Origin of the sequence: Facklamia sp. P13064 (genome assembly GCF_050409425.1) — a bacterium.
Classification (GTDB): domain Bacteria; phylum Bacillota; class Bacilli; order Lactobacillales; family Aerococcaceae; genus Facklamia.
Map to the genome: position 1 here is coordinate 1 of NZ_JBNUPM010000014.1, position 47,985 is coordinate 47,985.

Consider the following 47,985-nt stretch of genomic DNA (forward strand, 5'->3'; position numbering starts at 1 on the left):
TAGTTTTATCCCGCAAATTTTTAAAATTTCAGGACATTTTCATTTACGGTTGACAGTTTTGAATGTATAGACTATTATTTAAAAATGTTGAATGTATAGACTATTATTAAAGCTTCTTAATAAGACAGATCGAAATGTTAATATTTTTTGTAATAGTATTTCTATTTTTTCTAAAAAAACAGATCAAAAAACTCCTTTGATTCATAATTACACATATATAATGCTCTCTGCAAATTATACTGTCTTCATGATCTAAGGAGTTATTTGTTTATATTTAATTATTAAATTTAGGGGTTATTTTAAACTGGATCATCTTAGTTCCAATCAGCTAAAGATCCCATTGGATCCCATGGTTCTAATTCAATGACTGGTTGATTAAGAGCATCTAACCATTTTTGATCAAGGTATTTCTTATCAACAGTCACTTGATAGTTATACTCGTCAAACCATTGATCACTCATTGAGAAGATACCTTTATCGCCAGATTTTTCACCCCAACTGTTCTCAACCTTCCAATTGACTGGTTTACCATCAGCATCTAGGTCCACACCTACTAAAAGCATGGCGTGAGTTAATAAACTCTCCCCATAATCTAAGCGCTCAGCCTTATTTAATTGAGGCGCTTCAGCTAAGATAGCCTCATATTCGTATAAGTCTTTATCCATAATACCCAATTCACGATCACTCATCTTACCAACATCACAACCAAACCAAACTGGCTTGCCATCTTTGATTGAAGCAATTGCAGCTTCTTTAAGCACTTCAATTGGTGCATTAATATAAGTAATCGGGTGGCCTTCGGCTACAGAGGCTAAATATTTAACAGTGAACGCCCGTCCGAAAGGCTTATCTTCAGTCGGTGCGTTGATTACACTGACTTTACCTTCTAAATCCCAACCCACATACTTATTAAAGAAATCTTGTGGTGTGATGTCTTCAATACGGTGATATTTTCCATCCTTGTCGCGGTAACTGTAAGAGAACTTCTCTGGAACCTGTCCCAAGGCTTTAACTAAGATGTTGTATATAACATACAGCATATCCTCTTTCATTGCTTTCAAATCTTCTTTTGAAGCCTTATTTTGATAAGCCGTTCTTAATTCTTTAGCAAAGGCTCTTAAACGTTTAGTAATGATTGCTACCATTTCATAAGTATTAGAAGAATGGTAAGTTTCTGGCATTACCGATTTAGGAACTGAACCATACTTTTGTAGTAAGGCTGTGAACATATCCCATTGTCCACCATCTTCGACCGGCGCTTGCAATAAATGTTGTACCACACGTGAATTTAAAGGTTCCTCTACCGTTTCAATGATAGAATCCAAGAAGAAGTTTGATTTTTCTAACTTATCCCAGAAGAGGGTATAATTTTGCGAAAATTCAAAAGTTTCTAAATTTAACTCTTCCATTGTATTTACACGCGCACCGTTTAAGGCAGCAAACATCCAGCAACGACCGCTTTTCTTCTGATCGGTAATCTTGCCTCTTTTTGTTTCATCGGAGAAAACGAAGGTATGGTCTCTCACGGCCTCATTATTAAATGAAGATTGATTGAACCCAACTTTAGCTACCGCATTTTCTACTGCATGATTGATCGTTTCTGCTTGATATTTTGTTTTGAATGATTGTATTAATTCTTGATTGATTGTCATAGTCATTTCCTTTCTTTAAATAAGATTTTTTAGAGTCCATTCTAATAATAGAGAACTTCTTCATTTATTCTGGCTAGTCTTTAAATATTTTTCTAAAGAATAGCTTAAAAAATAATCACTACTATTCACACCACTTCCTTTAATAACTAATCATTTTAACTAATTAATAAGATATAGGACTGGCCTTCAAAGCTTAAATCCCTTAAGAATTTATATAGAATTAGCGATTAACTAGACTTCTAAACTTACTATATAAAAACTCAGTGCCACCATTAAACTTAATTAATTATATAAAGCTACAGCCATTCCCTAATAATATTTTATAACAAAATTAGAGTACTTGCAATAAATTTTTAGGTTAACCTAAAATATCCTTCAGTCTATACCTTGCTAAGTCACAACATACTTTATGATCAGTCATCGAATATAGCTACAATTTAAAAATTCCAGCCACAAACCCCCCACTTGATTGAAATGAACCTTAGATCAGATATATTGTACAAAAAGTGCTCCTGGATATCCACAATCGGGTCTTACTTGACATCTTACCCTATCACCAAAGAAAATTTAATTCTCAGTGGTCATTTTTCTGATATCATTATCAAAATCTTTATTGATAGTCGTTAAGTGAAGATTGCACCATTCTAACCATCCATTAGTCTTTTGATGAAAATAATTCAAATTTCCTGCTAAGACTTGCTCAAAATACATTGCAATTCCTTCGGTAAAGAGTAACCATAAAAAATAGTTTTCACCTTGCTCAAATTGGTCAAAATTACCATATTGTTGATGATAGATATGCCCTAATTCTTGAAAAATAAGTCCATGCATACGGTCTTTACTCATCCAATCTCATTCGATCATTTTTTCAATTCCCACTAGAATATAAGTTCTTCTGTCCAGTTCTACCACCCAACCTGCCCCATTACATAAACCTAAATAAAGCATAATTGTAAAATCTAGCTCTTTGCCAAATGCTTGAATAACTTTTTTATTTAACCCCCCAGTTACTTGCCTAAATGAGTCTACTACTTTGAACCGCTTTTTGCTTTCTGAAAAAGTCCTTTTTTTAATGGGGAAATAATCGTTTAAAAGCTAAACTTCCCACCAACAAACACTCTTTTGGCGTCATCAGACAGTAAATCCTGATAGTTGGCTAACCATCTATCCATATATTCTTTCATAAACTGATTTGAAACTGCCCATTTACAAATAATGGATCAACTTCAGCAGTCACATTAATGATTTCCATACCAAGTCTCCTCTTATTACCTATGTCAGCATATCCTATAGATCGGATCATTGCCAAACAAAGACCAGGATAATTTAAGCTATTTACAATTAGTCATATTCAGCCAACTAGCAATTTCTTCAGCTATTTTTTCAGGTTGGTCTTGATAGATAGCATGACTCGCGTTTTCGATAATTTTCATGCTTATATTATCATTTAAATTTTTAGATCTTTTTAGCTTGGTCGGTAAAACCTCTTGAAGATCACTAATCAGAAGCAATGTAGGTGTTTTATATGCTTTACTAGTAATCGATAACTGAATCGAATGATTAAGACTCAAAAGATTCAAAGCGCTCTCCTCGTTCATATATTTATAATTACCGCTAGATAGGATCTGTTTTGCATTGATCAGTTCATCTTCCAGTGATACTCCAAAATCTTCACTTGAGATAATCCCTCCATCAAGTAAAATGACTTTAGTAATATTACTTAAATGTGCAGCTAGAAAAGCAGCTATTTCACCCCCGATAGAATGCCCTATTATAACAGATGGTTTCTCCCCGATAGTATCCTTATAAAAGTTAATCAGGTCTTCTTTAGCTACTACATTGTCATTAAAGGCCTCTTCATGTCCGGGTAAATAGAGATAATTTACTCCTAAGCCTTTTTTAGACAATAATTTCAAAAAAATTTCACTCTCTTCCTTCATGCCACCAAAACCATTAATAAAATAGATACATTCTTCTAACATATTGCTCTCCTTAATCTTATCAAAGACAGATTGTTAAAGTGGTTAAATACATAAATTAATTATACAGCGATACTAAGACAACTTTCAAAGTGTTTTGAATGTTCCACAAACTTGCTCAATGGATAAAAATCATACATTTATGGGGACTTTAACTCAACTTATAAGCAAATAGTAATAATTACATTTTAACATAGTAATAGTTGCTGTGTTTAGCTTGTTTATACCGTAGCTATTATCATTTATGTTGGTCTAGTAGCCTATTGATATACCAGTTATTCATCTTTGTACTCTTGTCGCAACAATCTTATTCTCTTTTGTACAATTTGGAGTCATTTCTTAATAAATTGTTGAAAATTTACCTTACTTTTACTTAGAATTTACTAAAAATTTACAATGCTCTGCTAACTTATATCTAGATGAATAAATCATCAATAAATTATAAAGAAGGATTGAGTCAATGAAAAAAACAGTAATTCTATCATTATGTGCTTCTGTATTAATGTCAGTATGTGCCCCTACAATGATTTTTGCTAAACAAGAAGAAGGTCAATGGTCGGAACTTCCAGTAGCAACCTTGGAAGAAGGCCGTGCGTTAACTGAAGATTTATCTCTTATTTCTAAAAACCGAGCAAAATATGTCTTCTTATTTATCGGAGATGGCATGGGAAATATCCCTGTTTCTGCGGCTGAATATTACTTAGGTCCAGATAATGGTGACGAAGGTAACGGTCAAGCAGTCGCTCAACCGTTAAATTTTGCTAAATTTCCTGTTGTTGGTCTGCAAAACCCAACCGATGCTGACCATTATGTTCCGGACTCTGCTGGTACTGCTACCGCATTTGGAAATGGCGTAAAGATTGATTCAAACGTCATTGGTCTAACACCTGGCTATACCGAACAAACAGAATCAATTGCTGAAAAAGCTCAAGCTCAGGGAAAAGCCGTTGGTATCCTATCGACAGTAACTTTAAATCATGCGACTCCTGCTGCCTTCTATTCAAACGTTGAACACCGTAGAAATTATTACGAAATTGGTGAACAAATGGCTGCTTCAAACTTTGAATATTTTGCAGGGGGTTCTCTTGGTAAGCGAACAGGTGCTGAAGATGATCAAAAAGACTTATACGAGGTATTAGAAGAAAAAGGATATATGGTAGCAGATACTCAAGAAGAATTCGATACTATTACTGCTGACACTGAGAAAGTTTATGCACCTGCATCTGTTCTTTCTGAATCAGATGGTTCTTCTATGAAATATGCGATTGATCGACAAGAAGGTGAACCTACATTAGCAGATATGGTCGCTAAAGGAATTGAAGTCCTAAGCGCTAACGAAGAAGGTTTCTTCATGATGACAGAATCTGGTAAGATTGACTGGGCAGAGCACGCTAATGATGCCGCAACAACTATTAAAGAAGTGATTGACTTTCAAGACTCGATCCAAGAAGCAATTGATTTCTACTATGAACATCCTGAAGAAACTTTAATCGTTGTAACTGCTGATCATCCTACCGGCGGTTTCACCATCGGAAACTCGGAAACAGGTTATAACTCTTACTTCCATTTACTAGACAATCAAAAAGTTTCTCAAGAACAATTTGATGTAATCTTTGCTAAGGCCAAAGAAGAAAATCCAGAAATGACTTTTGAAGATGCTGTTCCATTACTAGAAGAAAACTTCGGATTTATCTTTGACCTGGAAGCAGAAGAAGTTGTAAAGACTGCTGGCGAAGTCGAGAAAGCGGCTGAAGAAGGTGAAGAAGAAGCCAAAGACTTAATGTTAGTAACACCTTATGAATTAGCAGAATTACGTTATGCTTTCGAACAAACAATGAAACCATATGAAGAACGTAATCTGGGTCAAGCAGATATTATCAAAGGCTACCATGCATATGAACCATTATCAATCGCTGCTACACGTCTATTAGCACGTAAAGCTGGTTTAGCATTCACAACTGTTGACCACTCACCTGAGAAAGTTCCAGTTTTTGCAATCGGTGCTGGCGCTGCAATGTTTGAAGGTAATTTTGAAAATACAGATATTGCCTATAAGATTTTAGCAGCCATGGGATTATATGAAGGTGGCGATACTAAAATGACTCCTTTAGAAGTAACAAAGAAGTTTTCTGGATCTATTGAGGAAAACGATAAAGAAGAAGCTTCTAAAGAAACAGTTGAAGTAGAAGAAGTTTCTGAAGAAAGTGTTGAAGAAAGTTCAGATTCTGAAACAAGTGAGGAAAGTTCTGAAGATTCATCGGCTGAAGAAAGCAGTAACTCTGAAGAAGAACCTGAAGAAGTAATTGAAAGCTCTGCTGAATAATTAATACATTAGTCACAAAAAGCACAGCTAAGATAAGGCTGTGCTTTTATTCTTTAAGGAGAATCTTATGCAACTTAAATCTATTTTAGCAAGTTTCCTTTTGTTTATTTCCCTACTCTCACCTTGTTCTCTTGTTAAAGCTGAAAGCTCAAGCATGAAAGAATTACCTTTCAGCGGATACTATCTAGCCCCTGAAGCAAGTAGTATTGAAGGATTGCTTTTTCAAGAAAACCAATTAATCATCTATATTAAAGATGAATCAAGGTATGCTCACCCTGTTTATGGACACGGCCATGAAGATAACTATGATAATGAACAGCAAGATGTGGAAAAAGATATTAAATCAAACAAAGACCATCACGATGACACCATTGATCAAGAATTTATAGAATGGTTATTCGAATTTAATGCTTACCCTTATCCAGACCTTAAGAATTATTCTATATCTGTTCAAGAGAGATATAAGAAAGAAAATAATCTTCCAATTAACTTAAAAGAAGTTTATCTAGCCATTGTAGATCAGATAACACCTGAAATGACACAAAGAAATATCTTAGACTTGATTAATCAAACGATTCCTGACATTTCATATACACAAAAAAATGATTATAATTATTTCACTATTTCCTGCCCAACTATCACTGTAAATAACGATCATTGGACCGTCCAATTATTCGGTGAAGAAATTTTTTCTTTTGTGCAACAGTCTGGACAATTAATAGATAATCATGGAAATACTTATGAATACATTGACGGAATTAAACCCAACTAATTGCTGAAAGGTGTGAACTAATGAAAAGAATATTTATTACTTTATTAATTTTAACTGCCTTAACCCTTAATCTACTTTTTCCACACGCCACTTTCGCACAAGCAGAAGCTGATGTTAAAGAAACAAACCATATGAAAGTAGACGGTCATCACCAAGGACATCACATTAAGGCTAATTTTATCCCTGATAAAATTCTTAATCCTGACGATAGTCTATATGAAGCACCAGAAAAAATTGAAAAGTACGTTGGTATATATCAAGCACAAGCAACAGTTCCTAAATTGAATCTTAACTTAGATATCATTGTCTCAATCGAAGAAAGCGGCTTATTTAATATGGCCTACTATTTTACACAACGAGAAAAAGGAGAAAGTATACGTTTCTACGTAGATGAGAATGAAACAATTGAATCTATACCCGCTCCATATCAAGACCTCGTTATCTTGACAGGAGGTCTCAAAGAGTTTGAAGGTGGCTTAGGCTCAGGCTTAATTCGTAAAACGGTGTCACCGGTAGTACTATTAAATAATCAAGGCAAACCCGAAAGCTTATATCCTTATCAATCAATGGCATATGATCTGCGAGAAAATTATCAAAATGCTAGGGTTTATCAAGACCTTGGTCTTTATATAGTAAATGATGAAATTGTGATCGATGTAAACCATTTGATTGGTCTAGATGATGAACAAGAAAATAGAATCGCATTAAAAGCTACAAGTTTTAAAAATGAAGATGCTTTCCTAGTTGAAAAGAAAACATATGAAATTCTTCAAAAAGCTTTTGATCACTATCTTGATGATTATAATGATTTTAAGCTTCAATTTAAAAATAGTAATGACTTTGTTCAAGTCATTCAAGCAATGCATTTGAAGACCAACGCCAGTTTTCCTGCCGATACTAAATTTGAACTGATCGATCCTAGTCAAGTCAATAAAGATTCTGAAAGTGCCCATACATTTGCTTTGCTCATTAATGACCAAATCTTATATTTTTATGATGGACACAAATTATTTGTTGCAAATGAAATTGAAAATAATAATAGATGCTATTCTGCAAATGAATGGCAAACGAATTAATAGTTGAAGTCACCGAAAATTAAATTCTAAAATTTTCCATCCAGCCAAACCCTATTAAATAATCAACAACTACAAATAATCCCTTGTTAGATTGAGCAAATCGATTGAAGATAAATACCATCTTTGCTAATGTTTAAATAAAGGAGATGGTATGAATGTTTTTAGTTATGCAACATATAAAACCTAAAGTAGGCAAAACAGAAAGCATCATCAATAAATTATCGAATCGTGAAATCATAAATGATCAACCAGGTTTCATTAATTTATCAATCAGTAGAGGCATTGAAGAGGATTTAATTGTGGTTTTAGGCTCATGGAAATCACAAGAAGATTGGAAAAATTGGGAAAATTCAGAAGATCGAAAAAAATTAGACGATCCAGATGACAGTGAAATTGAATCGATGGAGTCACATAAATTAGAAATTCTAAAGGACGAAAAAATGCCTAAAAAATAATCCAAGTTATCTTAAATAATTCGATAGGATTAGGAAACAAAAGAGCAAGCAGCATGTGTGCTGTTTGCTCTTTATTTAGTTAATTGATTATAAACTATCTATCAAATCTAACATCTCACTATTTTCAGGGATATCTTTCATGGAATGACCGTAGTGAATATATCTCAACTCACCTTTTTTATCTACCAACATTTGAGCTGGCATCCGTCCCATCTTAAAAAGATTTACTTCTTGACCATACAATTTTAATACCGAATGGTTTGGATCAGGTAGACCATAAAATTCTAAGTCATTTTCATGCCAGTAGTCTGCGAATTTTTTTTCGTTTTCAGGACCAATGACGACAATAGCGGTGTCTCTTTTTTCAAACTGATTATAATCTTTATGCAACTGCATCATGTGCTTGCGGCAGAAAGGTCATATAAAGCCTCTGTTTAATACAAGCATTACATTTTTACTTCCTCTGAAAGCTGAAAGCTTAACTGTCTTTCCTTCGAAATCTTTTAATTCAAAGTCTGGGGCCTTTTTATTGACTTCAATACTTGCCATAAAATTCATCTCTTTCCTTTCACTGATTAAACAATATACTATTTAAAAATCACTATCTTTCAGCTTTATTAAATCAATAAAGTGGTTTAATGATTAATCTTAAAGGATTAACTTTTTATATCCACTTTAATAAAACACTTTAAATAGTTGATACATACAACTTACCACTCATTGCTTAGTCATTTTAAATATTTACAAAGCTTATTGTTATAATGTTTTTGTTTAAAAATAAGAGACATGAATTTAATTTCATGTCTCTTGTTTTTAATTTATATCAACACTTTTGACCTACTCATTAGCTTCAGTAAGAACTTTTTGAACAGCTGGATCTTCCTTAAGATGTTCTACCATACGCTTAACGTTTGGATAGTCTTTATACGTTTTTTCTAAATTCTTAGTCCAAGTTGCAAAAATGAATGCTAATGGATCAAGCACAGTACGTTTATTTTGGTAGAGGTGATTAGAATCACCAATAATATCATCAAGATGTTTGAAGTTCGCATCAATACGAGCAGGTGCTGCCGCACGAGCCATTTCAATTACATCTATATCTTCAGATGTTGTGTAACGCTGTGGGTTAAAGAACGGCCAGAATGATGGATGAATATCTGCAGAAAGGAATAGAGATGTTTCATCAAACTCAAAAACATTTTCTAACCCTTCATTAGGTCCTAAATCTTTTTCTGGAACGGAATTAGCAATGTATTGTAAAATTGCTCCTGCTTGAGTCATCGGACGATCGGCTCCAATTTCAAGAGCAGGAACCATTCCTAAAGGATTAATTTTACGATACTCAGGATCATTGTAATCCACACGAATGGTTTCATACTCAAGACCAGACCATTCTAAAGCGATCCAGCAAGCCAAGGAACAAGTACCAGGTGCATAGTATAATTTCAACATTTTATCAAACCTTTCTTTTTTTTATTGATTATATTATAGCATTAAAAAGTGTCATAGGAAATAATTGAGTGAATTCGATAGCATGCTTTTAAAATAAGAGTAAGCTAGTAACTAACTATTTTTAAACAGCAGCTGTAACTCCTCCATCAATGACAAACTCAGATCCGGTTGAATATCTTGCTTCATCGGAAGCTAAGAATACAACTAAATTAGAAACTTCTTTAGGCTGAGCCACTCGGCGCATAGGAATAGTTTCTTTAAATTTATCAACCGCTTCCTTAACACCCGGTTGTTCTAACATTGGTGTGTGTACTACACCAGGATGGACAGAATTAACGGTTATATTATATGGAGATAACTCTCTCGCTGCTGATTTCGTCATTCCTCTAACCGCAAACTTAGTGTCTGTATATCCGATCGCCCCACCTACTAAACCATTCATAGAAGAAATGTTAATTATAGAACCATACTTTTGTTGCTTCATAATAGGTGTTACGGCTTTAATACCTAAAAAGACGGAAACTTGGTTGATATTCACAATTTTCATGTAATCGTCTAATGAAACATCTTCAATTTTCATATTATAAGTGATACCTGCATTATTAACGAGCGAGTCTATCCTGCCCCATTTATCCATTGTCGCATCAATTACCTTTTTCCAGTCACTTTCTTTGGTCACATCTTGTTTAACAAATAGAACATTTTGACCAAGTTCTTTAGCAACTTCATTACCTTTTTCTTCATTAATATCAGTAATGACAACCTTAGCTCCTTCAGCTAAAGCGACCTCTGCATGCACTTTCCCCATCCCTTGAGCGCCGCCAGTAATAATTAAAACTTTACCTTCTAATCTTTCCATTTTGTTTCCTCCTAATATAATTTAATACTTCCTCCATCAACCATAAATGTTTGACCTGTGATGTAACGTGATTCATCACTTGCTAGAAAAACTGCGACTGGTGCGATATCTTTGTCAATATCACCAAATTTTTGGAGTGGAATACCTTGAACGACTTTTTCATAATATTCAGGGTTTTCAGCACGCCAAGCATCGACACCTTCAGAATAGGCTATAGGTGAAATGACATTCACATTGATACCATCTTTACCAAACTCATTCGCCATCACACGCGAAATCCCACGAATCGCTTCTTTGGCTGCTACATAAGCCCCTTGATGGTTATCACCCTTAATGGCTGCTCCTGAACCAAAATTAATGATATTTCCTTTAGTCTTTTTAAGATATGGAATAGCTAGTTGACTCAAGAAAAAGGTAGCATAGAAACCAGACTCCATTGATAGAGCTAAATCTTCTTCTGTAATATCTAAGAAGCTCTTCATCCTTGAAGCATGAGCATTATTGACCAACACATCGATTTGATGATAGCGGTCAACAACCCCTTGAATGCACGTTTCTAAGGCTGATTTTTTAGTCAAATCAGTCTTGATAAAGAAGGTATTATATCCCTCCTCATTTAGAGAACGGCTTAAAGCCTCGCCTTTTTCTTGATTAAGATCGACGATTGCTACTTTTGCCCCTTCTCTAGCATAGGCGCGGACAATGGCTGAACCAATTCCACCAGCCCCGCCTGTTACTATTGCCACTTTATCTTTTAAGCGCTCCATTCTATTTCCCCCTTATAATTTATTTTTGAATCTGTAACATCTGCATATTTTAATCATACGCCACTTTAAGAAAATTGGCTAATAAAGCGACTCGTAAAAACGTCCTTAGGGTTGCTATAAATACATTTGTTAAAATTTTAAACAGTTAGGATAAAAATAATTTTAATCCTTTATATTTAAATTCCGTATAGGGCGGGTCATTCAGTTGAAGCATATCTTCTTGAAGCATTTCCTGTAATAAAGTGTTGATATATAAGTCACCGATCTCTGTAAGTTCTATAAAAGCTTGCAATTCTTTTTTAAAAGCATCTTGATAGCTATTCGGATCTTTTAAATAACTAATTACAAAATCTTTTTCTTCACGACTATATTCCATTTAACCCCCTCCTTCTCTATTAAAAGCATCCTCTTATCCATATTCGGTGGCAAACCAGACGGCTTAAAAAAACCTCCTGCTGATACAGGAAGTTTAAATAAGTCGCCCACTTAATCTTCATAAGATTTAAAGGGATCGTTTGAATTAGGTAATCGGTCTGGTGTAATGGTTAAGCCCATTTCTCTTTGTTCATGATTCAATTCTTTGATGAGGGATAAAATAACTAAAATAAGAATGAAAACAAAGGGTAAGGAAACGATTATTAAGACATTTTGAATAGCTAGTAAACCGCCAGACAATAGTAAGACAACCGCAATAATTGAAAGTGTAAATCCCCAAGTAATCTTAGTTCTATTATTAGGCTTGATATTACCTTCTTCCGACAACATGGCCAAAACAAAAGTCGCTGAGTCCGCTGACGTAATAAAAAATGAGACAACAAGAATAATCGCCACTAAAGAAAGAAGGCCGCTTAAAGGATAATAGTTAAAGGTTGCAAATAGCAACTGTTCGGGTTCAAAAGCTGTTAAGTCGGCTATATTCATTTGAACATTGGCTGCTAAAGTTCCAAAAGTAGAGAACCAAATAAAACTTAATAGCGTAGGAAGTAGAAGTACCACCGTTAAAAACTCACGTATGGTGCGTCCGCGCGAAATACGGGCTATAAAAATCCCCACGAAGGGCGACCATGAAGTCCACCATGCCCAATAAAACAAAGTCCAAGTATTAATCCACTCCCTCTTATCCCTATCAAAAGCGGCTGATCGAAAACTCATTTCAATAAAATTTTGTAAATAATTACCCAATGATTCTGTAAATGTGTTTAAAACACCGACAGTCGGGCCTACAATAGCGACAATGGCTAATAGACAGCCCGCTAAAAGCAGGTTTAAATTGGAAAGAATTTTAACCCCTTTTCCTAACCCTGAAATAGCAGAAAGTATAAATAAGATCGTTGTGATAATTATAATAATAATTTGGACACTATTAGAAATAGAGATATTAAACAAATAATTTAACCCACCATTAATTTGGGCTGCGCCAAAACCAATAGTAGTTGCGACCCCAATAACAGTGGCAACAATCGTTATTGTATCCACTACTGTTCCGATCCAGCCCGTTGCTTTATTTCCTAGTAAAGGTTTTAAAGTATGAGATAATAGGTAGTTTTCTTGCTTACGAAAACCAAAGTAAGCTAGGGCAAGTGCTACCACACCATAGATCGCCCAACCATGTATCCCCCAATGGAAAAAAGTAAAGCGAAAGGCATCCGCTAACGCTTCTTGACTTCCTGCTGGAGCAATCGGAGTCGAAATAGCAAAGTGTGACAAAGGTTCTGCCGCTCCGTAAAAAACAAGCCCAATTCCCATACCAGCGGAAAACATCATAGCTACCCAAGAAGTGGTCGAATATTCAGGTTTTGAGTCGGGTTCTCCTAAGCGAATCTGGCCTAAGGGACTAAGTATGAAATAAATACAAACTAATAATATTAGTGGAATGAGTAGAAGATAAAGCCAACCAAAATTGTTTGCCACCTGATCTTTTAAAATTTGTGTTCCAACACTTAATTCATTAGGAATAAAAATACCTAAAATAACTAATAAAAATGACGTTATAAGCGATGCATGATATACTGAAATTTCTTTTAACTTTTTCAAATTATTCCTCCTAAATTCATTTTAAAACAGGGCTTTTATACTATCAAAATTGACTTTGTTTGTAAAATTTACCCATTTTTCATCGTAAGACTTGTTGTTTTTGACAAGATTTTATATAGTTAATATTTATAAGTATTCAATAGAAAGGATGCCCTTATGACCAAAAAAATTATTGGTAAAATTACTAGTGCTTATTTTATCTTCACCATACTGACCACACTTTTTGTCCATTTAGGTTTAGAAATTAAAAAAATGAATTGGTAACTTTCGATACTCCCATTCAAAGCTGGGTACGCGACCTTCAAAATCCCTTGATGGACAAAATCATGCTCTTTATTACCCACTCTTCAAGTGCCATACCAGTCTTAATTTTTTTCGCCATCATCCTTTTAATGCTTTTTAAAAAAAGAGCCTTTAATAAAATGCACTTCCTATTGATAGCTATTCCGGGAACTTTGGTTATTAATACAATTCTAAAGTTGATTTTCCAAAGAGACCGACCAGATTTGCTCAATCTTTTAGTTGAAGAAAACTTTTATTCTTTCCCATCTGGTCATGCTATGATTAGTTCTACCGCTGTCTTTGCCATAATGGTCTTATGTTGGCGTAGCAAGCACTTTTATAAAATTTTAACTTTAGGTTTAATTTATACTTTTCTAGTTGGTTATTCCCGCGTTTATCTAGGAGTACATTTCCCTTCGGATATTATAGGCGGCTGGATGATTAGTTTCGCTTGGGTGGTCTTAGCTCAAAAATTAATTTTAAACAAGAATGTGATTGAATAAAAAAGCCAGCTCAATTGTACTGACCCCTTAAACCCGAACAAGGTTTTAGGGGGTCGGTACATTGAGCAGGACTCTTTTTTTAATTAGCTTAAAATCTTAAAGATAAACACGTTAAGCTACCGTCAATTTTCTTAAATTCATCAGTATTTACTACTTTTACAGGATAACCTAAACTTTCAATATGTGCTTGTGTTTTAGGGTGACCTTCAGGAACCAGCACCGTCCCATTGATATAAAGACTGTTGATGGCATAGAGTTCTTCCGCTTCAACCACATATCGCTTATATTTTTGGAAATCCTCGACCTTATTCATCACCGAACTAACTAACATATTGTTATTTTCTAAATAAATAACAAAGTCTTTTAAGTGCAGTCCTTCTGTGACCGGCACCGTTGAAGAAGTATAGCCAAACTGGCGCACAATTTGGTCAAATTGTTTAGCCCCTTCTTGATTAGTTCGATCGGATAAGCCCACATAAAAATGCTTATCTACTAGCATCACATCTCCACCCTCCATAGTTCCGGGTGCCTCAATGTAAAAGATTTGATCTTCTTTATAGAAATCCTTAAGTACTTTTTTCATTTCATATTTTTCTCCATTACGCGATTCTTTGGGTGAATTAGTCACAATCGCAAACTCTGCCATAACCACAGCTGGATCTTCAACAAAACAAGAATCAGGGTATTCTTCTAAAGGCTCTAAAGCAGTGACTTTTACTCCTAATTCTTCCAATGCTTTGACATAGTTAGCGTGTTGCACCAAGGCATCTTCATAAACTGGTTGCTCTTTAGAGAACATTCCAGTCGTAATACCTTCTAACATTGATTGACTAGGTGTTCTAACGATGGCATGCGAAAATTTTAACATGTAATTCCTCCTGTTTTTTTAGTTATTGATGTGTTGGCACTATTGTATTTATTCAAGGACTTGTATTTATTTTATTTGTTCAATTAATTTGTTATCAATACTTAACAAATCAATTAGGACAATGTCTTCATGTTTGATTTCGTATAACTGATTTTCAGTCAAATCATCGATTGTTGAAGAAGAAAGAACAAATGATTCCTTGGTTTTTTCTATAATCCTACCTTGAAGTATAAAATCATTCTCGGTAGTTATAATTGATACTTGTTTATTCACTAAGATAGGCTCATTGATTGGGTCTTTTCCTTGAAATTGTTGTTCATAATCTTTGGTCAGTGAATATGGGTCGTAAAGATTAATTGATTTATTATAATCAATTATTTTTTTAAAATTTTTAAGATAGCAAGTTGAAGAAACGTTATTGGATATAAATGCATTTTTCCTATATTGAAAACTCTCAATCATTCCATATTCATTAATTGAAATTAGAGTTGAGAAGTCGTCTTCAATTGCAATTAAGTATCCAAGTGAAAAATATTCTTCATTTTTGTTACTAAATTCAGAATAAATTTCTACTAATTGATTTGTTTTTAAAGTTAATTCTAATTCATTCATATAAATCAGCTCCTTAATTAGATTGCTAAATTCTCATGAAATTCACTCCCTTTTTTTAGTGGTTATAGGTGGGGTTAGTGAATGGCCGTTTGTAATCTTTCTATTATTTAGGCTTTTTAGTAAAACTTTGTAACCTATTGTCCTCCTATAAAATGAAAAAGTTCCAGCATAGGCTTTGGTTCTAGTAGGATACACTATTCCTCCAAAAACAAAGTGATGGTTTTCTAACAATGCATTATAATTCATAGCTTATCTCTTCAAATAAATCAGCTTGTTCCACTCCTGCTTTTGTCTTTTCATGCTCCTTTCTTTCAATAGATAATCTTTCAACTTTTTTCTCTAGACTCTTCCATTAATAAGTTGAACTGTCTTACACTTTCCTCTCGGAATATAGGAAGGACAGATTGTTTATCGATATATTTTACATTTCCACTGAAACTTTGCTTTAATCGAAAGGCTTCTCCTAAACGTTCACTATAGTCGAAAATGCTAATAGGTGTGTGTCTAATCGCATGCTTGATAGATAGTCTCCCAATTTTTATTTGTTCAATTTAAAGCTTTATTAAGCATCGGTATATTTAATTGGTTAAAAAGCTAGTGTCTTAAAACTATCCACCTGCAAGATGTTTGTATTTTCTTTTAATCGTTTAAGTATTGATTTATTGCCGATACCATTTAGCTCTTTGAACGATAAAATCAGCTTTGCAATCGCTCGATTCATTTTTTCCAATATTTTCACTCCAATTGATTTGTCTCATTAATTTTATCAAAAAAACGCTTTAAAGTCTTAGCTATTCATAGTTAATATTTAGAGAATCTAACTTCGGAATGACCGATATAAAAGACGCTCCTGCTGCTTAAACTCTATTTTTTTGACTTACAAGCTATGAGGAGTAAAACGAAGCCATAGATAGACAACCGTCTATATAGGAGAATGTAAATGAATTGAGAAGAACTTAGTTTATTACTAAAAGCAATCGCCGATCCTAATCGTCTCAAGATCTTAGAACTTATTTCATGTCAGGGAAAGAGAGCTAGTGAACAAACCACGACCTATTGCTGGCATTGAGAATTTAAAAGTAGCTAATTTCAGTCCTGAAATTTCCCCTTCAAAGGTAAATTGATTAGGATTAGAAACGAAGCCTCCTAACTGTTGGCTCCATTAAACATTACGCCTAAAAAAGAGTGCCCTTCACTGATTAAAATTACCCTTTAACCGGTTAAGATTCCATTGTTTTTAATAACTCATAATTGCTTGACTTCCTCATCCGTTAAAGTAACTCCTTTGCCCATCTTATCATGATCAGGTAAACAATCTCCAAGGCCCTATTTAGCAGGACACTTATTCCATGAAAGAAGATTGAATTCTTTAGACCATCCTTTATTAGCGGAAAGACTCCCAATGGTTTCAATATTTTTGTAAGTAATAGCTGCCCTTTTAAAGTAGTCTTATTTTTAAACGAATAGCCGCCCTCTGTTTCTATCCATCTTATAGTCTTCATTACCGTCATTATTATCACTAATCCTTCCAGTTTAATTTACCATAAGCCTCGATGACTAAAAACTATTATAATCAAAAGCACTTATCTCTAAGAGACAAGTGCTTGATCGTATTACGGATATTCTTTTGCTTTTAAATTTCTTTCTAAATGGGTTTCTTTCACAAGAATTATTCATCTATAGTGAGTAGTGAAACCTGAGCTAAAATTTCTTTCTAAGTACTGCTTGCCATAATCCGTCATATATAACAAAAAAATTATGCAAAGATTGGCTTTTAATGATTATTTCCATTTTAGCAGTAACATTTAGCTTTTTAGTAGAGACGTAACCATTCTTGTAATATAGATAAACTCTTAAAGAAATGAGTTGCCTTCTCCTTCCTCCGCTATTGGTTGATAGACACTAAAAATTAAATGAATTCCGCTTGCTTAAAAGCTTTTATTTCTTGGACCATCATGGCTAAAGCAATAAGAATTACAATCAAATCAACTAGTGCTTCTGCCCACCAAACAGCCCCACTTCCAAATATTCCAGGTAAGATAAGCAAAGCTGGTACGAATAAAATAAGTTGTCTTAACAGAACAATAATCCCAGCTTTTTTACCATTGCCAATCGATTGGAAAAATGTGATTGCCATATTCATAGCTGCATAAAGTATATATACTGAGAAAAACAGTCTAAAATGCCCCACTCCACGTTGGATAATTTCTTCGCTCACATTAAATAAACCAAATATTCTTGCAGGGAAAAATTGTGCCGGTAGGTAGAACACTAAAGATAATATAGTACCTGATAGGATAAAAATCTTCATCGTTTCTTTAACTCTTGCATACTGCTTCGCTCCAAAATTAGCCCCTATAATAGGTTGAAGGGCTTGACTCATACCCCAAAGTGGAATAAATGAGAAGCCATAAAACCTCAAGGTCGCAGCCATTAGTGTTGCCCACTCATCACTTCCATATTGAAAGGCTTGTCGATATAACAAGCTTTGTTGAACCATAAATAAAATCTGCATGAGCATAGCTGAAATACCTACCCCCACCATTTCTTTAGAAAGTTCATTAGCCTTTTTGATTTTTCCTATCTTTACAACATCACTCTTATAACGGAAATAATACAAGGTAAACCCTGCTTGAACGGATTGAGCCAAGATTGTAGCTAAGGCTGCTCCTTCTATTCCATATTCTCCCATCGCAATCATGAAAATAGGGTCAAGAATTATATTGAGAATCGCTCCTAGCCCCATTATCAGCATAGCCTTTTTTACTTGGCCTTCGCCTCGCATGACCATATTAGATGATTGAACATAATTGATAAAAAATGACCCTGCGAAAATAATTCTCACGTATCGAAGACCTAGCTCTTTGATTGCTCCACTTGCTCCTAATAAATCTAAAAAATAAGGAGATAAAAAGATTCCAAATACTGTAATCAAAAGTGATAATACAATTACCCAATAAACTAAGTTCCCCATTATCTTATCGATTTTCTCCTGATCACCTTCTCCTAAGGCTCTTGATAAAATAGAAGCACTCCCTATTCCAATCAATGTCGATACGCCATTATTTACAAAAGTAATCGGCGCAGAAACAGAGCAAGCCGTCATGGCAGCTTCTCCTAAAATATTTCCAGCAAAAATTCCATCCATCAAAGGAAACAGTCCGATAACGAGCATACCGAGTACAGCTGGAACAGCCTGATGAAACATAAGTCGAACAAGATTATCCGTTAAAAGTCTTTCTTTCATTGTTTTTTCCATTTTGTTTTCTCCCTTCTTTGAAAAGTGCTACAAACATTTTTTCTATAATTTCTTTATTTTTTTTAAAATTATCTCTAGCTTCTAAAATATCTGCCCCTAAAATCATTGAATTAATAAAATCTGTCACAAAATCATAGAGTGCATCATTCAATAAAAATTCTGGAACATTCCTTTGAAGCTGACTAAATTCTTCCCTACTTTGTGCTTTTAACTGGTTAAAGATACTATTGAGCTTTTTGCTTCTCTTTTTTTCAATTAAAAATTGGACATAAATTTCCATATATAAATTATCATCCAGTATTTTTTCGACAAGTTGTTTTGCTATAAACTCTATTTCATACCCTTGCTTGAACTCACTTAAGTTGGATTTGATTACTTCATTTCTATAATGTATCCCATCAACCATTAGGTCATGAAGAATATCAATGGTGCTTTTATAATAATGATAGAAGCCTCCTTTAGACATGGTCGTTTCGTTAATAATATCTTCCATCGTAGTATTAGCGAACCCTTTACTAACAAATACTTTTCTGGCTGCTTCTTTAATTTCATTTTTTCTTTCTTCTGGCTTTAATCGCCTAGCCGAGCACATGCAACCCCCCCCTTTTTTATATACCGACGGTATCGTCGATAATAGTTTATTATTCTTACTTTAGAGAGTCAAGAGTTTTTATAAAAAAGAATGCTCTAAATTTTACCCCCCCGTGCAAATCTCGTTCCATACAAAGAAGTAAGAAAATATTAAATAGTTTACGTCTAAATTTTTTAACGGCTTCTGAGACACTTATTAGTCGTGTCCCTTAGAGTGCGTCCTTTAATTCATTCATTGAAACAATATGGGTTGTTAAAATAGGTTGAAATACAGCTTCCTTCGTTTTTAATCGGTAGGATTATAACGCTTGAGTAAGTTTGAGACGTTTCACTTTTTTAAGCTCCTAATTGAATTGCGAATTAGGGGCTTTAGATAATGCAAAAACTCATTAAACCTTTCTTCTTGACAAACTAAAAAAAATTAATATAATAATGTGTGTAAACGGTTACACATGGAGGTGTGAAGTTTTTGGTGACAATTCGTGATGTGGCAAATGAAGCAGGCGTTTCAGTCGCAACTGTTTCGCGCCTGATGAATAACAGTGGTTATGTGAGCGAACAATCCAAACAAAAGATTCTTTCGGCGATTAAAAAATTAGATTATATCCCTAATGAAATTGCTAGATCTTTAAATAAACAGTCGATGAAAATTCTTGGTTTATTGGTTCCGGATATTACTAACCCTTATTTTCCTTCTTTAATCAAGGGAGTCGAACAATGTGCCTTGCAACACGACTATATGCTTTTATTAGGCAATACCGAAGGCCAAGAAACGATTGGTGAGAACTATCTTAATTTTTTTAAACAATATAAAGTCGCTGGATTAATCAAAATTGATGGGACTCATCTAAACACACCTGAGGACGTTCCAACCGTCTCATTAGACCGGATGAATGATCAAGACCAGTTTGCAGTAATCTCTGATGATTTTTATGGCGGAGAACTCATTGGACAAACTATTCTTGAAACTAATTATGGCTCTATTTTGATTATGACGGGTCCAATGGATATTCAAGTGTCTAAAATGCGTTTACAAGGAATACAGTCTGTATTTGATCAATATAAAATCGACTATCAGATATATTCTACTCCGTCCTTCCAGACAGAATTTGCAGATCAAGTTGCCAAGGAGATTATTCGTGACTATCCCAATATTGATACGGTGATTGCTCCTAATGATATCTATGCTTTAGCCCTTATCCAAGCTTGGAATCAATTAGGTTCTATTATCCCAGAAGATGTCCAAATCATTGGGTATGATGGAATTGTCTTTGGAGCCTATGCCCATCCGAGTTTAACTACCATTGAACAACCGGCTTATAAAATAGGTTATCAGGGAACAGAATTGTTACTAGCCATTATTAACCAACAAATAGATCCTGAAATGTCTAAAATCATCCAAGTCAAACCGCGATTATTAAAAAGAAATTCTTTAAGGGAGGTAAAATAATGGTAAAAATTGCAGTCATTGGAAGTATATCTACTGATTTTGTGGTGACTTCTAAACGAAGACCCCAAGCTGGAGAGACTATTTTTGGGGAATACTTTGAAACTTATTTTGGTGGCAAAGGAGCTAATCAAGCCGTTGCAACCAGCCGACTGGGTGCAGAAACTTATATGTTAGGAGCAGTGGGAGCTGATAAATTTGGTGAAAGTTTAATAGCCAATTTGCAAAATAACCGGATTGAAGTTTCACACATTAAAACAAAGAAGCAGCTTCCTTCAGGTTCTGCCATTATTAATGTTGTTGAAGGCGAAAATACGATCATTTATGTAGCGGGAGCTAATGATGCTTATTCAAGCGAACAAGTTCTAAAAGAGCAAGCATTTCTCACTACCTGTGATTTAATTCTAATCCAAAATGAAAGTCCCATCGAAACGGTTGAAACCCTTATACAACAAATGGCTGATGCCTCTTGTCAAATAATATATAACCCTGCGCCCGCTCGCTCATTTAATCCACAATTGATGGCAGCTATCGATTACATCACACCTAATGAACATGAATTTCGCTTAATGTTCCCAGATCAAGAAATGGCAGAAGTTCTGGCTCAATATCCGAACAAAATGATTGTAACCTTAGGAGCTCAAGGGGCCGTCTTTCATAATGGACATGAACTTATTGAAGTCCCTTCCTATAAAGTTGATCAAATTGTAGATACTACTGGGGCTGGTGATACATTCAATGGTGCGCTCGCCTTTGCTATTGGCAACCAGTTCGAACTCGAAGAAGCAATTCGTTTTGCCAACTTAGCCGCCGCCCTATCAATCGGAAAAGAAGGGGCTCAAAAAGGAATGCCTACTATCAAACAAATGAAGGAGAGTGTATATTTTGAAAAAACATGGGATATTAAATAGTCATATCTCCAAAGTTTTATCCGATATGGGCCATACTGATCAACTAACAATTGCAGATTGTGGTCTTCCTATCACAACGCATGTAGAAAAAATTGATTTAGCTATTCGCTTAGGTGAGCCTGATTTTATCAGTGTTTTAAAAACAGTAATGAGTGATATGAAAATTGAACGGATTGTTCTCGCCGAAGAAATCAAACAATATAATCCGAATTTGCTAGCTGAAATCCAGCAATTAGTAAATCCACTTATTGAGATTCAATTTATAGATCATGACTCATTCAAGAAGCAGACCCATAAAAGCAAAGCGATCATAAGAACAGGTGAGGCGACTCCTTATGCAAATATTATTTTGCAATCAGGCGTCATTTTCTAGGGGGGGAGTATTATGGAAATTCAAATGACTAATATCCATAAACAGTTTGCAGCCAACCAAGTCTTAAGAGGAGTAAACTTCGACTTAAGAAGTGGAGAAGTCCATTCACTAATGGGTGAAAATGGAGCTGGAAAATCAACTTTAATGAACATTTTAACCGGTCTATTATCAGCTGACCAAGGAAAGATTACCATTAATGGAAAAGAATCATTGTTTGATAATCCCAAAGATGCTGAAAATAATGGCGTTAGCTTTATTCATCAAGAATTGATAACTTGGCCAAAGATGACCGTCTTAGAAAACATGTTTATGGGGAAAGAGCTTACCAAATATGGCCTTTTCTGTGACCAAGCTACCATGAAATTAAAAGCTAAAACTATTTTGCAAGAATTAGGTATTCAGATTGATCTTGATGCCTTGATGGGAACACTCAGTATCGGTCAACAACAACTAATTGAAATTGCCAAAACACTGATGAACGATGCTTCTGTTATTATCATGGATGAACCGACAGCTGCTTTGTCAGACCATGAAATTGATACACTCTTTTCTATAATCCAAAAACTTAAGCAACAAGGAGTCGCAATTGTATACATCTCGCACCGCTTGAAGGAAATATTTCAAATAAGCGACCGTATCACTGTCATGCGCGATGGCATTTCGATTATGACTAAAGATGTTACCAACACGGATGAGAAAGAAATTGTTCGTGCAATGGTGGGTCGAGACATTGGGGATTACTATCCGAGTAAACGTTCAGAAGTTGGCCGTACACTTTTAGAAGTTAACAAGCTAACGGTGAGTGAAAAATTTGAGGATATCTCTTTCACTTTGAAACAAGGGGAAATACTCGGTGTGTCTGGACTGATGGGAGCAGGACGTACAGAAATTATGTCGGCTATCTTCGGCTTGCTTCCGATTGAGCGCGGAACTATTAAAATTAATAATCAGCCTGTGCTTCTCTCTTCACCACTTCATGCTATTAAACAAGGAATTGGTTACTTAACTGAAAACCGTAAAGAGGAAGGCCTTATTTTAGACTTTTCGATTAAAGAAAATATTGGAATCACTGCCTTTAAAGAATTTTCTAAAAACGGTTTAATTCACACCAAGGAAGAAGAAGATTTTGTGCAGTTACTCATCGAACGTTTGGCTATAAAGACAATGGATATGCATCTACCAGTGACTTCCCTATCTGGTGGGAATCAGCAAAAAGTGGTCTTAGCCAAATGGATTGCTGCTGGAACTCAAATTTTAATTTTGGATGAACCTACCCGTGGAGTGGATATCGGTGCTAAACGAGAAATATACTTGTTGATGCGTGAATTAACCGATCGAGGTGTTGGTATCATAATGGTATCAAGTGATTTACCTGAAATAATTGGAGTCAGTGACCGTGTGCTCGTTATTCATGAAGGAAAACTGAATGGCTGTCTGTCCCATGAAGAATTATCGGAAGAACGCATCATGACTTTAGCTACAGGAGGAAAATAATGGATAAAGTTGAAAAGAAATCATCGAAAAAGCAATTTGATTTAAGAAGATTAGGTCCAGTATTGGCCTTAATTGTTTTGTTTGTTCTCGTTACCCTCTTAAATCCAAATTTTATTAAAATAAATAATTTACTTAATTTGCTTAGACAAGTCTCAATTAATGCCTTTATAGCATTCGGTATGACCTTTGTCATTATCACTGGGGGTATTGACTTGTCGGTCGGCTCTGTCTTAGCTTTGTCAAGCGCGATAGTCGCATACTTAATGATGTATGGTATGAGCCCTATACTTGCTGTTTTAATTGGGGTCTTACTTGGGGGACTTTTAGGAGCAATTAATGGATTAATTATAACTAAGGGGAAGGTTGTTCCATTTATTGCTACCCTTTCAACTATGACTATCTATCGCGGATTAACTTTGGTACTAACGGGAGGAAATCCTCTCACTAAATTTGAAGGGGGGCAATTTTTTGAATCCATTGGAAGGGGGTATTTATGGAAAATTCCAGTGCCGGTTCTTCTAATGTTGGTTGTTTTTGGCATTCTCTACATGCTTTTGCATCGCACAACATTTGGACGGAAAACTTTTTCCGTTGGAGGAAATGAAAAGGCGGCTTATATTGCTGGAATTAATAGTCATCGAGTTAAACTTATTGTCTACACTATCTCCGGGGCTTTGGCTGCCACTGCAGGTTTAATCTTAACTTCACGATTAAACTCAGCGCAACCAACTGCTGGAGTCGCTTATGAAATGGATGCCATCGCTGCTGTTGTCATTGGTGGTACAAGTATGGCTGGAGGTCATGGTCGCATCATTGGAACCTTAGTCGGCGCTTTAATCATTGGTACGTTGAATAATGGTTTAAACTTACTTGGAGTATCTAGTTTTTATCAACAAATTGTTCAAGGTATCGTTATATTAATCGCTGTTCTATTAGATCGGAAAGAAAAATAACTATATAAAAGGAGCATTCAAATGAAATCTATAAAAAAAATTACTATCGCCTTGTTCGCTATTTTACCACTTGTTCTATTAAGTCTAACTGCTAAGCTACAGGTTAAGGCAGAAGAAGAATATACAATAGGTCTAGCAATTTCCACTACCAATAATCCCTTCTTCGTCGATTTACAAGAAGGTGTTGAAGAGGCTGCAAAAGAAATGGGAGCCACTGTTAAAATTGTTGACGCACAAGATGATGCAACAACACAGCTTAATGGACTGGATGACTTAATCACTCAAGGAGTAGATATTTTACTCATTAATCCCGTTGATTCCGATGCTATAGTCCCTGCTATTAAAAATGCTAATGAAGCAAAAATTCCTGTTATTACCATTGACAGAAACGCTGCAGAAGGTGAAGTTGTTTCATTAGTAGCCTCTAATAACTTAGATGGTGGTAAGATGGCTGCTGAATTCATTATTGAAAAGGTTGGAAAAGGTGCGAAAGTTATTCAATTAGAAGGTGTTCCAGGCGCTTCTGCAACAAACGAAAGAGGGGAAGGTTTTGAAGAAGGAGCCAAAGATCAATTAGAGCTTATCGCTAGTCAATCTGCTAACTTTAACCGTTCAGAAGGATTAACTGTTATGGAAAATCTTCTTCAAGCACACCCTGATGTTCAAGCTGTCTTTGCTCAAAATGATGAAATGGCTTTAGGGGCTATTGAAGCTATTAAAGCTGCTGGTTTAGAAGAAGAAATTCTCGTGATAGGATTTGATGGCAATGACGATGGTTTGGAAGCGGTCAAAGAAGGTGAATTGGCTGCAACAATCGCTCAACAACCTAAAGAAATGGGACATTTAGCGGTTGAAGCTGCCATCAATCATTTAAAAGGAGAAAAAGTTGAAGAATCCATTGCTTCTCCGTTAGAATTAGTAATTAAAGACACACTAGAAGAAAAATAATTCACTTTTCATTTAATAGTTTTAAGACCTCACGACACTTATTTAGTGCCCTGAGGTCTTCATTATTTTTACCCACCTATATTAGTATCTGTAGCATAATCCCTAAAATCATTTTCCACTAACTCATAGTCAACACTGGATTGGCTACAACCAAGTTGGTCGACCCATGAGTCATCGTTAATCCGCAACTTTTTAAACCCTAGTAGCTCATATACATGTTGGGCCCTAGTGTTTTGAAGATTAACATCTAAAATAATTTTTTGATAGCCTTGATTAAATAATTCTTTAATCAATAAACTCAGAATAATTCGACCCAGGCCTTTATTGCGATAAATTGCTTCACAAATCTTTATATGTATTTCTGTGACTTGATTCCCCAAGTTATCATAAAACATTTCACCAATTGATTGACCTTGATACTCAATGAGTAGGAGCCGACCTTTTTCATCGGTATAATTTTCAATCTTATCTTCGATTTCTTCGACTGATTTGCCTAATCCATTGGGAAAACCCAAATATTTCATTAGTTCCCCATCATTCCACCATTGACAGAGTTTGGCAGCATCTGCTATTTCTGCATCACGTATCCATAAATTTTTATACCTTACTTTCATAGAAATCCCCCATTTTAATACAGGGCTGCTTTAAATTAAACAGGCATTGCAATTGATATTCAGGTTTAACTAGGATAAGGCAAAGTAAATCTACCAGCTTTTTTAAGAGAAAGCGAATACTGGATTATTCCTTTTATCTTTTAAAACCTGACATACTTCTTAAAATTATGCCAGTCGTTGTCAAATTATGTAGGATTGATAGGGAACTTGGTGATAATAAATCAAAAACACCTAATAAAATGAGCCCACTATTAATCGCAATGGTTTGTTTAACATTTTTCTTTATTCTTTTATCTAATAAATGGCTAATTTCAGCCAATTCCATTAGACTTTCTAATTGATTATTTGATAAAACAAGATCACTTGTTTGTTTGCAAATATCAGCAGCATCATTCATAACTGCCCCTATGTCTGCAAGCGATAGTGCAGCAGAATCATTGAGCCCATCTCCAAGCATCATGACTTTTTTACCTGAACGTTTTTGTTCTTCAATGAACTGATATTTATCATTTGGTGACACTTCTGTTTGTAAATATTGAACGGATATATTATTCATAAGATTTTGAGTTCGCTCTTTGGTATCACCAGTAAGAAGCGCAACTTCTTTGCCCTTACTTTGTAACCATTGAATGACTTTGGCCGCTTGCGGACGAAGCGGGGTATCAATTAGAAAAAGACCAATTAATCTTCCGTTGTAACCAAGATAGAGTAGGTTGTATTGCTGTTCATAGTTATTAATAACGGCTTTTTGTTCTTCAGAAATAGCAATTTTTTTATCCGTCATTAAAAGATAACTACCAATGACTACTTCTTTTCCATCAATGGTTGATAAGATCCCGCGCGACGCAATATGATGGAGCTTTCCATGCATTTCATCATGGACAATAGCTTTTTCTTGGGCTTCGTTCACTACGGCTTTAGCCAATGGATGATGAATGTGTTCTTCTAAGCAAGCGCCCATTCGTAAAACATCTTCGGTTTCATAATCATCAAAAGAGACGGTTTTATAAACCTTAGGATCGGATACAGTTAAAGTCCCGGTTTTATCAAAGACAAACAGATCGATGTCATTATACTTTTCCACGACATCCATACTTTTAATTAATATTTCCTTCTCAACTGCTTCTTTAATTGCCGTTAAGTAAGAAATAGGAACCGAAAGCTTCAAAGCACAAGAGAAATCAACTAATAGAAACGATAGGGCTCTTCGCAAGGATCCAGTGAATAAATAGGTAAGAATGACACCTAAAAAATTGTACTTAACCAGATTGTCAGCTAGAGCAATATATTTAGTTTGTTGAGTGCCTTTTTGATTTTCTGATTGACGCATTAGAGACATCAATTCGTGGATACGGTAATTTAACGTGGTATTTGTAACGCGAATAGATAATTCTCCCGATTCGATCACTGTATTTGAAAAGACTTGATCTTCTTCTTGCTTAAGGATAGGGAAAAATTCTCCGGTAAGCGAACTTTCATTGACCATGGCTGAGCCAGCATCCACTACCCCGTCAAATAAAATTTCCTTTCCTTCAGACACGATTATAATGTCATTCAACTGAACTTCTTTAGCATTACGCTCAAGCTTATTCCCTTGACTGTCTAACAACCATACCGTTTTAGTAGGATCTTTCATACTGCTTTCCAAATCTGCAATTGACTTTTTATTGGTCCAGTCATTTAATTGATCACCCAATCCCATGATAAACATAATGGAACTAGCTGTTTTAGGCTGTCCAATCAATATGGCAGTTAAAATAGCAGCGCCATCTAAAACTTCCATATTTATATCCTGCGATACTAACGATTGAAGCGCTTTTTCTATATATTTAGTGGATAAATAAAGGGTATAGAGATACTGAATAGGTTGAGGTAGAAATAGACGTCTCAGCACAAACAGGCTCAGTTCCTTCGAAACAATCGCATAAGGCGTCTTTTCTTTGCGATAGGGCTCTTGTAAACATCTAATGATTTGATCTTCATTCAAACCATTTAAAAATTTGAGAGCGTGTGCCATCGAGTAATCTTTATGAACAAAGACAGCCATTGTCCTTTCATCATGATAAAAAACTATTTTTTGAATAGCTGGTTGGAGTTGAGCCTCCTCCTTAATCATTTCTCTAACGGATAACGTTAGTAAAAAAGAACACTTAACTCTTACTCGACTTTTGTTTTGATGACAAATTTTAAACTTCATTAGCGCCTGCTATATCCTCAATGCTATCGGCTTGCTCTTGCTGTTTTTGGGCAAGATAAATTTCTTGAGCATCTGACAAAACGTCATCAGTATGTTGTTTAATTGTTGATACATTCGCATCAAGCTCATCTTTTAATTGATAAGATTTTGCGATTACATGAGCATAAGTTTCTTTAGCTTTTTTACTCGTTAAAACTTTTAACCCTAGTGTTCCAAATAGAGCTCCTCCGAGGAATAAACCAGATGATTTGCTGATTTTTGTGGCCTTTTTTAAATTCTTTAACATTTTAAATCCTTCTTTCTATTTATATTTAAATAATTATAGCACTGATAAAAGTAAGTTTCAATTAATGGGTCCAAGGCTCAATTCTTATTCGTGTCCACAAGTGATAATGTTTGCTTTTAGTTTTGACAAAACTCGTTCCCATACGCTCTAAAGTTAGACATAAATAATTGTTAAATCAAACAGATGCGCAATCATTTTATAGTAAATCAGCTTAGATTCAAATTGAGAAGTTAAAAATAGAATGACTTATCGATAGAACCAGCCATTAATAGGAGCGTTATGATGACCTTGGGCTTTTGATTCGATCTTTTAAATTATGGCCACTGCAATGGATTAGTGTGTTTTTTCTTAGATTAGGTAGTGACTTGTCCCTTAGTGGATTATTATTTTGTGGAGTAGTTTTAGCAAAACAGACCCATTCTTAGTTTAAATTCAAATAGATATACAGTTTAATTGTTAAGTACTGTTTCTTTCCTATTTTATTCACTTTTTATTTCGTTACGCTACCCTAAAATTGCAATTAGGCTTGCTGAAGTAAGCTTTGTCAATTGATCAATCTTTCACAAAAACACTTTTATTTCATTTGAATTTTTGCTAATTTTTTTTAATTCGAAAAAAATGGTTTCGTTTTCATAAAAATCATTGACTTGCTATACCCTTTTATCATACAATTTAGTTAAATAAAAATTTAGGAGGGGAAGAGATGAATTCTTTAGTCAGTTATTTTGTGAAAAATATCACTCATTTGAGTGATTTAATGTGGTCCAGTGTTCTTTTGTATATTCTTATAGCGGTCGGTATTTTTTATACTTTTTATCTTGGCTTTCCGCAATTTCGTTATTTTGGAACAGCGTTTAAAGAGACTTTTGGCGGCGTTTTTGGTAAAAAGGAAAAAGAAGAAGCCGGTACCATGTCTTCATTCCAAGCCCTAGCAACAGCCATTGCTGCTCAAGTCGGAACAGGTAATGTTGCTGGGATTGCTACAGCTATTATGGCAGGAGGACCTGGTGCTATTTTCTGGATGTGGATGTCTGCTTTTGCTGGCATGGCTACAATTTTTGGCGAGGCCGTTTTAGCTCAGAAATATCGTGAAGTGCGTGATGATAACTTTGTGGGAGGGCCTGCCTTTTATATCAGTAAAGGGATAAAACAAAAAACCTTAGGCAAATTCTTAGCCGGCTTCTTCTCAGTAGCAATTATTATTGGCTTAGGATTTATTGGGAACTTAGTGCAATCAAACTCGATATCTGCCGCTGTCAATGAGGCTACCGGTATTAACCCAATTATCGTTGGTGTTTTGATAGCAATTGCAGCTGCTTTAGTTTTTATGGGTGGTATGAAACGGATTGCTAACTTTGCCGAATTAGTTGTGCCATTCATGGCTGCTTTATATATTATCGGCGTCATCGTCGTAATGGTTCTCTATAAAGATCAAGTCGGTCCTGCTTTTAAATCGATTTTTGTGGAAGCTTTTAAACCTACATCTATGATGGGTGGAGCGATTGGTGTCACCGTTAAACAAGCCATTCGATACGGGGTCGCAAGGGGTCTCTTCTCAAACGAAGCAGGTATGGGTTCTACACCACATGCCCACGCAGTGGCCAACGTAAAACATCCTGCTGAACAAGGTTTAGTAGCGATTGTTGGTGTTGTCATTGATACGCTCGTTGTTGGAACCGCTACTGCAATGGTAATTCTCGTTACCGGCGCTCATGAAAAAGGGTTAGAGGGGGCTTTAGTCACGCAAGAAGCTTTTTCTTCCGCTTTTGGTACGTTAGGTACATCCTTTCTAGCTCTTTGTTTAACCTTTTTTGCCTTTACCACTATTGTAGGTTGGTACTATTTTGGAGAAACCAATATTCGTTACTTATTTGGTAAAAAAGGGCTTTTACCTTATCGTATTATCGTCATTTTCTTTATCGTTTTAGGATCATCACTCACTAAGAAAATCGACTTTGTTTGGACCATGTCAGACTTCTTTAACGGGCTGATGGTCTTTCCAAACATGATTGCTCTCCTTTTATTAGCGCCTCAAGCTAAACGGATTCTAGATAGCTATAAAGCGCATCAGCTCTATAACCGGGAGGATTTAAGTTAGTTTTATTAAAGTATAAAAAGGCCTCTGAAGTTGAATTCAAATCAACTTTGGGGGTCTTTAAATATAATCCAAATATCAATTCTTGTAATATTCGCAAACTATGTGTAATAAAAATCCCACTAATTTAAAAAATAGATAGGACCAGTTCTTTAAAAAAATAATTGAAAAACTCTAGCTCTCCTACTCTTTAGGATGCGGCTAGAGTTTTTAGCGCGGTGCTGCCATTAAAGTTAAACCCTCACTATTTTCTCCAAGTATTTAGCAATCTAGGGAAAACATTTTAAGCTACTGATGATTTTCTTTACAAATAAATAAACTTTATCCGTTATTTTACCATATGCATTTCTTCTAGTTGTGCCTCGATATTTTCTTGATCGACACCGGCTTGTAATAAAGTTGCAGCGGTATATGCTCCTTCTACGACTGGAACATCATATATTTTGATTGTTTTATCACTCATTTCCATAGCGATTTCTAGATTCATTTTTGCACTACCTAGATCATAAAAAGCCAATAAATTTTCAGCTGTGTTTTTATTGATGGCTGCTAAAGCGGTATCAAAGTTCGTCCCTATTTCGTTTTGATCAATACCACCTACTACTTGCACATCAACATCTGCTGCTGCTTGTTGAATCAAACGATGAATTCCTTCCGCAATCTCATGAACATGTGAAACAATCACAATTCCAGTTTTTTTCATTATTCTGCCTCCGCTTCTAGCATTGCGTGAAATAATAAGCCTGAGGAGTAAGCTCCTGGATCAATATGGCCAATAGATCGATCTCCCACATAAGAGGCTCGTCCTTTTTTAGCTTTTAATGGTTGCGTTGCTTCCACTGCTTCATCAATTAATTCGTGGGTTAATTGATGAGTCTCAACTGCTTCTACAACAGCTATCCATAAATCTACCATTGTTTTGTCGCCTTGTTCTGCTTTTCCACGCTTTTGAATCGTTTCTAACCCAGCTTTTAAAACACTTGCCCAGTCTTCAGCTGCTGATTCAGCTTTCATCATGCCCATAAAGGCTGACCCATATAGTGGCCCAGAGGCTCCACCGACTTTACTTAGCATATTTTTCATCATTAATTGAAGCAATTCATTCAACGTTTTTGGTTTTTCGTCTTCAATCGCTTTAATTACATGGGTCATGCCACGAGACATATTATTTCCATGGTCACTATCGCCAATAGGTGTGTCTAATTGTGTTAAATAGTCTTTTTCGTTTTGAATTTTTTCATTGAATAATTCCATCCAACGAATTCCAGTCTCTAGATTCATTTAAAAGATTCACCCTTTCATTTTATAAAATAATCTTACCAATTAATGGTATCAACTGGTGCTTCAATAGCTTTCAAATAGAATGCTTCATCTAAGCGAAGCAAAGTTAAGGATAAACCTTGCATATCTAACGAAGTCATTAAATTGCCTACTTTCGAAAACGCAATCGTCAGATTCTTTTCTTTCATTATCCTTTGCACATCATTTGCAAATACATATTGTTCCATTAATGGCGTTCCACCTAAACCATTCACGATTATTGCAAAGCGATCATTGGCTTTGGCATCAAACTCTTTTAGTAATTTTGTAAGTAATTCTTGGGATAAATCCTGTGAACTCTGCAATTTTTCTCGTCGATATCCCGGTTCGCCATGAATACCTACGCCATACTCGATTTCATCATCCGCTAAGGTAAAACTTGCTTCATCGCTCCCGGGCGTAGTGACCCCTGTTAATGCGACTCCAATCGTTTTTATATTTGGGATAAGATTTTCCGCTAATTTTTTAATCTCTTCAATGGTTTGCCCTTGTTCAGCAGCATACCCTAATATTTTGTGAACAAAGACCGTTCCTGCAACGCCACGTTTTCCCTGGGTGTAGAGACTATCTTCGACAGCAATGTCATCATCAACTACGACACTCTCTACTTTTATTCCTTCCATCTCAGCTAATTCCTGAGCCATCTCAAAGTTCATAATATCCCCTGAATAGTTCTTTATAACGAGAAAGACACCTGCCCCCTCATCTGCTTCTTTAATTGCTTGTAAAATTTGATCGGGCGTTGGAGAAGTAAAGACTGCCCCACAAACAGCTGCTGATAACATTCCTCTTCCAACAAATCCAGCATGTGCAGGTTCATGTCCGCTTCCTCCACCAGAAATAATAGCCACTTTCCCGGTTTTTTCTAAAGTTCGTTGAATAATTCCTGTTTCAGGAATTCTTTTAAGCAATTTTGAATGACTTTGTACCATTCCATTAATCATCTCATCAACAATATTTTCTGGTTTATTTATTATTTTTTTAATCACGCTAGATTCCTACCTTTTTTAAATTTATTTTGCTTGTTTTTTTGCTTTATAATCGCGACCCATCGCATCCGCTGCAATAATTGCATTTGCAACGGCTTCTTCTGTGATTTCAAAAGGCATTGAATGAATGGATTCTTCTGGGATACATGCTTTTTTAGCTACTTTTAGAATTTCTTGGTAATTAACTTCTTCGACATCTAAGTCCGCTAGAGATACTGGTAACCCAACAGAAATATTAAAGTCTAATAATTCTTCGACTTCTGATTTTGGTGCGTCTTCGAGCACTAATTGAACAAAGGTTGTAAAAGCAACTTGTTCCCCATGGTAATAATTTCCTGGCCCTTCTAAAACAGTTAAGCCATTGTATATTGCATGAGCAGCTGCTAATCCTCCCGATTCAAAGCCTAAGCCAGATAATAAGGTGTTTGCTTCTACGATATCTTCTAAAGCTTGTGTAACAACGTTCTGATCAGCCGCAATTTTTGCATCGTATCCTTTTTCTAGAACCACTTTTAAACTTTTTTCAGCTAGTGTCATGGCTGCAATTGTTCCTTTAGCAGGTCCTGTAGCCCCAGTACGATAACCATTTGGCAAACCAGCATTCACATTTGAATTGGATTGACGAGTCGCTCGAGCTTCATAATAAGTTGCCAAAGTATCGCCCATACCAGCTACTAGGAATCGACTCGGTGCCTGTGCAATAACGGTAGTATCCATCAAAACAACATCTGGGTTTTTGCTAAAGTAAGCATAATCATCAAATTGATGATCGGCCGTATATAAGACAGCAGAGTGACTCGTGGGCGCATCTTGAGCTGCAATCGTCGGGCAAATAATAATATTCTGTCCTTCCGCTACAACTTTGGACGTATCGATTGCTTTTCCTCCCCCCAATCCTACAATAACATCAGTGCCTTTTTCTTTTGCTAATTTTTTCAATCGTTCGACTTCTTCGCGTGTGGCTTCGCCACCAAAATCTCCTCGATGTAATTGAACCTTATAGGTTTCAGCTGTTTGATCCAGCTTGGCTTGTACACGATCAATATCTGCTTTATTTCCTATAACGAGGGCAGATTCACCTAAAGACTGAATATAAAATCCTAAATTCAATAATTCATCTTCACCTTGTACATACTTACTTGGACTAATAAATGCTTTTCTCATTCTTATTCCTCCTGTATCTTTTAAGCTTCTTCTTCTCCACTAAATTAATGGTAACAAGTAAGCGCTATCAATTCAACAGACAAAAACCTTCGTCTGTCCGTTTGGTTTCAGATTTGCTCTGTCGTATACTGATACTATCAAATACTGTTTTATTTTTAATAAAAGGAGTTTGCCTGGATGAAAGAAAAAACAGATACACAAGAAATCATCGCTCAATCATTTCGAGAATTAACACTAAAAAAAGAAAGGGATAAAATTTCAATCACCGATATAATGAAACAAGCAGATTTTCGTCGTCAAACTTTCTATGATTATTTTGATGACAAATATGATTTAGTTACCTGGATTTTTTCGCATGAACTCTACCAATCCATTCAATCAATAATGGATTGGCAAAATTGGGAAGAAATCTTATGGCAACTATTAACTTATCTTGAAACAAACAATAAATATTATCGAAAAATCTTCCTCGATATAAAATTAGATTCTTTTAAAGAATATTTTATTTACTCCATTAAAAAAATAATCAAACAATTAGTAGATGATTATTTCAAAGAGCAGTTTCTTTCGTTAGAAAAAAAGCAAATGATTCAAACAGCTACAGATTTTTATAGCTATGGTCTCTCTGAAAGCCTCTATCATTGGGTCTTAGAAAATTGTGAACCAAACAGTAAACACTACCATGCGATGCTCGTAAAGCTTGTAAACTGTCGAAGCAAATCGAATGAACACACTACTATTTTATCAGGGAAAGGAAAGGATAAGTAATGGCAGAATATATATTATCAATTGATCAAGGAACAACGACGACACGTGCTTTTATTATTGATCGCAAAGGAAATTATATTGGAACAGCGAGTCGAAAATTCCAACAAATTATCCCACAAACTGGATGGGTAGAACACGATCCGAATGTTATTTGGGAAACTGTATGTCATGTTATTGAAGAAGTTATCCAAAAATCTGGGGTTAATTATTCTCAAATCAAAGCACTTGGACTAACGAATCAACGTGAAACAACTGTTGTTTGGGACAAGATAACAGGTGAGCCGATATATAATGCCATTGTTTGGAGTTCTAACCAATCATTAGCTACAATTAATCAATTGAAATCCAGTAAAAATGAAGAATATATCCATAAAACCACCGGACTGATTATGAGTCCCTATTTCTCAGCCAGTAAGATTCGTTGGATTCTAGATTATCATACTGGAGCGCAGGTTGATGCTGAAAAAGGAGCATTACTTTTTGGGACCATCGATAGTTGGATTGTTTGGAAATTAACTAAAGGAAAGTTACATATCACTGACCATACGAATGCTTCAAGAACCATGCTCTTTAATATTCATCGTTTAGAATGGGATGATGAATTGCTTAAGCTTTTTAATATTCCAAAAGCAATGTTACCCAATGTTTATCCCAGCTCTCATTACTATGGCGAAACAAGTTCTGAACTTTTCCATGGAGTAAAAATACCCATTACAGGGGTAGCTGGGAATCAACAGGCTTCTTTAGTTGGTCAACTTGCTTTTCAATCTGGACAAGTTAAAAGTACTTATGGTCAAGGGACATTTATTGTTATGAATACCGGGACTGAAGCCAAATTATCAAACAATCATTTACTTACAACCATTGCCTATTCGATCGATGGTCAAATTAATTATGCTTTAGAAGGGGCTGCTTTAATTTCTGGAAGTGCCATTGAATGGTTAAAAGACGGTTTAGAATTATTTGAAACGATTGAAGATTCAGAAAAGCTAGCTCTCATGGCAAATCCAAAGTCTTCCGTCTATTTTCTTCCAACTTTTAAAGGAATTGAAGCTCCTTATTGGGAAACGAATGTCAGAGGGGCTATTTTGGGCATGGATGACTATACGACTAAAAGGGAACTTGTCCTTGCTACTTTTGAATCATTAGCTTACCAAGTCTATGACATTATTGATTTAATGGAATCAGATACTGGAATTGCGCTGGATGTTTTACATGTTGATGGTGGCGTTGCTCAAAATAACTTATTCATCCAATTTCAAGCCGATATTCTTAATAAAACAGTTGAACGCGTTGAACGTTTAGAAACAACCGGTTTAGGTGCTGCATATCTGGCTGGATTAGCTGTGGGTTACTGGAAGGATTTAGATGAATTGAGAGCTTTAGTATCCGAGAACGAAGTTTTCCAACCAAATATGAGTCAAACCGATCGCTTTAAAAAACTGAATGGATGGCACAATGCGCTTAAAGCTGTTCGATATTATTCTCAGTTAAGTCAAGATTTCTTTTAATAAAGAACACGAATGAATTTAAGTGGATTTCAAAAATAGCTAAGAAAAAGTTCTTAGCTATTTTTAGAAAGTTCTTAATCTTATCTAAAATACTTTATTATTATTTCTATCCTCAACGACTGATTGAACGCCTCTAAAATTTATGGTGTCGATGGAGCCATTCGATTCATTGACACCATTTTTATTTTTAATAAAAAAGTCAATGAATCGCTACCATTAAGCTTCCACAAATAAAGCTAGGAGCATTCACAAAACTAATTCTTATATACGAATGATTATGGAATTAAAGTAGCAGTTATCTATATGCTACATCAATTTCCAGAAATCTACTGATCACTAATAAAAAGTTCATCAACCATTGTATCTAAATGCTTTGCCATATTAAAAGCAAGTTGTAGACTCGGATCGTATTTGTTATTTTCAATTGCATTAATTGTTTGTCTGGTAACATTGCACTTATCCGCAAGTTGGGCTTGAGACCAACCCTTCTTAATTCTTAGTTCTTTGATTTTATTATTCATAGATTAACTGAACTTTCTAATTTTTAGTCTTAAATCTATTAAAAATATAATGCAGATTACCGCTAATTCAATTAACGGGTTAGAATGGTAATTGTTAAATCCAACATTATTTTGATAAATCATATACATTGATTCAAAAAATAATATCACAATCCCAATAATGAATGTCTCAGTCGATGCTTCATGTATAATTTTTTGCCTTCTTTCATCCCCTTGCTTAAACACTTCTAGCATCGTCCATATTATTGCTAAAATACACAGAATAAAAACAATTATAAATAACCATAAACCCCAAAAAGTATTTCCCATTTCCATTATTATCTCTCCTTATATGTAAAATTGTTTTGACATATATAACTTAATTCATTTATCCAAAAATGTCAAATTGTTTTTACATTTATAGTTCGTTTAATAACTACCCATAGAGCAATCATCAAGCTAACTATAGCTAATAGTACAATAAAAGCATTATTGCTCTTATTTTCTTCTACTTTAACAAAGGTTTTTGTTTCTTCAATTTTCTGTTTCGGATTCTTTCTATCAGATGGTTTAGGTGACAATTCTGTAATCTCAGAGTTTTCTCCTAAGCGAATGTCACTTTCTAACTTATCAACCATGTCCCCATTTTCATTAACTTCTCGTCCAGCTAATAATTTCTTATTCAATTCTTCAATACTTAATTGATTCTTTGCTAATGCAGCAATATAACGATTCTTTCCAACAAAAATAGTAATGGTAGTTGGAGCTGAATCTGAGTATTTATTTTTGACAGTTAATTCATAAATACCTGGTTTATCATACGTGTTTTTTCCATTGCCTACTGTATTTGAACGTACACTACTTGAAACACTGCCGTCATCATTTTTAGTGATTTCTTTTCTTACAACATCTAAAGTTAAATACTTTGATTGAGTAAAATCAACCGTAAAACCGTTATCTGTATAGGCGCCATCCTTTAATTCAGCCCCAGATTCTATATCTCTTGGAAATGCCATTGTATTTCCATTTCTAATTGAGAAGGCAAAATTAATTTTATAATTAGTATAAGAAGGTAGAACATCCACCGATAAAATTTTTCGTGGATTGTTAATAATTTCATAATTCAAGGTAACTTCGTAGTCACCTTCTTGATAAATTTGAATTGGATAGAGGGGTTCTTTTTATGTCTAAATATTCAAAAGGATTTAAAATCAAATTAGTGAATGAATATCTTGATGGAACGACCGGTGGTCGTGATTTAATAGCAGAAAAGTATAGAATTCCATCTTCTACAGTTAGAAATTGGATAGAGATGTATGAAAACCATGGCTTCGAAGGATTTAATAAAAAGCTCAATAAAATAGAATATAGTGGCAAATTTGAGTTGTCTGTCATAAAATATAGGCAAATACATGAATGTTCCTATCAAGAAGCTGTTGAAAAATTCGATTTGCCTAACGGATTGCTGATATGTAATTGGAATCGAATTTATCAAAAAGAAGGTTTCTCAGGCTTGAACAAATAAAGCGGAAAGCCGAGAAAAAAATATGACTGATAAAAGAAAAAAGAAGAACCCGAAGCAAGGAAAAGACGCAGATCATTTAGACTTACTTGAAAAATACCCTCAAACTCAAATAGTTGAATGACTTAAGATTAGTAGTTTACCTAAATCAAGCTTTTATGACTGGAAGAAAGAGTTCAAGCTAATGATTGATCCGGATACTCAAATCAAGCTGGAAATTAGAAAGATTATTAAAGCGTCCAAAGAACGTTACGGATACCGTCGAGTCAGTTTAACGTTAAGAAAACTGGGTTATATTGTTAATCACAAGAAAGTTTTGCGAATGATTAGAGAAGAAAATTTGCTTTGTGATAAGTTTAATACTCAAAGCAGAAAATACAGCTCATATAAGGGAACTGTCGGTAAAATCGCAGACAACATCGTTACTCATCAATTTAATGTTTCGGCAGCCAATAAATTATGGTGAACTGATGTCACCGAATTTCGTTTACCGGGTCAGGAAAAAAGACTGTATCTTTCACCTATTTTAGATGCGTTTAACGGAGAAATAGTCACTTATAATTTAAGTTATAGACCTGATATTCGCATGACAAATACGATGTTAGATCAAGCTCTTCAAACAAGAAACATTGAATCTAATTTAATCATTCATTCGGATCAAGGCTTTCACTACCAGCATAAATCATGGATGTCAAAGCTCACAAAAAATGGCGTCACTCAAAGCATGTCTCGAAAAGGAAATTGTTTGGACAATTCTCCGATGGAGAATTTCTTCGGAATTCTTAAACAAGAGATGTTCCATGGTGTCACATTTAACTCTTATGCTAATTTAGAGAAAGAAATTAAAAGTTATATCCGTTGGTATAACGAAGAAAGAATTAAAGCAAAATTAAACGGCTTGTCTGCTGTTGAATACAGGTTACAAACCGCTTAATAATTAAATATTAAATTTTTGTCCGTATTTTGGGGTGCACATCATTAATAGAAGTCTTTTCTAAGTTATGTTGAAATGCTTAGTATACTTATAAATCCTCTATCATTTTTTAGCTGTATTTACACCTTCTTGACCTTTTCTAAATAATTGATAATCTAGAATTCTCTATATTTTTGATATGACTTTGTAGTTAAATATGAATTTATTCATTCTTAAAAAGTTGTGTTATTGAATGAAGTCTTTTAGATTTAATTAATATTATCAATACTATCAGAAAAAGATTAACTATGCTTACTAGCAAGAGACCATTTTGATAAGTAATGGCTTGGTTCACATTCTCATAAGCAAGTTGTTGGGTAATGACACGGGTAGCGAAGAAATAGGTGGTTGGAATAAAATGCATGACCTTAGCCAAAGGCGCAATATTTCCTGTTAATAAGATTCCCCCAATCAATGTCAAGCCAGAAACGAAGAGGGTAATTAATTTTTCCTTAGTCAATATAGCAATCAGATAGACCCAGATAACCGTCATAAGGATAGTAAAAGCATGCATGACACTTGTCTGCGCGATTAAACGCCAGACTGGAAGGGTCTCTATGTATGTGTCCGTATAGATTGAAATCGGATATTGATAGGATGAAAAACCATTAACCAGACCAGCTACAATGAAGAACAATCCGAAGCTTACTCCATATACCAAAAGGGAAATTAAGTAAATTTTAACTAATTTATCTAATTGCCAAGTCACCTGGTTCACTGGAAATAGGTCTTCAAGGTCTATTTGATCATAAAATTGACGGGTAAAGCTGTCGCTTAATAAAGTAATCAAACATAAGATAAAAATAATTGGAAAGACGGTATCAAGCATTCTGTATAGAAAAGTATAACCACGACTCTCTCCTCCTTCAAATTCAGGAGGTAAGTTAAGTCCTTGCAATATTTTGTAGCGCTGATACTTTCCATAGGTATTACGAATATAATTTTCATCAAATTTATGAATTTTTGACTCTATGTCAGCTAATTCATTCCTTTCCATTAATTCAACTTGAATCGCAAGGGCTTCCGACCAATCACCGACCTTCGCTCGATCGATTGCTTTAAGGTTTTGAGCGATATTTTGTTTTAGGGACTCTTGTGCTTCAAAAATTTTATTTCTGTCTTTGGAATTTAGATCACCGGATAGAGTATCCTCATAATCACTGCTAATATATTGCATTATTTCATTATTATCATCTAGTGAGGCAATAAATCCTACTTTGCTTTCTGAAGAAGTATTCATTACCAGTAGAAAAGCCATTACCAAGATACTGACAGACAAGGGCAACCAGTTAAGTCTAGCCTTAAAGATTTGTTTCAAATAAAGGTTAAATGGCTTCATGATGGCTAACCTCTCTTTCTTCTAATTGATGGCCCTGGATAGAGTATATCTTGTCGCAAAGATTAAGAAAATCCACTTGTTCATGGGTCGCTATTAAGAAAGCCTTTCCTTCATCACGTTGTGTTTGGAGATAGCTTTTAAATTGATTAAGACTCTCATAATCTAAACCATTAGTTGGTTCATCCATTAGCCAATAAGTAGGATTGGTTACTTCATATAATGATAATACTAACTTTTGTTTCATACCGAGCGAGTACTTATAAATCGGTTGTTTGATGTAATCGTGACTTTGCCATCGATTAACCGCCCTTTCGATTAGGTCTGGATCAGCTTGCCAGACTTTATTATAAAGCTTTAAGTAATCCATTCCCGATAGATTTTTATCCAACCAATTGACCGACTCAAAATAAAAAACTGCCTGCTTAAAACTTTTACCCCTAAGTTGTCGATCTTCAATGTCGAGACTGATCTGCCCTTGAGTTTCTTTCCTTAAACCTGCAATCGTCCTTAACAAGGTCGATTTCCCACTACCATTAGGACCCGTAAGAGCTACCAATGAGTAAGGAAAGATTGTAAAATCCGCAGTAAATAAGGGGATCTGATGATTTTTGATTGTTAGATTGCTTATGCTTAACATAATAGCTCCTTTTGATTTAGTAAAACTCTTATTTACAAAAGTATCTAAACTCTATTTTAAATTATTTATTCCAATTAGTGTACTCAAGTTCTCAATATAATTTATAAGCTAAATTTTACACCATTTAGTTTGTAGTTTGATTGAGTCAAGTCCATATAATTGTGTAAAAGTAAAAAAGGTCATGAAACGTCCTTTTACGGTACAATGTTTTTGACTAAGAAAACATACCCAGGAGGACTGTCATGACCCAAATACATTTTACTTTAAATCCAGAAGAGATTCAAAAACTTATTAATCGTTCGGTTTCTGATGATCTTGCCAAAAACTTACTAACAACGGTATTTAATCAACTGATGGAAAACCAACGCGATCAATACATTGGTGTTGGTGAGTTTGAACGCGGTGAAGAACGTGTGAGTCAACGTAATGGCTACTACGATAGAACGTACACAACGCGAGTGGGTACTCTTACTCTTCGTGTCCCACGCTCAAGGGATGGTCAGTTTTCAACAGATATCTTTGAAAGATATCAAAGACATGAAAAAGCTCTTTTAGCGTCTATGCTCGAGATGTATGTTTCAGGTGTTTCGACTCGAAAAGTCAGCCAAATCGTCGAAGAACTATGTGGTAAACAAGTCTCTAAGTCCTTTGTTTCTAATCTTACTAAAGAATTAGACGAGGTTGTCAAAGCATAGCAAACTGCACCTTTTGAGAAAAGCTATCCCTATCTCATGACAGATGTGCTTTATATTAAAGTGCGTGAAAATAATCGAGTTGTTTCTAAAAGCTGCCATATCGCCATCGGTTTTAGTGAATCTGGAGAAAGAGAAGTCTTAGGATTTCTCATCCAAGATGGTGAGAGTGAACAAACATGGACACATTTCTTCGAGTACTTAAAAGAACGTCATTTACAAGGTGTTAAACTCATTATTTCCGATGCCCATAAAGGCCTTGTAACAGCCATCAAAAAAGAATTCACGAATGTATCCTGGCAAAGGTGCCAAGTACATTTCTTACGAAACATCTTCGCCAGCATTCCAAAGAAAGATTCTCAGCTCTTTCGAGAGCAAGTTAAAGCCGTGTTTCGAATGACTAATCTTGAAGAAGCACGAAAACTAAAACAAGAAATCCTTGAGGAATTTGAGATACAAGCCCGATATGCGAAAGCATGCCAAGTTTTGGATGAAAGTTTTAAAGATGGATTCCAATATGTCGCTATTGGAACAGCCCACTCTCGATGACGAAGTACAAACCTTTTAGAACGATTGAATCAAGAAGTACGTCGTAGAGAGAAAGTGGTACGAATCTTTCCAAATGTCGACTCAGCTAATCGATTAATTGGCTCTGTATTAATGCACATCCACGAAGAATGGATTACTTCTTCAAGGGCTTATATGAGGCTTTAATGGTGATGAACATTGTACTAAGTTATTTTACACAAGATTATGGACTTGACTCTGATAACTTTTTTTAATTTACTATATTAACTTCAGTATAAACCTTTACTTATTATACTTATAAATACTTGATGATTATTCGGTGAGATGTAAAAGGTATCTTCATTTTGTAATCATTGATAGTGAATCAGAAAACTTTATGACCAATCATAAAGATGCACCATTAAAAGTAACATAAAAAACAAATCATTCTCTTGAATTGCATAGAATTGAATCTACATTTTTTTAATTACAAATTTAAACTTTATCTATCTTTATTTCTATATGAATTATCAATTGTCATTGTCACTTTATTTAAATCAATTTTAGTTCCTTCTCTATTTAGTTTGTCAAAGTACTTAGTTACAAAGTTTGGTAACGGAATACCTGATTGTCCAAGGTTTTCTACAACTGAAATCCCATATGTTACTATATAGAATACTATAAAACTTGTAGATATTGACTCAAATCCTAACACCTCAAGTAACGGGCAAACGGAAATCACTAACATAACAACTAGTAGATGCTTTACCAACCCCTGTAATCCTTTTGTAGAATTTGCGATACCACTTAAAAAACTTTTTGCATAGCCAGTAACAAAATCAAAGACTACTAACCAGACAAAAATAACTATGTAAGGATTGTTATTTATTGACTTATAAATAATGATTAATTTTTCTAACTCAAATTAATTATCCATTTAAAATATCCTCTCTATAAAACTAATATTTTTATTTATAATTTTTTATGAATTACCCTATACAGATTACTTTAAAATGAAAGACGCTTATTAGTTAATGTTCACTCGAACACTAATAAGCGTCTTTGTTATAAGATAGTATGTTTCAAAGTTATTATTTTTTAAGATATACTTCCCACCATAGGCCCTACAACTCCATTATTATATGCTCGAATAGGTACATATCTGCGAGTGCCTGAATAAGAAATATAGCTAATCCAAACATGCTTGTTAGTAATATAAACCGAATCATAATAAACAGATTCTCCTGCAGATAAGCTTGCAGCTACAGGTGAATTTTTTTGATAATTATTATAAATATTAACCTCTTGATTCGCAGTAAATCGAGCGCTCTCAGAATATGATTTTACTAGAGTTTCATTACCTGTTGGAGGGATCGGCTGAGGGGTTGGAGTGTTATTTTCAGCACCTCTTAATCGATAACAATGTAATGGACCATTTCCATAATAACCTTCTAAAGGAGTAATAGCTATACCATTTGATCCGTAATTACAATGAATGATTCTATCATTTGAAATAAATACCCCAGTATGTCCGTATTCATTTAATGATCCTCCTTTAACTCCAGCAACAAAGATATCTCCATAACGTGCTTGTGAACGACTAATTGGAATCAATAGTGATCCTTCTTGCTGATAAAGAGTCTCAGTATTTCCTAACCAACTTCCTTGAGGTAGAAATCCACCTGCAATTAGTGCTGAGTATACTGCTGATGAACAATCGTACGAAGTTGGTCCTGTTCTATGATTCATGCTATATGTTACTTTCCCAATTCGTTCCATGAACCACTGCACTACAGCATCCAAGTTGTTTTGCTTAGGCGAAGGGGTTGGAGTAGGTTGAGTTCCATCATTCTTGCTGACAATTAGAACATCTCCAGGATGGATTATAGAACTAATTGTCAAACCATTCAAAGAACATAATTCGTCTAATGTTAGACCGAATTTATTAGCAATTCCCCATAAGCTATCACCACTTACCACAGTATATGTTTTAACAGATCCTGAATTGTTTCCATTTCCTCCAGGATTTATTGTCGTGCTGCCTTTCTTAACTATTAGTCGATCACCAGGATGAAGCATGTGATCCGCTGAAAGATTAATAAGTTTTAACAATTCATCAATACTAATTCCAAATTTTTGTGAAATCCCCCAATAGGAATCTCCAGATTGTACGATATAATAAGAATTTGTATCTTGATTCATATTTGTTGATTCTCCTTTAAAATTAATATACTAACGACGAGCGGATGTTTGACTAGCTGTCAATTTTTCCCGCAAACCGTCGGACATTCATAAGCTTCGACAAAAATTTTTGTTGTTTCTTCAGGTTCTTGATGACTAATAAAAAATCCTTAAAAGTCACCTTATATGCAAAATCGTACAACGAATTAATATTCTAATCATAGCAATTTACGACTTCATATTATATTCACTTTAATTGTATATAGAAATTTACTAGATCTAAACCATTTGTATATGGCCAATTAGTTAAATTAGTTACTGATATACACTGACCAATTTCATATCCACAACGATTTCCATTAATTTCTGGATTACTAGAATTCTAGCAACATCTTCTCAAGACCATCCATATTTAATCAGATAATTGCAAATAATTCTTGCATTGTTTTCCATATCCCACATCCTTACATTTAATTTCAGTCTTTTAATAGCTATTAATTCGACTAACAATAACACGGAGGAAATTAAAAAAAATTAATGGAAATACTATCTTGATTAAAATTTAATTTTTCAACTCTTAAGCTAGACTATTATTATTCATGCTTAATTTTTTGATATTCAATCTAAACTTTATTTTATCAAACAGTAAAAAGTTAATAGTCTCTTCATACGTAATACTTCAATAATTATTAGTGATAAAAAAAGAAGTTTATGTTAAAATATAAATAATAAAATTAAAAATAAAAGGAGCTATATTATGTCAATAAAAAGAAGATTATTATCTACCCTTTCTATCATGTCTCTTGTGGCAGCTAGCTTACCTATATATACCTATGCGCAGGAAACGAGTGAAGCAAACCAAACTGAGGTTGAAACACCAGACAAAGGTCTAAGCTTTACTTATGAAGAAGCCGCTAAAAGAGTGGATGAGGATTTTTATGATCAATACCTCTCTTCATTACATTACTATGGAATAACAGATGAAATGCTAGCAACACTTCCTGAAGGAACAGTTCGTGAAGCAGCCATTCAATATTTAATGGAATTACCGACTGGTGGAGATATCTCCATGCCTTACGCACATTTCAAAAAGTTATATCCGACTTTTGTTTCCATTACACAAACATCTTCAGAGCAGAAAGAACCAAATTCAACAGATAAAGGACTATCCTATACTTATGAAGAAGCAGCTCAAAAAGTAGATCAAGGATTCTACGATGAATATCTATATTCTCTCCATTATTATGGTGTAACAGATGAAATGCTGGCAAAACTTCCAAAAGGCGCTGTGCGTGAAGCAGCTATTCAATACTTAATAAAACTACCGACCGGTGGAGATATTACCATGCCTTACAACAATTTCAAAAAGTTATATCCTGAAATCTTCAGCCAATCAGATTCTAAGCCAAACAATCAGAGCCAAACAGAAAGCGATAATAAAAAAGAGGACTCAATTAAACATGAAAAACTTACTCAGCATTTGAATGAGCAAAGAGTAGATTCTGAAGCTGAGAAAGAAGCTTTACCTCTTAATTACACTTTTGTAAGTGAAACTGGCGAATATACCATTAAATATGTTTCATTATTAGCACCTGCTTCTGCTGGCAATCAAGACCAAGAATTACCAATGCTCGTTGTAAAATATGAATTTGAAAATACTTCTGATCATAAAGTGATGGATTATGCCCACACTTGGGACCAACAGGTTTTCTTCTCTCAATCTCAACAAGATTCAACGATTAAATTAGAACCAGGGAAGTATCAATTAGATCCTAATCAAGAAGTTTTTCCTAAGTATGAAGAAGTAGATTCTGGCGAAAAAACAAGAGTAACCGCTTACTATCAACTAATGGACAGTGAATCGCCTTTAAACATTTCAATTTTAGAAAATGAAACGATTGCTGATTTCGATCTCAACATCGAAGATTTACTGAATCTGCCAAACCAAAGCTCCCTTTATTTAAATGATAGTAACCAAGGCTATCTTTTTGACTTTGATACTATTTATTTATTAAATCCAAGCCAAAACTTAGCGGATCAATTAGAGTTTGAAATTCAAAATTTTTCTGATTTTGAATTGTCCGAAGAAGCTAAACTCCAAATGGCAAAAATCACTGAAAGCCAAACTAATGTTATCAAATTAGAAAATATCAACTACTGTGTAACTGAAGAGGAACAAATTGAAGTCATCAATGAAGATGAGGAAGTCCTGTTGACTCTGCAATCTCAATCAAATTGGGAGACCTTTAAAGACCTTAATGATCAGATGTATCAAATAGTTCAATAATCTTTATTTAGTACTTATACAAAAGAAGCTAACTCTTTATAATAATATCCTGCCAAATTTCAATTTAAATGGCTCTATGTCAAATAATGTTGGTAGGGCTTCAGACGACTAACTTCTGTTGGTCGTCTTTTTTGTTAAGCAGATTTTTGTATAAACTGATACTAGATTATGTTTTTTTATCATGCGACCAATTTTTCGTCTTGATAAAGTTATACCCATCTTATTCAGTTCATTTCTTATTCGTCTTGTACCAAAGCTTTTTCTACTCGTATTAAACGTATGTATAATGATAGTTTCTAATTCCGAATCATCTTTTTAAGATTGGTATTCTTTCTTTTTATTGAATCATAATAAGTGCTTCTTGGTATTTTTAGGACTTAGCACATTACTGATACGCAATAGTGAGGAGCATTCTTCTGAATGACTTCTCTTTTCGTTACATGATCAGCGCGGCTTGCTTTAAACTATCATTTTCCACTTTCAATGGTGGATTTTCTTTGCGTAATTTTCATAGCTTTTTTTTATCATCTGTTAGATGATCAACTGTATTGAATGAACCACTATTTTGATGATTCTTCATCTATTTATCTAATACCAGAGATGTTAAATCATACTCTCTAACATTATCGGATTTAGATTTTCCATTTCAAATAATCACACTATTTGAAGTTTAAATTCAGGGATAAATGTTTTTCTTGTTCTTGCCATAATAAAATCGTCTACACTTAATTTAACAATGGGGCTGTATCATAAGTCCATTTTTGCTATAACCTTTAAAATAAGACCCGAGATA

At 34.7% G+C, this 47,985-nt stretch carries 45 protein-coding genes and 4 pseudogenes; 19 read left to right on the plus strand and 30 right to left on the minus strand.

Going from position 1 to position 47,985, the window contains the following annotated elements:
* Positions 1-314 precede the first annotated feature (314 nt).
* From ACQV2S_RS06765 to ACQV2S_RS06775, 3 genes are all read right to left on the minus strand, one after another.
* Positions 315-1,652 carry an aminopeptidase C gene (locus tag ACQV2S_RS06765; RefSeq protein ID WP_428885248.1) on the minus strand — a complete coding sequence of 446 codons (1,338 nt, stop codon included), beginning with the start codon at positions 1,650-1,652 and terminating at the stop codon, positions 315-317.
* Positions 1,653-2,219: 567 nt separating this feature from the next.
* On the minus strand, positions 2,220-2,498 hold the full coding sequence (locus ACQV2S_RS06770) for a hypothetical protein (protein WP_428885250.1): 279 nt from the start codon (positions 2,496-2,498) through the stop codon (positions 2,220-2,222).
* Positions 2,499-2,983: 485 nt separating this feature from the next.
* Entirely contained in the window at positions 2,984-3,634 is a 651-nt protein-coding gene (locus tag ACQV2S_RS06775; protein ID WP_428885251.1) for an alpha/beta hydrolase, read from the minus strand.
* 457 nt (positions 3,635-4,091) lie between these two features.
* On the opposite strand from ACQV2S_RS06775, the gene ACQV2S_RS06780 reads away from it, so the two are divergent.
* From ACQV2S_RS06780 to ACQV2S_RS06795, 4 genes are all read left to right on the plus strand, one after another.
* A complete protein-coding gene (locus ACQV2S_RS06780; protein ID WP_428885252.1) occupies positions 4,092-5,954 on the plus strand; it encodes an alkaline phosphatase in 1,863 nt (620 codons plus the stop codon).
* A gap of 67 nt (positions 5,955-6,021) precedes the next feature.
* Positions 6,022-6,726 carry a hypothetical protein gene (locus ACQV2S_RS06785; protein ID WP_428885253.1) on the plus strand — a complete coding sequence of 235 codons (705 nt, stop codon included), beginning with the start codon at positions 6,022-6,024 and terminating at the stop codon, positions 6,724-6,726.
* A 20-nt stretch (positions 6,727-6,746) separates the two neighbouring features.
* The gene (locus ACQV2S_RS06790) at positions 6,747-7,802 is read left to right on the plus strand and encodes a hypothetical protein (RefSeq protein ID WP_428874068.1); all 1,056 of its coding nucleotides are present in this window, start codon (positions 6,747-6,749) and stop codon (positions 7,800-7,802) included.
* A gap of 155 nt (positions 7,803-7,957) precedes the next feature.
* Entirely contained in the window at positions 7,958-8,257 is a 300-nt protein-coding gene (locus ACQV2S_RS06795; RefSeq protein ID WP_428874925.1) for an antibiotic biosynthesis monooxygenase family protein, read from the plus strand.
* Between the two features lie 87 nt (positions 8,258-8,344).
* On the opposite strand, the gene ACQV2S_RS06800 is transcribed toward ACQV2S_RS06795, so the two are convergent.
* The 6 genes from ACQV2S_RS06800 to ACQV2S_RS06825 all read right to left on the minus strand — a co-directional run bounded on the left by ACQV2S_RS06800 (position 8,345) and on the right by ACQV2S_RS06825 (position 13,369).
* Positions 8,345-8,806, minus strand: a complete 462-nt coding sequence (locus ACQV2S_RS06800) for a peroxiredoxin family protein (protein WP_428881646.1) — start codon at positions 8,804-8,806, stop codon at positions 8,345-8,347.
* A gap of 288 nt (positions 8,807-9,094) precedes the next feature.
* On the minus strand, positions 9,095-9,709 hold the full coding sequence (locus ACQV2S_RS06805; RefSeq protein ID WP_428874066.1) for a glutathione S-transferase family protein: 615 nt from the start codon (positions 9,707-9,709) through the stop codon (positions 9,095-9,097).
* 121 nt (positions 9,710-9,830) lie between these two features.
* Positions 9,831-10,568, minus strand: a complete 738-nt coding sequence (locus ACQV2S_RS06810) for an SDR family NAD(P)-dependent oxidoreductase (RefSeq protein WP_428874065.1) — start codon at positions 10,566-10,568, stop codon at positions 9,831-9,833.
* Between the two features lie 11 nt (positions 10,569-10,579).
* Positions 10,580-11,335, minus strand: coding sequence for an SDR family NAD(P)-dependent oxidoreductase (locus tag ACQV2S_RS06815; protein WP_428874064.1), 756 nt, complete (start codon positions 11,333-11,335; stop codon positions 10,580-10,582).
* 145 nt (positions 11,336-11,480) lie between these two features.
* Positions 11,481-11,711: a hypothetical protein gene (locus ACQV2S_RS06820; RefSeq protein WP_428874063.1), complete on the minus strand. Its 231-nt coding sequence runs from the start codon at positions 11,709-11,711 to the stop codon at positions 11,481-11,483.
* Positions 11,712-11,821: 110 nt separating this feature from the next.
* On the minus strand, positions 11,822-13,369 hold the full coding sequence (locus ACQV2S_RS06825) for a BCCT family transporter (RefSeq protein ID WP_428874927.1): 1,548 nt from the start codon (positions 13,367-13,369) through the stop codon (positions 11,822-11,824).
* A 257-nt stretch (positions 13,370-13,626) separates the two neighbouring features.
* Between ACQV2S_RS06825 and ACQV2S_RS06830 the strand changes: the two genes are divergently transcribed.
* On the plus strand, positions 13,627-14,154 hold the full coding sequence (locus ACQV2S_RS06830; RefSeq protein ID WP_428885254.1) for a phosphatase PAP2 family protein: 528 nt from the start codon (positions 13,627-13,629) through the stop codon (positions 14,152-14,154).
* Between the two features lie 88 nt (positions 14,155-14,242).
* Here the strand turns inward: ACQV2S_RS06830 and ACQV2S_RS06835 are convergent, their stop codons facing one another.
* The 6 genes and pseudogenes from ACQV2S_RS06835 to ACQV2S_RS06860 form a co-directional block, all read right to left on the minus strand.
* A complete protein-coding gene (locus tag ACQV2S_RS06835; RefSeq protein WP_428874060.1) occupies positions 14,243-15,022 on the minus strand; it encodes a dimethylarginine dimethylaminohydrolase family protein in 780 nt (259 codons plus the stop codon).
* Between the two features lie 66 nt (positions 15,023-15,088).
* Complete coding sequence (locus ACQV2S_RS06840; protein ID WP_428885255.1) at positions 15,089-15,634, minus strand: hypothetical protein; 546 nt, start codon at positions 15,632-15,634, stop codon at positions 15,089-15,091.
* Between the two features lie 586 nt (positions 15,635-16,220).
* On the minus strand, positions 16,221-16,364 hold the full coding sequence (locus ACQV2S_RS06845; protein WP_428874058.1) for a hypothetical protein: 144 nt from the start codon (positions 16,362-16,364) through the stop codon (positions 16,221-16,223).
* Positions 16,365-16,879: 515 nt separating this feature from the next.
* Positions 16,880-17,062: pseudogene (locus ACQV2S_RS06850) on the minus strand (YdbC family protein).
* A gap of 481 nt (positions 17,063-17,543) precedes the next feature.
* Positions 17,544-18,893, minus strand: coding sequence for an MATE family efflux transporter (locus ACQV2S_RS06855; RefSeq protein WP_428874930.1), 1,350 nt, complete (start codon positions 18,891-18,893; stop codon positions 17,544-17,546).
* A complete protein-coding gene (locus ACQV2S_RS06860; protein ID WP_428874056.1) occupies positions 18,856-19,485 on the minus strand; it encodes a TetR/AcrR family transcriptional regulator in 630 nt (209 codons plus the stop codon). Before ACQV2S_RS06860 ends, ACQV2S_RS06855 begins: the two co-directional genes overlap by 38 nt.
* 471 nt (positions 19,486-19,956) lie before the next feature.
* Between ACQV2S_RS06860 and ACQV2S_RS06865 the strand changes: the two genes are divergently transcribed.
* From ACQV2S_RS06865 to rbsB, 6 genes are read left to right on the plus strand one after another with little or no spacing between them, the layout of a single operon-like run.
* The gene (locus ACQV2S_RS06865) at positions 19,957-20,934 is read left to right on the plus strand and encodes a LacI family DNA-binding transcriptional regulator (RefSeq protein ID WP_428885272.1); all 978 of its coding nucleotides are present in this window, start codon (positions 19,957-19,959) and stop codon (positions 20,932-20,934) included.
* Positions 20,934-21,842 (plus strand): ribokinase, encoded by a 909-nt coding sequence (gene rbsK / locus ACQV2S_RS06870; RefSeq protein WP_428874054.1) that lies wholly within the window; start codon positions 20,934-20,936, stop codon positions 21,840-21,842. The genes ACQV2S_RS06865 and rbsK overlap by 1 nt, the downstream gene beginning before the upstream one ends.
* Positions 21,817-22,215 (plus strand): D-ribose pyranase, encoded by a 399-nt coding sequence (gene rbsD / locus ACQV2S_RS06875; protein WP_428876346.1) that lies wholly within the window; start codon positions 21,817-21,819, stop codon positions 22,213-22,215. Before rbsK ends, rbsD begins: the two co-directional genes overlap by 26 nt.
* Positions 22,216-22,227: 12 nt before the next feature.
* Positions 22,228-23,709: a sugar ABC transporter ATP-binding protein gene (locus ACQV2S_RS06880; protein WP_428874933.1), complete on the plus strand. Its 1,482-nt coding sequence runs from the start codon at positions 22,228-22,230 to the stop codon at positions 23,707-23,709.
* Positions 23,709-24,662, plus strand: coding sequence for an ABC transporter permease (locus ACQV2S_RS06885; protein ID WP_428874051.1), 954 nt, complete (start codon positions 23,709-23,711; stop codon positions 24,660-24,662). Before ACQV2S_RS06880 ends, ACQV2S_RS06885 begins: the two co-directional genes overlap by 1 nt.
* Before the next feature lie 21 nt (positions 24,663-24,683).
* Positions 24,684-25,610 carry a ribose ABC transporter substrate-binding protein RbsB gene (gene rbsB, locus ACQV2S_RS06890; RefSeq protein ID WP_428885257.1) on the plus strand — a complete coding sequence of 309 codons (927 nt, stop codon included), beginning with the start codon at positions 24,684-24,686 and terminating at the stop codon, positions 25,608-25,610.
* A gap of 68 nt (positions 25,611-25,678) precedes the next feature.
* Here rbsB and ACQV2S_RS06895 read toward each other — a convergent pair whose 3' ends face one another.
* The 3 genes from ACQV2S_RS06895 to ACQV2S_RS06905 form a co-directional block, all read right to left on the minus strand.
* The gene (locus ACQV2S_RS06895; protein WP_428885260.1) at positions 25,679-26,224 is read right to left on the minus strand and encodes a GNAT family N-acetyltransferase; all 546 of its coding nucleotides are present in this window, start codon (positions 26,222-26,224) and stop codon (positions 25,679-25,681) included.
* A 133-nt stretch (positions 26,225-26,357) separates the two neighbouring features.
* Positions 26,358-28,421 (minus strand): heavy metal translocating P-type ATPase, encoded by a 2,064-nt coding sequence (locus tag ACQV2S_RS06900; protein ID WP_428885262.1) that lies wholly within the window; start codon positions 28,419-28,421, stop codon positions 26,358-26,360.
* Positions 28,411-28,707 carry a DUF6110 family protein gene (locus ACQV2S_RS06905; RefSeq protein WP_428874047.1) on the minus strand — a complete coding sequence of 99 codons (297 nt, stop codon included), beginning with the start codon at positions 28,705-28,707 and terminating at the stop codon, positions 28,411-28,413. The genes ACQV2S_RS06900 and ACQV2S_RS06905 overlap by 11 nt, the downstream gene beginning before the upstream one ends.
* A gap of 703 nt (positions 28,708-29,410) precedes the next feature.
* On the opposite strand from ACQV2S_RS06905, the gene ACQV2S_RS06910 reads away from it, so the two are divergent.
* Positions 29,411-30,805, plus strand: a complete 1,395-nt coding sequence (locus tag ACQV2S_RS06910; protein ID WP_428874938.1) for an alanine/glycine:cation symporter family protein — start codon at positions 29,411-29,413, stop codon at positions 30,803-30,805.
* Between the two features lie 325 nt (positions 30,806-31,130).
* On the opposite strand, the gene dhaM is transcribed toward ACQV2S_RS06910, so the two are convergent.
* The 4 genes from dhaM to ACQV2S_RS06930 are packed head-to-tail and all read right to left on the minus strand — an operon-like array spanning position 31,131 to position 34,275.
* Positions 31,131-31,505, minus strand: a complete 375-nt coding sequence (gene dhaM, locus ACQV2S_RS06915) for a dihydroxyacetone kinase phosphoryl donor subunit DhaM (RefSeq protein ID WP_428876344.1) — start codon at positions 31,503-31,505, stop codon at positions 31,131-31,133.
* A complete protein-coding gene (gene dhaL, locus ACQV2S_RS06920; RefSeq protein ID WP_428876343.1) occupies positions 31,505-32,083 on the minus strand; it encodes a dihydroxyacetone kinase subunit DhaL in 579 nt (192 codons plus the stop codon). Before dhaL ends, dhaM begins: the two co-directional genes overlap by 1 nt.
* Positions 32,084-32,118: 35 nt before the next feature.
* A complete protein-coding gene (gene dhaK, locus ACQV2S_RS06925) occupies positions 32,119-33,108 on the minus strand; it encodes a dihydroxyacetone kinase subunit DhaK (protein ID WP_428874942.1) in 990 nt (329 codons plus the stop codon).
* A 27-nt stretch (positions 33,109-33,135) separates the two neighbouring features.
* A complete protein-coding gene (locus ACQV2S_RS06930) occupies positions 33,136-34,275 on the minus strand; it encodes a glycerol dehydrogenase (protein WP_428881634.1) in 1,140 nt (379 codons plus the stop codon).
* Positions 34,276-34,452: 177 nt separating this feature from the next.
* On the opposite strand from ACQV2S_RS06930, the gene dhaS reads away from it, so the two are divergent.
* Both dhaS and glpK read left to right on the plus strand, forming a co-directional pair.
* Positions 34,453-35,043: a dihydroxyacetone kinase transcriptional activator DhaS gene (gene dhaS / locus ACQV2S_RS06935; protein WP_428885263.1), complete on the plus strand. Its 591-nt coding sequence runs from the start codon at positions 34,453-34,455 to the stop codon at positions 35,041-35,043.
* Positions 35,043-36,554: a glycerol kinase GlpK gene (glpK, locus tag ACQV2S_RS06940; protein ID WP_428885264.1), complete on the plus strand. Its 1,512-nt coding sequence runs from the start codon at positions 35,043-35,045 to the stop codon at positions 36,552-36,554. Before dhaS ends, glpK begins: the two co-directional genes overlap by 1 nt.
* A 326-nt stretch (positions 36,555-36,880) precedes the next feature.
* Here the strand turns inward: glpK and ACQV2S_RS06945 are convergent, their stop codons facing one another.
* From ACQV2S_RS06945 to ACQV2S_RS06955, 3 genes are all read right to left on the minus strand, one after another.
* A complete protein-coding gene (locus ACQV2S_RS06945; RefSeq protein WP_428874039.1) occupies positions 36,881-37,075 on the minus strand; it encodes a helix-turn-helix transcriptional regulator in 195 nt (64 codons plus the stop codon).
* A 3-nt stretch (positions 37,076-37,078) separates the two neighbouring features.
* Entirely contained in the window at positions 37,079-37,390 is a 312-nt protein-coding gene (locus ACQV2S_RS06950; protein ID WP_428874038.1) for a hypothetical protein, read from the minus strand.
* A gap of 65 nt (positions 37,391-37,455) precedes the next feature.
* Positions 37,456-38,181, minus strand: a complete 726-nt coding sequence (locus ACQV2S_RS06955) for a hypothetical protein (RefSeq protein ID WP_428885265.1) — start codon at positions 38,179-38,181, stop codon at positions 37,456-37,458.
* Between the two features lie 56 nt (positions 38,182-38,237).
* On the opposite strand from ACQV2S_RS06955, the gene ACQV2S_RS06960 reads away from it, so the two are divergent.
* The 3 genes and pseudogenes from ACQV2S_RS06960 to ACQV2S_RS06970 form a co-directional block, all read left to right on the plus strand.
* Positions 38,238-38,579, plus strand: coding sequence for a helix-turn-helix domain-containing protein (locus tag ACQV2S_RS06960; RefSeq protein WP_428875518.1), 342 nt, complete (start codon positions 38,238-38,240; stop codon positions 38,577-38,579).
* A gap of 181 nt (positions 38,580-38,760) precedes the next feature.
* The gene (locus tag ACQV2S_RS06965) at positions 38,761-39,042 is read left to right on the plus strand and encodes an IS3 family transposase (RefSeq protein ID WP_428885266.1); all 282 of its coding nucleotides are present in this window, start codon (positions 38,761-38,763) and stop codon (positions 39,040-39,042) included.
* Positions 39,043-39,054: 12 nt separating this feature from the next.
* Positions 39,055-39,510, plus strand: a pseudogene (locus ACQV2S_RS06970) (IS3 family transposase); the annotation flags it as partial.
* Positions 39,511-39,712: 202 nt separating this feature from the next.
* Here ACQV2S_RS06970 and ACQV2S_RS06975 read toward each other — a convergent pair.
* Both ACQV2S_RS06975 and ACQV2S_RS06980 read right to left on the minus strand, forming a co-directional pair.
* On the minus strand, positions 39,713-40,888 hold the full coding sequence (locus ACQV2S_RS06975; protein WP_428885267.1) for a hypothetical protein: 1,176 nt from the start codon (positions 40,886-40,888) through the stop codon (positions 39,713-39,715).
* Positions 40,875-41,525, minus strand: coding sequence for an ABC transporter ATP-binding protein (locus ACQV2S_RS06980; protein WP_428885268.1), 651 nt, complete (start codon positions 41,523-41,525; stop codon positions 40,875-40,877). Before ACQV2S_RS06980 ends, ACQV2S_RS06975 begins: the two co-directional genes overlap by 14 nt.
* 242 nt (positions 41,526-41,767) lie before the next feature.
* On the opposite strand from ACQV2S_RS06980, the pseudogene ACQV2S_RS06985 reads away from it, so the two are divergent.
* Positions 41,768-42,931: pseudogene (locus tag ACQV2S_RS06985) on the plus strand (IS256 family transposase).
* Between the two features lie 295 nt (positions 42,932-43,226).
* Here ACQV2S_RS06985 and ACQV2S_RS06990 read toward each other — a convergent pair.
* On the minus strand, positions 43,227-43,631 hold the full coding sequence (locus tag ACQV2S_RS06990; protein WP_428885274.1) for a phage holin family protein: 405 nt from the start codon (positions 43,629-43,631) through the stop codon (positions 43,227-43,229).
* A gap of 191 nt (positions 43,632-43,822) precedes the next feature.
* Positions 43,823-44,926, minus strand: a complete 1,104-nt coding sequence (locus tag ACQV2S_RS06995; RefSeq protein ID WP_428885270.1) for a peptidoglycan amidohydrolase family protein — start codon at positions 44,924-44,926, stop codon at positions 43,823-43,825.
* 736 nt (positions 44,927-45,662) lie between these two features.
* Between ACQV2S_RS06995 and ACQV2S_RS07000 the strand changes: the two genes are divergently transcribed.
* Positions 45,663-47,192, plus strand: a complete 1,530-nt coding sequence (locus tag ACQV2S_RS07000) for a DUF5067 domain-containing protein (protein WP_428874582.1) — start codon at positions 45,663-45,665, stop codon at positions 47,190-47,192.
* 108 nt (positions 47,193-47,300) lie between these two features.
* Here the strand turns inward: ACQV2S_RS07000 and ACQV2S_RS07005 are convergent.
* A pseudogene (locus ACQV2S_RS07005) lies at positions 47,301-47,489 on the minus strand (IS3 family transposase); the annotation flags it as partial.
* Between the last annotated feature and the right edge of the window lie 496 nt (positions 47,490-47,985).

Coding starts and splice junctions, on each gene's coding strand:
- ACQV2S_RS06765 (WP_428885248.1), bottom strand. CDS start 1,652: ATGACAATCAATCAAGAATTAATACAATCATTCAAAACAAAATATCAA.
- ACQV2S_RS06770 (WP_428885250.1), bottom strand. CDS start 2,498: ATGAGTAAAGACCGTATGCATGGACTTATTTTTCAAGAATTAGGGCAT.
- ACQV2S_RS06775 (WP_428885251.1), bottom strand. CDS start 3,634: ATGTTAGAAGAATGTATCTATTTTATTAATGGTTTTGGTGGCATGAAG.
- ACQV2S_RS06780 (WP_428885252.1), top strand. CDS start 4,092: ATGAAAAAAACAGTAATTCTATCATTATGTGCTTCTGTATTAATGTCA.
- ACQV2S_RS06785 (WP_428885253.1), top strand. CDS start 6,022: ATGCAACTTAAATCTATTTTAGCAAGTTTCCTTTTGTTTATTTCCCTA.
- ACQV2S_RS06790 (WP_428874068.1), top strand. CDS start 6,747: ATGAAAAGAATATTTATTACTTTATTAATTTTAACTGCCTTAACCCTT.
- ACQV2S_RS06795 (WP_428874925.1), top strand. CDS start 7,958: ATGTTTTTAGTTATGCAACATATAAAACCTAAAGTAGGCAAAACAGAA.
- ACQV2S_RS06805 (WP_428874066.1), bottom strand. CDS start 9,709: ATGTTGAAATTATACTATGCACCTGGTACTTGTTCCTTGGCTTGCTGG.
- ACQV2S_RS06810 (WP_428874065.1), bottom strand. CDS start 10,568: ATGGAAAGATTAGAAGGTAAAGTTTTAATTATTACTGGCGGCGCTCAA.
- ACQV2S_RS06815 (WP_428874064.1), bottom strand. CDS start 11,335: ATGGAGCGCTTAAAAGATAAAGTGGCAATAGTAACAGGCGGGGCTGGT.
- ACQV2S_RS06820 (WP_428874063.1), bottom strand. CDS start 11,711: ATGGAATATAGTCGTGAAGAAAAAGATTTTGTAATTAGTTATTTAAAA.
- ACQV2S_RS06835 (WP_428874060.1), bottom strand. CDS start 15,022: ATGTTAAAATTTTCGCATGCCATCGTTAGAACACCTAGTCAATCAATG.
- ACQV2S_RS06840 (WP_428885255.1), bottom strand. CDS start 15,634: ATGAATGAATTAGAATTAACTTTAAAAACAAATCAATTAGTAGAAATT.
- ACQV2S_RS06855 (WP_428874930.1), bottom strand. CDS start 18,893: ATGGAAAAAACAATGAAAGAAAGACTTTTAACGGATAATCTTGTTCGA.
- ACQV2S_RS06860 (WP_428874056.1), bottom strand. CDS start 19,485: ATGTGCTCGGCTAGGCGATTAAAGCCAGAAGAAAGAAAAAATGAAATT.
- rbsK (WP_428874054.1), top strand. CDS start 20,934: ATGGTAAAAATTGCAGTCATTGGAAGTATATCTACTGATTTTGTGGTG.
- ACQV2S_RS06880 (WP_428874933.1), top strand. CDS start 22,228: ATGGAAATTCAAATGACTAATATCCATAAACAGTTTGCAGCCAACCAA.
- ACQV2S_RS06885 (WP_428874051.1), top strand. CDS start 23,709: ATGGATAAAGTTGAAAAGAAATCATCGAAAAAGCAATTTGATTTAAGA.
- rbsB (WP_428885257.1), top strand. CDS start 24,684: ATGAAATCTATAAAAAAAATTACTATCGCCTTGTTCGCTATTTTACCA.
- ACQV2S_RS06895 (WP_428885260.1), bottom strand. CDS start 26,224: ATGAAAGTAAGGTATAAAAATTTATGGATACGTGATGCAGAAATAGCA.
- ACQV2S_RS06900 (WP_428885262.1), bottom strand. CDS start 28,421: ATGAAGTTTAAAATTTGTCATCAAAACAAAAGTCGAGTAAGAGTTAAG.
- ACQV2S_RS06905 (WP_428874047.1), bottom strand. CDS start 28,707: ATGTTAAAGAATTTAAAAAAGGCCACAAAAATCAGCAAATCATCTGGT.
- ACQV2S_RS06910 (WP_428874938.1), top strand. CDS start 29,411: ATGAATTCTTTAGTCAGTTATTTTGTGAAAAATATCACTCATTTGAGT.
- dhaM (WP_428876344.1), bottom strand. CDS start 31,505: ATGAAAAAAACTGGAATTGTGATTGTTTCACATGTTCATGAGATTGCG.
- dhaL (WP_428876343.1), bottom strand. CDS start 32,083: ATGAATCTAGAGACTGGAATTCGTTGGATGGAATTATTCAATGAAAAA.
- ACQV2S_RS06930 (WP_428881634.1), bottom strand. CDS start 34,275: ATGAGAAAAGCATTTATTAGTCCAAGTAAGTATGTACAAGGTGAAGAT.
- dhaS (WP_428885263.1), top strand. CDS start 34,453: ATGAAAGAAAAAACAGATACACAAGAAATCATCGCTCAATCATTTCGA.
- glpK (WP_428885264.1), top strand. CDS start 35,043: ATGGCAGAATATATATTATCAATTGATCAAGGAACAACGACGACACGT.
- ACQV2S_RS06945 (WP_428874039.1), bottom strand. CDS start 37,075: ATGAATAATAAAATCAAAGAACTAAGAATTAAGAAGGGTTGGTCTCAA.
- ACQV2S_RS06950 (WP_428874038.1), bottom strand. CDS start 37,390: ATGGAAATGGGAAATACTTTTTGGGGTTTATGGTTATTTATAATTGTT.
- ACQV2S_RS06960 (WP_428875518.1), top strand. CDS start 38,238: ATGTCTAAATATTCAAAAGGATTTAAAATCAAATTAGTGAATGAATAT.
- ACQV2S_RS06965 (WP_428885266.1), top strand. CDS start 38,761: ATGATTGATCCGGATACTCAAATCAAGCTGGAAATTAGAAAGATTATT.
- ACQV2S_RS06975 (WP_428885267.1), bottom strand. CDS start 40,888: ATGAAGCCATTTAACCTTTATTTGAAACAAATCTTTAAGGCTAGACTT.
- ACQV2S_RS06980 (WP_428885268.1), bottom strand. CDS start 41,525: ATGTTAAGCATAAGCAATCTAACAATCAAAAATCATCAGATCCCCTTA.
- ACQV2S_RS06995 (WP_428885270.1), bottom strand. CDS start 44,926: ATGAATCAAGATACAAATTCTTATTATATCGTACAATCTGGAGATTCC.
- ACQV2S_RS07000 (WP_428874582.1), top strand. CDS start 45,663: ATGTCAATAAAAAGAAGATTATTATCTACCCTTTCTATCATGTCTCTT.